Below are 57,671 nucleotides of genomic sequence, written 5' to 3' on the forward strand. Positions count from 1 at the left end.
GTCTTACGGGCAGGTTGCCTACGTGTTACTCACCCGTCCGCCGCTAACCCTCAGGAGTGCAAGCACTCCATCAGGTCCGCTCGACTTGCATGTATTAGGCACGCCGCCAGCGTTCGTCCTGAGCCAGGATCAAACTCTCCAATAAGGATCGGAAGGAGGCTCATGCCTGAAGGTATGAGGTGTTCCATCCGATGTTTGACTTGCTCATTTCAAAACTGACGAGAAATTAATTCTCATTTAATACTCACTCGTTGTTCAGTTTTCAAAGATCAACTTCACTTTCGTGCATTGCCGCGTCTCAGCAGCAACTCTTATAATATATCACGTTCAAACCAATTTAGCAAGAACTTTTTTTAAGTTTTTTTAAATCCGTTCCGCTTATTAGTCGACCGGCAAAACATCTTGTTTAAGTGGCCGGATTAATAATATAACCCTTAATGACAACCAATTCAAGTTGTAAGTTTTCCCAGTTTAAATTAAGGTCGATCTTGCATAGTCTTTCTACTGAAAAAACCATCTGCTACTGGAAATGCTATTTCTTTGGATATTTTAAAACTCCCCAAAATAATAGAAGCCTGCTGTTTTGGCAGGCCTCATTACTCAAATTGTAGTTCTATGTCCAAAGAAATTTCGGTACCTACTAGAATATGTACAAAAAGATACTTCATTTTGGTGGCAAGAAATGTTATTTATTTGTAGCTTGTGTAGGCATTAGCACCTCTAACCTGGATAGACACATTATTTTTACATGATGGACATTTCATACTACTGGCTGTAGTACTTCCACTTTCCGAGTTACTAGAAACCGTCTTTAATAGTCTGCCGCATGGGCAAACAACATCAACCTTCACATAATTAGCCATTTTTCTTCCCCCTTTCAATAAGGCATAATTACTTTTCCTATAGTAAGTGATAGTAATATATCATATTGGGTCATCGAATTACAGCTAATTCAAAAAGCCCCGACACCACGTCTTCGCGCGATATCGGGGCCCTGGGTAATCTAGCGTTAATATGCGATTCAGTCGAAACGAAGCTCGCCGTCATAGGATGTGATGATCTTGTACAGATCCGGCCGGCGGTCGCGGAAAATTCCCCACTCGATGCGCTGCGTCTCCAGTTGGTCGAGGTCGAATTCGGCCACGAGCACCGTCTCTTCCTCACGGTCGGCCTCAGCGACTTTGTTGCCCTGCGGTCCCGCGATGAAGGACGAGCCGTAGAACGTGATACTCGACTCCTCGTCGGTTTCCGTGCCGACGCGGTTGGAGGCGATCACCGGCACCAGGTTCGAGGCGGCATGCCCCAGCATGCACATCTGCCAGTGATCCTTGGAGTCGATCGAGCCGTCCTGCGGTTCGGAGCCGATCGCCGTCGGATAGAACAGCAGCTCGGCGCCCATCAGCGCCATGCAGCGCGCGGCTTCCGGGTACCATTGATCCCAGCAAACGCCGACGCCGATTTTGGCGTAGCGAGTCTTCCACACTTTAAACCCGGTGTCGCCGGGATTAAAATAAAACTTCTCCTCATACCCCGGTCCGTCCGGGATATGGCTTTTGCGATAGCGACCAAGCACCTCGCCGTTCGCGTCGATAACAGCCAGTGAGTTATAACGGGCATTGTTCTTTTTCTCGTAGAAGCTGATCGGCAGGACGACTTCCAGCTCCTTGGCGACCTGTTGAAAATGCCGGATCGCGGCGTTCTCCTCCAGCTCGGTGGCGTAGATGTAATAGTCGGACTTCTCCTTCTGACAGAAATACGGAGTTTCGAACAGCTCCTGCAGCAAAATAATTTGCGCCCCCTGACGGGCCGCCTCGCGCACCAGCTTATCCGCCTTGGCGATGTTCTCTTCTTTATTGGACGAGCAGCTCATTTGCGTCGCCGCTACTTTGACGTTTCTCATCTCGGTGATCGTACCTCCTTTGCTATATTCGTCCAGTCTAAGTTAGGGTTGACGTCTTGCCGCCATTTGTTGCGTCGTACAGTGGACGTTGCCGCCTTCGCCGATAATTGCCATACCGTTTACGGTGCGAATCTTGCGATCCGGGAACGTCTCGCTCAGCACTTGGACGGCCTGGCGGTCGGTCTCCGCCGCGGCTCCGCCGAACACCGGCAAAATAATGCCGCCGTTCACGAAATAAAAATTCAAATAGCTCAGCGTCAGACGACTGTCTTCATGGAACGCCCGCGGCGGCTGCGGAATCGGAATGATCTCCAGCTTGCGGCCTTGAGCGTCCGTTGCCGCGCTTAGGATCGCGATATTTTCTTGCGTAATCGCGTAATTATCGTCGCTTGGATCGTCGCACACCTGCAGAATCACCTTGCCCGGCGCCGCAAAGCAGGCCACGTTGTCGATATGGCCGTCCGTCTCGTCGCCGCTGAGGCCGCGTTTCAGCCAGATGATCCGGTCGACGTTCACGAAGTTCCGCACGGCGGTCTCGATCTCTTCCCGGCTCATGTGCGGGTTGCGGTTCTTGTTCAGCAGACACTCCTCGGTGGTCAGCAGCGTGCCTTCGCCGTCCGTATGGATGGAGCCGCCCTCCAGTACCAGCGGCGCGTCGAACCGCTTGACGTTCAGGGCTTCAAGGATTTGCGGCGCGACCGCATCATCCAGATCCCAAGGCGAATATTTCCCGCCCCAGGCGTTAAACCCCCAGTTGACTCCGGCCAGTTCGCCTGCGCCGTTGACGAGGAATGTCGGCCCGTTGTCGCGCAGCCACGCGTCGTTATGCTCGATCGGCAAAAAGGAAATGCGCTCCCCATTCGGGCTTTGGCCGAATCGGCCTTTTACGTTCTTCAGATCGTCCGGATTCACAACCACCGTGATCGGTTCGAACTCGGAGATCGCCGTGATGAATTCCGCATACCCGTCACACACCTCGGCATATCTTTCGGGATACACCATCGACTCCCGCACCGGCCAGGAGATGAAAGTCCGTTCATGCGGCGCCCACTCGGCCGGCATTTTATAGTTCAAATCTTTTGGATACATCGTTTCCCTCACATCCAAATTGATGAATTTTATAAGGATTCAGAAGCTGGCGTATGAACAGCCACCTTAAGCGAATCGCTATTTTACCATGATATCATATAACAAAACAATCCCGCCCACAATGGAAGGCAATGGGCTGCTCCATCATCATTGAAACTTAAAAAAGGACGGTCTCCTAAGAAGGAGCCGCCTTGCTGTTCGCTCAACCGATCATCTTGACTTTGGATGATGAACTGCATGTTGCTTTCACGATCCGGTAACCAAGCTTGACGGGATTCGGTACGGAATACGCCTTTTCCTTGAAGTACGTAAACGCCGAACGGTTGCCGCGCTTCGAGTTGCACTCGATGCAGGAAGCAAGCAGGTTTTGCGGAAGATCCGACCCGCCTTTGCTCGACGGAACGATATGATCCACTGTCGTTGCGGGACACCCGCACCACAAACATTGGTAACGGTCTCTTTTCAAAGCTGTCTTTCGATAGTCCTTAAATAAAAACGGGTTGTATAGTAATTGGATGGTGTGCTCGTCGACCCAGACGGCACGGGATCGGTTCACTTCCCGCCATGCCCGGTGCTGCAAGCAGGGGGTCAGTTCCTGACCATCCACATTTAGAACGGTTATCACGATTTATCCTCCCCTAAGTATTGAGGTTATAACCACGGATCTTAAATTCATGGTTATGTATGGTGGAGGTAAGGAACGGAAAATCCCAAATCAGGCCGCTGCCGTACCGCGTTTCCACAAGCCGACAGTATAGATCGCCAGAATCAATACCTGGGCGGTGATTACGACCAGCGCCGTCCGGTCGAAGGCCAGCTCCGTGCTGAAAGAGATGAAATTATGAACGATATGCCACACAATACCGATCCAAAGACTTCGGGTAATGCTGATGATGAGGGCAAGCGTCAGGCCAGCGAGAAAAGCAAAGGCGATCTGCAGCAGCACTTCGGCCGGCTGCGTTCCGCTTAGGGCGTTGGCGGCATGCAGCACACCAAAGATTAGGGACGAGCCGATAACGGCCTGCTTTCGGCTTTTTCCCAACAGGAAAGAGAAGGACAAGCCGCGAAAATAAAGCTCCTCATTGAAGCCGACAACGACAGTGAACAGAGCCAGCGCCGCGTATTCGACTCCCGGACGGGCAAACGCGGGGCCGTAAACGGCAAGCGGAATCGCCTCCATCAGCAGCAGCGGCACGCAAAACCACACGGAGCGAGCGCTGCCGGAGGCAGGCCGGCGGAAACCGGCCTCCCTGGCCGAAAGGCGAAAGCGGCGAAGCAGCCACAGGCCCGCCAAAATGGACAAGGCCACTGAGGCCGTCATTATGAGGTAAGCGGGGACTTCCGCCAGTCCTCCGATTTGGGCGGCCGCCGAGCCGACAGCGGTAAGGAAGGTGCAGATCAGCGCCGCGATGACGGCGGCGACGTAAGGATGATTGCGGATGAAAGTCACGGACATGGTTACAGCTCCTCGCCTTCTCTTTTGAGTGTAGCCAACAAACCTTTAAACACGCCGCCCAATACGGCCTGTGCCTCCTCGTCATCCATCGCGCTGCTGTTGGTGGCGACCAGCGAGGCAATGCCGTGCGTCGTAAACCAGATGCCGGCATACAATTTGCGCGCTTGATCGGCCGATAGGCCGGTCATGCTTCCGATCATCGCAATCACCTGGTCGTCGCCCTCGGTTGTGCCGGCGATTTCCGTCACCTTCTCCTGCTGGAGCCGGTTAGACATAAACAGAAGCTGGAACAGCCTTTTTTCCGTTCGCGCAAACCGGATGTAAGCGAGACCCATGGCCAGAAAGCCGTTGTCGCCGCTCTGCATCGCCGCCAGCATTGCTGTGTTATATAAATGTTCGGCATAAGCGCAGATCGCTTCCCTCAGTTCTTCCATGGAAGAAAATTGGCTGAATATAGGCTGGGTGGAGGTGCCGAGCTTCTTGGCGACGTTGCGTGCGTTGATGGCATCCATCCCCTCTTCACGCATCAGCTCGAGTGCCGCTTCCAGAACGATGCCGCGCGTCACTTTCGGCTTCGGGGGCATAAACTTTCCTCCTCAACAATAATATAACGCTTGTTATATTATATATGTTATATTACGTTCGTTATTTTATCAACATCTTTTTTTGGACTGTAGGATGCGGCTCATCGTGCCGGGTTTGAACTTTGAGGGCCTACCGCAGATCGGCCAGCTTCTCCAGAAAATCCGCCACGATCCCAAGCGACGCCGCGTCGAAACTCGCCAACAGTTCCATCGCTTTTCGATCCTGCTCCTGGTGGAACAGCCGATGCAGTTCGGCCAATTCGGCACCAAGCGGGGTCACGGAGAAATAAATTTCTTTCAGGTTGTCCGGGAGCTGGGTTTTCCGAATCAGGCCCTGCCCCAGCAATTTACGGGTGATTTTGGAGACGGCGCCTTTCGTCAAGCCCATTTCGCGGGCGATATCGACCCCTTTAATCCCGTCATGCTCATAGATGACATCCAAAATATGCAGGCTGGAGAGGGATAAGGCGGGCAGCAGCTTTTTCAGCCGATCGTCGGAGATACGCTCAATGAGCCAAAGCCGATCCTGGTCCTCATCGGTTTCGCTGATCAGGAGTCGGTACATTGATTTTTCGATGCGGTTTTTGAGCTGAAGCAATTCGTCATTCATATCTGGCATAAGGCAAGCCTACCTTTTTTCTTTTCATTATATCATAGTTTCCACGGAAACCATTTGACAGAGCATCGTTTTCTCGTTAATATAGTTTCCAAGGAAACCATTTGAAGCCATTTATATTTTGGAGGGGATTTGAATGAACGAGGTCTTGCAAGTGATCCACCGGCATCGCTCCATCCGCAAGTTTAAAAATATTCCGTTGACCGGCGAGCAAATCGAAGCCATTGTCGACGCGGCGCAAATGGCGCCGACCTCGGCGCATATGCAGCCGTTCTCGATCATCGGCGTAACGGATCAGGAACTGCGGAAGAAGATCGCGGTCCGTTCGGAAAATCCGTGGATTGAGAAATGCGGGTACTTTTTTGTTTTTTGCGCCGATCTTCACCGTATAATGTTGGCTGCCGGCCCGGACCAGCAGGAAAGAATGAGCAGTAACCTGAGCTTCTCGTATTTTTACCAAACCTCGGTGTTGAGTGCCGCGCTTGCCCTGCAAAACGCCAATTTGGCGGCTGAGTCGATGGGGCTCGGAGCCGTGATTATCGGCGGGATTAACGGAGCCCTGCCCGAACTGGACGAATGGCTGGACCTGCCGGACTTCGTCATTCCATTGGTCGGTCTGGCTGTAGGCGTTCCCGATGAGCTCCCCGAGCAAAAGCCGCGGTTGCCAAGGTCCGCCGTGTTTTTTGAAAACCGGTATGATCACGATCTTAAAGCACAGGTCGAAAAATATGACCGGGATGTCGCGGAGTACTACAGCGCGCGAACGAACAACAAGCAGAAGGCAAGCTGGTCCGGGAAATTCATCTCCATGCTGGATAAGGATATGCCTTTGGGCGGGTATACGGAATACGTGAGAAGCAAAGGATTTGATTTGAAATAGCTTAGGTTAAAAGCTTCATCGTCATATTCCTGAAACGAAAAATCCACAACCTCATGAGGTTGTGGATTTAACTCTTATTTCGACTTGCGCCCGATTTCAACAGTCATGATACCGGTAAGATGGCTATAAGATACGTTCACCTTTCTTCCGTTCAACGTGAACTGTTCGGGAATATCATTGCGGTTGAAGTAGTCCCAAACCGACTTCCATTTATCTTCGAAATAGAAGCGGAACAGCTGGGCAGAGACAACCGGAATCTTAAACGACTCCGACACCGTAGCGTCGGGCTTTCCGGGAGGAGTCCCCCATCCCGTAAAGCTAAGCGTGACCTCCGTGTCTTTCGAATCGCTCTGATCCATGACCGTGATCGCATGATGCATGCCGGTTACGCTATAATAACGGCCTCCGTCCGTAAATCCGAGTTCGTTCTCGAAGGCTTTGAAATTGTCCGCCGGATTGGACGACCATTTCGAAGTGAGCTGCGGCGCCTTCCATCCGCCCGGATATTGCATATTCGGATCCAGCGGGTTGAAATCAAAGGTTGAAGGGTACTGGCCCATGGCCCCGAAGTAGTTTGCCGTCGGATGCTCCGGAACGGTCCCGATGAGGATCAGGGTCGTTTCACCCTCCATCTGCGTGGTCACCGGATAATACTTCGAGACGAAATCCAAAGGCAGGAAGAGCGACCCACCCTTGGAGATCCCCTTCACCGTTATATTCGAGTCGTCCATCCCGATGGAGGTGCCGATGAACGTGGAGCCGTTCTTTTTCGGAACCCCGTCCCATTCGAAGACCCACTGATAGCCCTCTTTCAAGACAACGGTCACGACGTTCCAATCGACGCTCATGTCCCAGGACCCGCCCATATCGGGTACGACGTCGCTCACAGGAACATAGACCGTTCCATTCTTATCGAATATCGGCTCCAGGAATGTGTTGAACTCCGGCCCCCGCTTCTCCTCTCCGTTGACGAACAATGCGTAAGGCTTCGCATTCGTAGCGACCTGCGGGTCATTGTTCCGATGCTCCCCCCACTGCACGTGATAGCCGAAGTAATACGAGGTGTGGATCGAGATATTTCCTTTTTTGTACGTCTCCCCGGTTTGACCGTATTCGAGTGCAAGCAAGTCCGTCAAGAGGGCCCTTGTCTCTTTCTCGTTCATCGGCAACCCAAGCTCCCTCAGAATCGAGGTCATCAGACCGATCCTGTTCTTGTCCAGCTTGATGATCGTCATATGCCAATTCTCGCCCAGATCTCCATAAGCGAACTCGTCAAATTGGAAATCCAGCGTAATCCCGCTGCCCTCTACCCGCGTCTGATACCGTTCCGTATTCAGGGAAGCCGTTACGTTGACGCCGGCCTTCTGAGCGATCGCCTTGATCCGGCTGGCAAGAGTGTCGTCCGCCTTTATCGGTTTGCTCGGCGGCTTAATGACTCCCGCCTTATAATCCTTGATTTTTGTAAGGAAGACCGCAGCTTGGGCACGAGTCAGCAATTCCGTCGGACCGTAATTGGCGAAATAATCCCCTCGATCGCTGTATGTACCGGAAGTCAGATTGTGTTCGTATAAATATTTCACGGCGACTTTAGAAGACAAGTTCTCGACATTGCCGTTGAACAGCATGTAGATGATCCGGGCCGCTTCCGCCCTCGTAATCTGGATAAGTCTCTTGTCACCGTCACTGGCCCAGAAATCCTCCAGTGAGGTGATACCGTGCTTGGCCAGCGACTCGTACGCCCAATCCGACCATCTTGGAGGTACGTCTATATCCTCTTCAGCCACTGGGGCTGCGTCGGCCTTTCCATAAAGAATCTGGGCAGCCATGGCGATGAATTCCTCCTGCGTAATGTACGCATTCGGCTTGAAGGAACCGTCTTCATAACCGTGAACGACGTCGGAATCGACTAGCCGGGTAATAGCGTCACTCGCCCAATGGCCCGCGGGGACATCGGTAAATCTCTGCATCGACGACGCCAGGGCGTCTCCCGTGGAGATAAGGGATGCGGTGAGCATAACGGACAGTGTTGCTGCACTAATCTTTCTCATGTTGGTAGGCCTCATGATGTTGTAAACTCCTCTATGTAGTAAAATAGGTGTAGGACGGCTCGCTGAACTTGGTCCTTTTTCCCATCATATCATGAGCTTGAAGTAACCTGCATTGGAAAACTTAAAATTTTTTATAAAAGCAAGTGGCCAACGGACGTGAAGCTGAGGTTGATACGGAACTAGATGTTTCAAAACTTGCCCAGCTTCAAATTCCGGATATATACTTTGGAATGTCATTCAAGCAGCACCAGGTTGGTTTATATCAGTAAATAAAAGTGGTCGAAACGATGGTACTCCCGTGAAAAGTACAAACAGATCCCTCTTTCTCTCCTGGACTAATGGGCAAAAAAAAGCCCCAACCCTAGGGTTGGGGCTTTCTAGCAGCCGTCTTATAGCTTAACAACATTCTCGGCTTGTGGACCGCGATTGCCTTGTACCACGTTAAATTCCACGCGTTGACCTTCGTCCAACGATTTAAAGCCATCGCCAACAATTGCACTAAAGTGCACGAATACGTCGTTCCCGCCTTCAACCTCGATAAAACCAAAGCCTTTTTCCGCATTAAACCACTTTACTGTTCCTGTTTCCATGATTCATTACCTCCACATTTTCATTTTTATATGACCTTAAAATTTCCAAAAGTACACATATTGTACAAGATTATGCAATTAAAATCATAACCCTCTACAATATGTGACTTAAGTTCGAAATTTCAATAAACTCACCTTAACACATTTGGAATTGGTTTACAACTTTATTTCCATTCCCGCAAAATACAAGCCGATTGAATCATCTTAATTTGCAATTTTGAATGCCTATTAGAGCTAGCAGCCCCTGACGGAAAAGTGTATAATGCAAGCGATACATATATTGGAAATCCTAATTTTAAAATAAAGAAATCATTTTTGAGAGGTGTAGCAATGAAAATTAAAATTATCCTCACATTATTCACTTTTACATTGTTCTTAGCTTTTGGTTATACGGCCCACGCAGAAAATCCTCAAGACTATTATGAAGATGTAACAGAAGCTGACTTGAAAAACAGTATGATTTTATCTCCTGAAAGCTCCATGGCATTTATTAATGGACAGATGGTATCAGCCGTACAGCCGATTGTTAGAGATGGCAGAACATTAGTACCGCTTCGTTTTATTTCGGAGGGGTTTGGTGCAAAGGTAGAATTTAACGCAAAAAATCAGTCTATTACCATTAAATACGATAACAATACCATTTCCTTGAAAATAGGAAAGAAGGCTCTTTCTGTAGACGGGAAATCCATCAAAATGGATGTGGCCGCGAACGTTTACAACAATACAACATATATTCCTTTAAGGTATATTGGCGAGGCTTTTAATAAAAAAGTAGTCTATTTAAAAAATGCGGAGATTCAACCATATAGTTTGATTATAATTAGGGATGTTAATGCCACAGCGATAGAAAACCTTAATTTGATCCGCGTTTATGAATTAATATACCAAGGAAAATCGATTGTCTATAGTGACCGTTTTATGGCGGTAATTATAGAAAACGGCCAATTATTCTTTAGCAATGATTTCTCTAATTTCGAGCCTTTTGTTTATCATGAATGGATTGACGATAAAAATACGATTCGCCATGGGGATATTTGGTTTGAAACGGATATGGGACATTTTTATTTGAATTACGCCTATGCCACAACGCAGGAATTTATTTTATACCGTGTGGATGGAGAGGAGATTACAAGGGTAGCGATTGAAAAAGCACCGATAAAGGCGGTAAAAACCTATCAAAACAATGTCTATTATTTAACGAGATATGAACGTGGTATACCCAATGCTCATGAAACTAGCAATTTAAAATCTGCAACGTTTGACAATGGACAATGGGTTTCTGATTATTTAGGCAAGCCGGGATTTTATTATGGCTTTGACACATCAGGCAATATCTATGATTGGCCAATTGATGATAACGGCATTACTACATTTGGTTATCTACGCTTTAGCGATTTAAGCTCTGATGAAAAAAAGACAACATTTGGACATTATAGAATCGAGCTGAAGGGGCATGACCATGAGCTTGTAACGCCATAAAGTAAGACTCTTTTCCCTGGTCAGCCTCCTCCCTTGTCCGAAGGCAACGCCACATAGTCGAACTTCGTGTGGGTGTAGTCACAGTTTTGATGTCACCAATTATCTGTATCCAAAAAGAACTGTCTCAGACCAAGCAGGTATCGACTCAACACAATAGGTCATCTTACCATTCATGATTTCAGCCACAATAGAAGGCTCGTATGTATTATCAATGATGATAACTTGGTCAGCAATGGCTAAAGCAGGTTTTAGATTTTGCAATGATTGACCATATCGAAAGCGAATATCCTCTTCTGCGATCCAATGTCCACCCTGCTCAACACGAGAAGCTACACGGTCTATATGCATTTGGACGTCTTGCAGGCCGATATAATAAATGACAACGCTATAACCGGTATCTTTGGCAATTTGCATATGCTTCAAAACAAAGGTGCCTGATAAAGTGGTTTCAATGGCAAAGTGTTTTCCACTTTTGATGAGAGAACGGATTTTTTTCACAGCTTCCCTTCCAGCAGATAGATCAACACTCCGTGGGTCATCTGGCCTTAATTCTCGTGCAATCTGGTCCGGGTCAATCAGTTCGCCGATCCACTCTCTCATTTGCAAACTAATCGTGCTTTTGCCAGCCCCATTAGTGCCAGCAAAAACCGTCATGATTGGTTTGGTATCACTCATGATATTCATATTCCTGACGTTTTCCGGTTGCATCAAAAACGATCATGAACTTATTACCTTCTGCGTCTTCACGAACACGCTTGTTATTCTTTATATAATAAATTGATGCACCTGACTCCCTAGCTTGCTTCCGTGCATGTTGATTTGCTTTTTTCAAAACTTCTTGGAGTTGTTCTCGATTCACAAACATCCTCAATCTCCTCCGGTTTTAAATTATGTTTATTATATCATAAAATGAATTGACACCGACCAGAACACGGGTTAATGGTGTTAAGTGCCTTAAATTCCTGTCCAAAACAATTGTTCCTCTCGCCCCAACCCTAACTTAATCACTCTTTGGCTTATCCAGTGTGTAGATCTTTGCATTCTCAATTTGAATAAAAGATAACTGTATTTTCTCATCCTTCTTCCATCGTTTTATTAACCCTTTTGAGTACTCCCAGTAACTCTTCACTTCTTCGGAATTAAAGACTCTATAGCCGTTAATCCATAATTCAGGACGTGTATCTTTTTTATCATATATATAAAGAAATGCCTTCTTAGGTGAATCAATAAGTCGATAACTTATCGCAAAACCCCTAGATATTTTCCTTAAATTATCTACTTCTCTCCAAGCTTCGAAATTAAAATAAATTGCGTGACTTTTCTTCTCAGAATGAGAAAAACAATCACCACACCCATTACAAGTCAGCTCAATTGCATTATCTTTTTCATAACTCAGCCCAGTGCAAATCCTAAAAATATATGATTGTTGGCATTTTGGGCATGTTAAGCAATCATCAGTTACTTCTTTTAATATGCCCAGAAATTCAGTAATTCTTTTTTGTGTAACGTCCGGTTCATCGTCAGCAGTTAACACTCTTATCATTTCAGTTTGAAGCTTGAATAAAGCAAATAATGATCCCCTCTTGACCAATTTTTCAGCTAAATTCTTATAATCTGCAATCTGAAATTGCTTTTCTTTTTCAGTAATCATTATGGTCATTTATATCACTCCAAATCTATTTTTATAGTAATTAGTTTCACCAGAATAATAGATTGGTATACAAAAAAAAGACACCATAATGGTGTCTTCTTTAAAATACATATGGAGGCGAGGGGAGTCGAACAAGCGTACACTATCTCCCACCACTACTTTCCATATCCCATGATGTCCCGCCGTGTAACGATTTGTTAGAGGGCAACTTCTTATTTCATCCCCCAGAATCTTACCGTCTATTATCAAGTTTTATAGCTTTCGTCTACGCTTGTCTACGAGGGCTGGACAGGAGTCAGAGCAAAGTCCATTGTTAAACAATTTGTATTACTTTTTTTCCCAATACCAATGGGAAGGGCACGTAAGTGACAACCTAATTGCATAATTGTGGCGATGTAAGCTCTCGCTTAAGTTGCATTTCAGATTCGGATTGTTTCTGCCGTGAGATGGAAACCTCTTCAAGTTTACATGCAACCCTCGCTAAATATATATTTCGTTGGTTCAGAGCAAGTTTCAACCAATCTGGTAAAGGTTCTTCATTCAAAATAACCCCTCCCTCAATAAATTAATGTTTTCTCCGTTTTTCTCGCTATTTCGCATGTTTTCATCTTTGACGCACGAAGCGCTTGAGGATAATATTTGACGGAGAGTGAATATATGGGATCGACCTGTTGGCGGGAATAGAGGTGGTGGTTACCTCGTTTTAAAAGCCGTATGGTCGCATATGGATCTCCACATGTACCCTTGCGGTTAACCCTCCCATATCTCCCTGGGTCGATGCCCTTACATTCCTTCGTTCTACCTCTCAAGGGGTGGAGGCCAGGTTAGCTCCTTAGCGGGGTCGATGCCCTTATGGTGATGATTTCTCCCAGCCTATCCGTGCTTCGTTTGTCAAAGATCAACATGTGCATAAGCGGTGAAACGAAAGTGAGCTCTTAAGCTGTGAATGAATTAGGCTGCTGCTTGCAATTGAGCCTCCCGATGGGGGCCGAGGACCTTGTTAGCGTCATATTCCTTCTGTTTGCGGCCTAGCTCGAATAAAACGCGAATGAGCTTGTTGCAGATCGCGATCATGGACTGTTTCTTCTTCAGCGGATTATCCCGGCGCGTCGTGAAGTACAGATGCAGTGCGCGGAATTCCGGGTTCTTGGCGACCATCGTCAGTGCCGCCCGGAACAGCAAGGCCCGGAGGCGACAGCGACCTCGCTTGCTGATGGTCGTTTTCCCTTTGTGAAGCCCGGAGCTGTTTTCCCGCAGGCTGAGACCGGCGTGACGTACGATTTGTTGGCTGTGATCGTACCCGCTCAAGTCTCCGACTTCCGCCAGGAATCCTGCCACGGTAATAAGACCGATGCACGGAATGCTCATCATGTGGGTGGCGCCCGGAATCTGTTCCACCAGACCCGCCACAAGCTCCATCAGTTGCTCGATCTGCCTGCACAGCATGGCATACTGCTCCAAATACATGGCTAGCTCATGCTTGGCCGCCGTAGCGCCTTCTGTGAGGCCGATGGACTTTCGGGCTTTCCGGTAGAGCAACTCCGCTCTCTTGGGGCCTACGGCTCGTTTCACGTCGTTCTTCTTCCAGATAGCCACCACAGTTGTTTCGCCAGCGGCGACGACATCTTGCGGCAGCGGAAAGTTCGTTAGCGTAATGAGCGAGGCCTTGCCTTCCCAGTTTTTAAACACTTGCCTATATTCGGGAAAGAAGCGATCCAGCCAATTGTGGATTCTTCCTTTCACCCGGTTCAAATCCCCGCACAGACGGTCTCGCTGGTTCATCAGCACACGCAGGTCGGCGTAAACGCCTTCCGGCAGCTGCGGCTGTGTATAGCGACCGTCGATGACGAGCTTGGCGACGACTTTCGCATCTTTGATGTCGTTCTTAGTCGGCGAGTTGTCGTCGAGTTCCTTGCTTTTCTTGACATGATGCGGGTTCACAAGAACGACCTCAATGCTGCGCTGCCTCAGGAAGTGAAACAGCGGGAACCAGTAGTGGCCGGTTGGCTCTACGCCAAGCAGCACGTCCGTTAGCCCATGCTCTTGCTTGATGGATTCAGCCCATGCTAGCAGGTTCAACAGGCCATTGTCGTCGTTCTGGAACAAGCACCGCTTGCCTAGTTCGATGCCTCGGTAATTAAAGGCACGAGCGACGTGGTTGTGTTTCGCGATGTCGGTTCCGATGACCAGCGTCGTTTCAGAAATTCTCGAAATCCGTTGATTTTGCTTGTTCGATTGGTTAAACTTCATAGTGAGCGTCCTCCTCTTAATTAGGGCAGTGAATGTGTGTCATTCCGAGACCCAGCATACAGGAGGCGCTTTTTGTTTTTCAAACCGCATTTTAATTCATTACAGGAATAGCTCCTTAGGTAAAGTGTTGCTGATCTTACTGTAGGAGGGGTTAGTTCTCAATTTACTAATACGATTATTTTAAAGAGTATACTTGACTTAGTTATTTACCATGTTCCTTTTTCAGATTACCAATTCTTTTATCACTTCTTGCATTCCCTCCGTCTGCACGGTTAATTTGTACAGTTCCAGCAGGCAGTCCGTAATCCTTTTCAATCCGCTTTTCTATCGAACCAACACTCGCATCATCCCTGGCATTCCGGAACCTTCTACCTGCTTCATTTTTTTGTGACATATTTATTCCCTCTCCTTTATAAGGTTTTATTAGTTCTTTGAAATTTACCCTCAGAATTTCTTTCTAGGTACCCTCTCTTCTCCAACTCTGCTGCGTAACCGTATTTCTTCACACCTGAAGAAGATTGAAATCGCTTAACTAATTCTCTATCATCATCAACCCTTGACGCCATATATTCCGCATTTTCTTTCTCTCTTTGCTGCTGTTCGGCTTGTTTCTGAACCGCCTCAATTACGGTCCCTCCAGCCTTTGCCAATTTATCCCAGAAACCCATATTATTCACCTCTAATAAAATGATTCGTTAGTATCATTGTTAAATATATTATACCATAGGAAAAACTACCCATACCAGTGAAATCCTAAAATGAAAGTGCATACTTATCAAATTTCTCATAGCCCTTACTTATAGTGGCGAGGGGAAGCGACAAGCAAACACTACCAAAAACAGTTATTTTCTATATCCATGTCCAACTGTGTAAGGCTTTGTTGGGTATCATTTTCTTATTATGTCTCATCAAGTTTTGCCGAACACCATTTTTCACAGTACGTAACATGTAATTTATATAAAGGCGAAGCTCCATAATAAGGGAGTTTCGCCTTCTAATTAACTCGATAAAATTTTGCTCATAACACTCAGCTTTTTTTTGTGCGTATTGTCGAGCAAATGCGTATAAATTCTTGATGTAGTGCCTATGTCAGAGTGGCCCATTATTTCCGAAATTGCCTTCAAGTCAACTCCAGCTTCATACATGACGCTTGCAAAGGTATGACGTAGGTCATGCAATCGAATCCTAGGCAAATCGTGCTTACGTAAAAAGTCCAAAAAGTGCTCGGATACCGAATTCACTCGATAAGGTTTCCCATCATCCCTCACGAATACATAGTCTGAGTCATAGTATAATTCCCCGAGAAGCTCTTTCCGTTCTACTTGCCACTTTCTATGCGCAACCAACACGTCATAGACCTCATTTACAATATGCAGAGTTCTTCGGCTTCTCGGCGTCTTTGGTTCTTTAACGATATTATTATTATCTCCGGCAGCTGTACGAACTTCTACAATACGCAGAATGCGGTTTTCTAGATCAACAAATTCCCATCTTAATCCTGTAATTTCTTCTCGCCTTAAACCTAGACAAGCTGCAAGATATACTGGTAATTCCATCTTTGTTCCTTTTACTTTTTTAAGCAAAGTCTTCATTTGGTCGGAAGTATAACTTTTCCCTCTCTGGTTAATCCTCTTTGGTTGGATAACACTTTCAGCGACATTCCGGTATACATAATTCTGTTTAAGTGCAAAGTCAAGTGCTTTCCTGAGCAATGCATGATGTCTACGCACCGAATTAGGGGACAACCCCTTTTGAAACTCCAGCATATTATAATACTGCTGAATCATTGCTGGCTGTAAATCCTGAAGTCTCACTGCACCCATATATGGAATCATATGATTGTCTATAATATTTCGATAACCATACGTTGTCGTCTCTTCGCAATTACTCTGCACATATAGCTCCATCCATCGTCTTAAATGATCAGCAACTGTCACATCATTCTTCATGACCAGTAGCCCACGTTGCTGGTTATGGTTAAATTCGGCGACTAACTTCTTTGCTTCCGCCTCCGTAGCCACACTTTCAAATTTTCGGATGCGCTTGCCGTTTCCATCCTTCCCATACTCGAATGTGACTCTAAATTTTTTGCCGACTTTACTAAAGCTTGCTGCCATATGGTAACCACCTCATATTTTAAATTGGGTAAGGGAGCTTTCTACAAGCTCCCTAAAAGTCTCTTATCTATAGCTCAATCTTGTCGTAGAGCTTGTTAGCCAAATACTTTTCCAATTCATCTGCAGGAATCAAGATCTTCTTCCCAACGATCAATTTCGGGAAATCCTTTTGATTAACAAGACGATATAACGAGTTCTTTCCGAGTGGGATCATCTCAGCCAGTTCGGGAACCGTGTAGAAAAGTCGATTTGATGTGATCATATGGAACCCTCATTTCAATTGGTATATCCTCCCTTTTTTAGTACTTTGTGTTGTTCTACCGTACAATACCGAGGGGAGTCAAGCCTACTTAACTATCTTTTAGCTATTAGTTCACTTAAACCAATAAATATACGTATTCCAATAGTAATTCTGTGTATTAGTTACTTCCAGTTGGTCTCACACCACAACACCATACTGCCCACCCAAAGTGATCAGTTGAACCCCTTCAAGTGCCAACATGCTAATCAGGTGTTCTACAAAATCACGATCAGCTGTTTCAAATGTTGAGCTCATACGAAGGACCGTACCAAAACAACGGTTCCTACTATCAGTGAGCAATTGTTCCAACATACGACAATCATCTTCATTCTCCCAAGCATAGTCCACATAAATATCAAAGACACCCAATCCAAGATCACAAGCAAGTTCAAGCAACTTACGCTGAGCAAAACCTGGCTCCACTCCTCCAGGCACCCTGATATAAATCGCTGTCAACTGCCGATCGTCCACTCCGCTACCCATACATCTAACCTCCATAACTAAAATTAAGAACATAGTTATGGAGCAGCTCTTGGACAAAGTCCTAAAATAGAATTCTACTCATGGTTAATCACAAAAAAGTGCAAAAGAAAAAGGACAAGTATTTAATGAGTCGCTGACATTAAGCGGTCTCACAAAACCTGTCCTATAACAAATCCATATTAAGTTTTAACACCTACTATTGAAACCATACCAAGCCAACTCTACTAAAACAAGCTGCGAAAATCACATTTATGAAATTGAGTCACGTATTTTGAACGGGATCGTAAATATTAACTCCCGTTTTTTCAGGCCTCTTCCTCAGCAAGAATCGCCAAGTCCTTAAGCCGCCGCAGCTCTCTATATAGAACCCCCTGAGATACGCCAGAGACCTCACAAACCTCCCTAAGAGAATGGGTCTTAGCATTATACAACCTAACCGCTTTTTCTAAAGCCCTCTTATCGGTTTTTGGCCTGCCCCCAACTCGCCCCCTAGCCCGAGCAGAAGCAACCCCTTCGCGAACACGTTCCCTCAAAGTATCTCGTTCGAACTGACTCATTGCCGCCAGCATTGTGAGCATGAATTGCCCCGTACTACTGGAGAAGTCGAGCTTCTCCTTATGAGAAATAAAAGTAATACCCCGAGCCTGCCAATCCTCCAATAAAGTTAACAAGTCTTTAGATGACCGGGACACCCGGCTGAGTGACTCAACTACGATAACGTCACCAGCACGTAAAACGGATTGAAGTTTAGCTAGCTCAGGTCGGTCATATTTGACGCCACTAATCAAATCAATAAAGATGTCTTCTTTGGGAATCCTGTACTCCATCATTAGCATATCTACCTGACGATCTGGATTTTGATCTGCTTTGCTGACTCGCACATATCCCCACACTTTTGAACTCATCTAAAACACGCTCCAATCCACATCTTTTCGACCTACAAAAACAGGTCAACCAATATAGAAATGGATGAGAGCCAAGAAGCCAAAAACCCGGATTTTGAGAAGGAGACTATTGCAACTAACTATCAATATCCACCTTTTTGGTGGAATGGTTTTGAGAATAGATCTGATAAGATTCTGAGATCAAAAACCGAGGAAATTTCAGCACCCGGAAACCTTATCTTTATCAATAGTTATAGAAAAGCCTAAAACCCACAGTGTGCAAGGATCATGAAAACTACAGTCTCACGTTATGGTGGTTAATAGGAAACCCTATATCCGTGCTTCTAAACTAGGGGATCTGGAAAGGCAAAAGAAAAGCGATAAAGAGAGGATTTGCTCTCTTTATCGCAGAAATAGAGAATACCGAAAACCAATATTATTGAAACTCTAACTTTTCAATGTGAAGGACCGGCACTGATACAAACTGCCCCGGTTGCGTTAGATCCGGGAGTGATATATACCCTGAGAAAGGAGCATTAAACTCATTATTTTTTACGGCCTCTGCAGCAGCAAAAGATACTCCCAACCAGTGGGCGACCACCTCTGTTGCTAGTGACGTTACTAACGGGGGACACAAACCATCTGTACCATGGTACGTTATCCGGACTTTTCCGCGAGCCAAGACCCTTCCAAGCCCACGCATGTAATTTTCCACCACATAATAGGGAAAGAGATACCGAGCAGCATCAGCTTTTATTGTCTTTTTAGCAAGGATCACTCCACCTTCAGCTAGAACTACCTCCACCGTTTTAAATCCCCCCTCCAACTCCTTTTGGTTTGTGGACAGCTGATCAGCGAAGCGATTAAACCATTTTTGACGATACGCCGGAGCCATGTGAAATTCATGTTCCTTCAGAACTGCGGGACTCTTGGTTACAAAACTATACGCCCATAACCCCCGAGACTTTGATTCAGCAACACAGAGACAGCTGTTCAAAAGGTATAAGCTGATTAAAGACTCTCGATGATTATTAACAAATCCAGTTGGGAAGACAAGGCCGCCTTGGGACAGAATCGCAGCCTGCCATTTAGCAATCCATGTTTCTAAAGGATACCCGCTCAAGCTAACCCCACTAACATCTTCCGAATGTACTGAGATATAAGGGTGGGGGCAATTAAACTTTAACAGCTTGCCACCCCGAGCACCCACTTGGTACAAGTATTCATGTAAAGGATTGATAACACATTCCACTTTCTTAAATGCCGGACGGTCTCGGTATTCAAAAGTTGAGTGATGTGAAGTTAAGTTCATGCTTATACCCCCCCATAAGTAAATTATTAGCCAAGCAGATTAATCCTTAAGGAATTTTGGGCGACGGCTGTCAGCCAATACCTCCATCGCCTTGGAAGCATCATAATAGCCCTCCAAACAATTAAATAGAACAGCCCGCTCAGTGGCTGAACGAATATCATTGCTCGATAGAACATACAAAAGGTGCTCGAGTTTCTGTTTATTCAAAGAGTACAACTCGCTGGATAACCCGTAATAAGTGTACCTGGACAAGAAATCAAGCTCATTTCCACAGGAGGCAAGGTCTATCGAGTGTGCTTTAGGCTCACAACGGTCATAGATCTCCTTGATAAACAAGTTGGCGCCCGGGACCCCGGTAGCTTTAGCAAACTCTTCCTCAGCGGCTCCCATGTTACCCTCTCTAAGATGTTCAAGTGCTGGGTAAAGGCGCTTTTTAAGCTGTGAAGATGCGTAGGAAATAGATACATGCAAAGACTTTACCGAAACTCCAAATTTTTCGGCTGTTTTCTGATAATCAAAGGAATTGTTAATGAAGAAGCTAACCTTCTCGATAAGGGGACGACGAGTCACCCACGCACAACTATACACATACGAAGACATCCGAAGCAGAAGATTCAGACGAGCTCTATCAAGGGCGCGGTCCGTCTCCTCGTCCCAAATGGTCAGCCGCCCTGTTACTTCCCTAATTTCTTCAGGCAATTCCTTTACAAAAAGCATCACTATCATCCTCCCACGCCAACGGCGAAATCTCTGCGTGCTACAGTTCTACTCAGCCTAAGCAAGTCAAACCCGCTTAAAACTCTTAAAGAGGGAAGGACTTAAAAAAAGAAATCGTAATCTAAAAGAAGAAACCACATCACTTTTAATCAGCTTGTTCACTTTTGTTAAAAACCCCGGGTTCCCAAGCAGATTTAGTGAAAATAATGAACGATGTAAATTACCGAGATCTTTTACTGAGTTTTACCGGCCCACATATCCAGAGTATTTTTAACTGAGGATCCACCTCACGCTTAGGAAAAGTTTTCTGCATGGCAGTGCTAACTTAAACAAAAAAAGACCCCGGTACTGTTTGTACAAACCCGAGGCCTCAGTTACTGCTTTACTCATAGTACCTATTCAAGATCCAATCCTTGAGTCTAGGCAATAACCAAGGATCGTACTGATATTTCAAATATACATGCAAATATAAATTAGCAACGGCGAAAGGAGCTTCATCTTTATCAATAATACGGATCATAGCAACCTGCTTCTCCCCCACAGCCAGCAGCACATTTAAGCCCTCCTCAAACAAAACTAAGGAAATAACCCGCCTTCCCAAGGTTACAGAAGGGGTCAGGTCCTTATACTCACCCCTAAAACTAATCGACCGCCCTCGCACGCAGCGTAGCCCAGTCCCAAAGATAAATTCACTTGAAGTGTGGTCATATACGATAGCCCAATTTTCGGTCCCATGTACTCTCAAATTAAAATCACCAACCTCATCAAATCTACCCTCATACTTGTCGGTAGGATAAGTGTAGTGCTCACCAGAGTCAGTCGCCAAAATCCCCTTGTCCCTCACAATTGCATGAGCTACCCGTAAACTTCCCGCATTTACAACATCGTGTTCTTTGCTGCTCTCCAACTCCAGAACTAAACCTGTCCGGTCATGAATAAATCTGCGATTTTTCGCCACTCCACCATCCACCCCACCAATTTAATTATTTCCCACCACATATAAAATGGATCAACAGAACGGTGGTAGATTATATAACCCTCATAAGAAAACGACTTTAGTCGCCCAAAATAAGCAAAAATATAAGAACGATGCAAACAAAAAAAGCCTTCTGCAATAGTTAGTGCAGAAGGCTCAATATCTTAGGCATTGAGTGGCACTGATGGCATTAGTGGCATTAGAACAATAATTAATGCCACCGTAAAGGCATTGAAACCACATCCATTTACCAAGCAGTGTAGTCTATCATACAAACCTGTTCCTCTAGTGACTTAGGCAAGCTGAAGCTGATCCACAGAAACTCCGTGTTTTTACGCCCAACTGCCGAGCTAGAAACGTGAACTTCCTTCAAATAGAGCTTCCTCCAGCCAGCATTTTCAAGACGAGAGTAACACTCATTATTGTAACCGGAAAGAGCTACCTTTATATCACCTATATCAAGCAGTTTATCAACCAATCTTTCATGATCAGCCACCAACCAGGAGTTTCCCCCATAGTGCTCCGTTAAAACCATACTACTATCGGGTATGTAGGGAGGATCAAGATAAACGAAACCATTGTTTTTCCCCCTCAACAAATCTAGCCACTCGAATACATCGCCACACGTAATCTCTACTCCAGAAAATATGCTGTAGTTGCGGTCAATATTCCTGACCCTCTTAAAGTAAGATTGAAGCCTGCCCTTATCAGTTACCCGAGACATATCAAACTTTGTCATCATGGCGGCCCGACTCTGCTGAGTTACAATATAGGCATAAGCCGCAGAGGTCACACGATCCAGCTCAAAGTCGGAGCCATTTAACAGCATTCGTGCTTCATACTCTCGAGCATGCTTAGCTTTTAGGAATACATCTTCGCCAACGCCTTGCTCTTCGAGCAAGGCCATAAGTTCATAAAGATAATTCTTGTCGCCCAAGCAGGCGAACAAATTGCATAAACCCCTGTCCATATCGTTATATACTCGGCGTTCAAACAGGTTAGGTGGTAAATTTAGCAGCATTCTCGCGCCGCCACCGCATAACTCATAATAGTCCGACAGACCGTACTCCCTAGCAGCAAACTCGATGATCGGCACGATATTGGGGACTAACTGACTTTTACCACCAACATAACTTATTACTGATACCGGTTTCTTCGAAGTCCCCATAGATACCCCTAAGAAACTACTCTTGCGCAATAGCATCAATTTTTAAAATGTAGAACCTCTTAACATCCTTCGAGCTAATCCAAGGCTTAACCGGCTCTTGCAATCGGGACTGCTTGCTGAGCTTAAGCAGAAGACCAAGCTCCTTCCAAGATCGGGTAATCTCCGTAAGTCGAACATTCCTGGTGCTGCTGCTTTCCAGTTCTAAGATTTCAATAAGTGCTTCAGTCGTGATACCAACAGCATTTTCTCCATACTTCGTAATGTACTGCTCCGTGTCCAGAATTACCCCAGCACTGGAGCCATGCTTATACTGATCGCTAGAGATCGTCGGGTATGAATCGAGATCGTTAATTATCGCCTCAGATACCACATCAAACAACTCGTAACCCTCGGAGTTTTCAGCAGTCCCTTCGATAACATCGAGTAGGTTCGCTACTCGCCGAAAGACGCCCTTAATCTTTAGCTGAGTTACATAATCGATTACCTTGTGAAAGTCGGCTTTCTCCATTACCCCGAATATATTTAACTCACGAAGAAATTCTTCAAATCTATCTCGAAGGTCAATAACCAAGTAGCATTTTGAAGCATTTCCCTCCAGCTTCGTCGTAAGCTTTACACAATATGTACTAGTGCTGAAAGCAGGGTGTTTTCCATAGAGCAGTTCGACACTCCAGAGGGCAGAAATTCTCTCCGGAAGTTCAGGTACTTCTGTTTCGTGAGTTCGCTGATTCTTAACAAGTTGCAACATAATTTCGTTCTCCTCCACACAGTTCTGCAACCCCACAATAAGGGTTACGACATTATCCGGTAATCCTGATTTAATTCTATCAAACACGGAGTGCTCTGAGAATCCCCAATTTTACCAGTAGCGCAGAAATTAATAGTCCAAACCCAACCTTTACCTCTATCCGACATTCAATAGACTCTTAACCCCTAATGAAAGACATAAAATGGCCAAAAAAACTCCGGCAGATTTTACCTCATTTAAGAAGCAATAATCCGAATAATTAGAGGCCGATGAGTAGGAGCAAGTCCTGAAAAATTGACCCTTTTCATGTAAAATGCAGAGATTTTAGCAACCTAGCAGATACAGGAGGTTAAATATACAGGCTAAGCTAAGTTAACTCCTCCTTTTCTAAGCTCAAGAAGATCCGATGAATTAGATCAGTAATTTTCAAGCTACAGTGGGGGCTTAATTCTACGGCCTCTTATCTCCAATTCATCTGATGAAATGAGTGCTAAAAGGACCGCGATCTCTTGCAACATTACCCCAGCTGCAAGACAAAGAAGATCCAATAGAAAAAAGAGGTAGACTCAATTTAATGAGCTACCTCTTTAGTGTTAAGCTTATTTTGTTCGTACGTTGTTACTGTGTCTTTTTGATCCACTGTACAGTCATGAAATTATTTGTAATCCAGCTTACGAATTATAGGACCGGTGGTTGGTTGGGACAGCATGTGGAATCCTTTGCCAAAGGCAAACTTCATATCTACTTTAGCGAAGTTTCCAGCTACAAAACCCCACCAATCTCCATTGATTTGAACCATTACGTTGGCGTGATTTTTACCTGCCATGATTGCGGTATTGAACCCCATCGAGTCAAAAACGGCTGAGTGAACCTGTGCATCGGCATCACAATCCCCTATGAACTCGTACAATGTATCGTAAGCAGACTTCCCACCAGCATCTAGTTTTGACTTCCCTTGGACAAGGCCAATAGCAATATCTCCTGTAATACTTGCTTTGATGATGAGATCTCTAGGAACTCCGGCCTCGACAAGCTCCGCTATAGCCCCTTCTGCTAGATGCAAACCTAAATAATCGTCAGTGCCCTTTGCAAAGCTAGTTTTTCGCTCTCCTTCAAGATACCGTAAAAATTGATTATTAAACTTCCCACCAAACTGACTCTCGTTATACCCCGCAAGGGCTTCCTCTACTTTCTTCATTACCGCATCATACTCTTTTTGGTTGGCCGATGCATAAGTATGCCTTCCGTAACGAACCGTGATGTCGCCAATTTTTGCAGTCGCTGTAGGCTTAGCGATCACACTCGCGGAAGCTACTTGGACTGGTTTGCCTGTCTCAGAAGCTTGGGATGCGTTACCCCCAGAGGAACTTGTAATCTCAGCTACCAGATTAGTCGAATCCCACTTTATACTAGCCCCTAAGGCTTCGCTTACAAATCTTAACGGCACTAAGACCCTTCCATTGATCGACTCGGCTTTTGCACTGAGCTTTACCTCACTGCCGTTAATATAAGCAGTCGAGCTACCAACAGTTATCTTGATAATCGTTGCGTCCTTCTCAGCAACTGCGGTCTGAGTGTTTTGATCCCATTTGACGGATGCTCCGAGTGCTTCAAAGATTGCTTTCAGTGGAACTAAAGTCGCTCCATTCTTAACGATGGCAGGCTGATCAAAGGACTGAAGCGAACCGTTGATGTTTACTTTTGCCTCCAAGATTGCTTTAGTCGACTGAGCCGCTGAAACAGAACTCCCGTATGTAAAGGCCGATCCTATAAGTACTGCACCGAGTGCCAAGGTTACTTTTTTCTTAATAGATCTAGAAAAATCAATCCCCAACATAATGATTACCCCCAGAAATAATAATAAAACCCGAGCATGAAATTCATCACCAACTACTGTTCTATCAAGCTAACCTAAAATTATTTGTAGTCCAGCTTTCGAATTATAGGGCCAGTGGTTGGTTGAGATAGCATGTGGAATCCTTTGCCAAAGGCAAATTTCAGATCTACTTTAGCAAAGTGTCCAGAAACAAAGTCCCACCAATCTCCATTGATTTGAACCATTACGTTAGCATGACCCGTACTTGCCATAATTGCAGTGTTGAACCCCATTGCGTCAAATACAGCTGAGTACACTTGTGCGTTAGCGTCACAATCTCCTGATGCCTCATATAATGTATCATAAGCAGACTTTCCGCCCGCCTCAGGATCTGAATTTCCTTGAATTAACTTTGTCCCGACTTCACCAACTATACTTGCTTTGATGATGAGATCTCTAGGAACTCCATCCTCGACAAGCTCCGCTATAGCCCCTTCTGCTAGATGTAAACCTAAATAATCGTCAGTGCCCTTTGCAAAACTAGTTTTGCGCTCTCCTTCAAGATACCGCAGAAACTGAGCATTGTACTTCCCACCAAACTGACTCTCGTTATACCCCGCAAGGGCTTCATCTACTTTCTTCATTACCGCATCATACTCTTTTTGGTTGGCTGATGCATAAGTATGTCTGCCGTAACGAACCGTGATGTCTCCGACCCTGGTTCCTTTCGTTGGGTTGCTAACAGCGGAGCCTGTGTTAATAGATGAGGATATTGTTGTGGCCCCTATTAAGGTGTTCTCCTCTAGAGGGCTCTCTATAGATGCAGTCAAGGTCGAAGCGTTCCAGCTGACTGAAGCTCCTAAGGCTTCACTAACAAAGCGAAGTGGCACTAACACTCTACCGTTAATAGATTCTGCTTTGGCGGAAAGCTTTGTAACCTTGCCGTTGATGTAGGCTGTTGGACTACCCACAGTGATCTTAATCGTTCTAGACCCTTTTGTTGCAACAGCTGTCTGGGTGGATTGATCCCAAATTACTGTCGCACCTAACTTTTCAAAGATTGCCTTGAGAGGCACTAGTATAGCACCATTCTTAACAACAGCAGGTTGGTCGAAAGACTGAACCTTACCCTCTAAAACTACATTTGCTTCCAAGGATGACTGAGCTGCTGAAACAGAGGTCCCATATGTAAATGTAGATCCTATAAGTACTGCGCTGAGTGCTAAGGCCACTCTCTTCTGAACTGAACCCGATGCAAAGTTACTCAACATACTAAAATACCTCCAGAGATTTATTGTCAAGGCGGCGAGTGCTACCCCGAGAGCCAAATCCTAAATTAGGTGGAGAAAGAGGGACTCCTAGGAGGTTACTCATGCTGCAATAATCAATGTCGTTCTGCTCAGAATATTTTTGACCACTACTCCCCAGTCAGTATATTCTTTCTCCGCCGAGAACTCTTCAAATTTCCCAATGTCATATGTACTTAAAAATATCAGACAAAAAGTTATGTAAGAAAGATTACTTGAAACAGACTAATTAAAATGATGGTTTTCGAAGGATTCCATAGGTATTTGTAGGCATTGAAACCCAAGTAAGTGGTAATATAGCAAGAATGCACGCTCTTTGTGAAGAATCTCCACCTGATCCAACCTTACCATTGGAAACCCCTATTTTCAACCAATTTTGATAGAAATGAAGAGAATTGGGGCTTGGAATGAGAAGAAAACAAATGCAAATAATTGTTAATATTTTACTTTTTGTTGAATATGTTATCTGTAGCATTATTATACCATCGCTTTTAATGGATGTGAAAGGGGAATTTTCCTTGTCAGAACAATCCATTATAAAGCATATCATTGGACGAACTATTAAAAGCTTACGCATTAAGAGAGGGCTCAGCCAGGAAGATCTCGCTGGTGAGTGCGGAGTTGATCGGTCTTATATTTCCATGATTGAAGTTGGTAAAAATGAACCTTCTGTATCCAAAATATTTGATCTCTGTAAAGGACTTAAGATTAAACCATCTTCCTTCTTCAAACTTATCGAGATAGAGTACGAAAAAAGAAATGACGCAAATCCAATAAAATGAGCGGGATCAGGCGCTTGCACGCCTCGTCCCGCTCATTTGTTTCTTAACTATTAGATGCTTGAAGAACGTGCATTAACTGAATCCCATCCTTTAGCCCTGCATAATAAATCCACTCTTTTTCAACAGCATGGCGGAAATTCAAAGCTTCTTCCCACTCTAAAAACAGTTTATATTGTGTATACAGAAGCTGACGTTTAAGTTGCCTTTCAATCTCAGATTGTTTCTGGCGTAATAGGGCAACCTCTTCAAGTTTACTTGCGATCCTAGCTAAATCTATAAAGCGTTGATCCAGAGCAGGTTTCAACCAATCTGGTAAAGGTTCATTATTCACAGTAGTCCCTCCTCAGGTAAATTGTTGCTGATCTTACCGTAGGAGGGGTTATTTTTCAAGAAACTATTTTGAATACTTAGCAGGATTAATAAGGATCTATGTTATTCCTCTATTAAATCTTCACGGAGCGAATGTAAACTCTAAATCTCTGCGATGATTCCCTTAGTCGGGTCTCAGCAACTATATAAGAATCCGAAGTTCAGTATAGATTAAGTATCACGGGCGAAATATTCTCGTTTTTCTTTCCCTCCTTACAGATCACCAAAGAAGGAGAAAATTAAAATGACCAAAAAGTATGCATAGATAAAAAAGAATTGGAATTCCTGATTATTGAAACGGCATTATCACTTTAAGCAGGTAATTTGTAGTAATTAGTCGAATATATCAAGATAATATAATACCTTATTATTCAAATTGATGAGGTAAGCATCTTTGCTAGAGGATTACGTTTATTAGGAGAGATAAATATGCTTTATAATCAAGATAATTACACAAGAGTCTTAGTTACAGTAGGAATTACAATATTCTGTTTGCTGTTTCTATTATCTGGGGTGGATTTTAACAGTATTTCACTTAATGAAGTGTTTAGGAGTATCTCTTCTGCTACTTTACTTACACTTTTCTTTCATTTTGCGTTTAAGAAATGGATTTGGAAACTTCATTGGATACCCTTGCTTAATCCTGTAATTGTCCTTGTGCCTAATCTTCATGGTACATGGAAGGGAGAACTCCAATCCAATTGGATTGACCCCAAAACTGGAGAACAGGTCCCCCCAATTGAAATAACAGCATTCATTAGGCAAAGTTTTATCTCAATAAGTGTGGAAATCCACACCTCAAAAATGGTGAGTAAAAGTTACATAGCAGGAATAAAAACTGATGGAGATACAGAGACTCAAGAACTCTGTTATTCATATAGCAGCAAAGCAAATGCAATTACACTAGAAAATAATCCTTGGCACGAAGGAACAGCCAAACTGGAAATACATTCTGGACCGAACTTGAAATTGTCAGGTAATTACTGGACTCTAAGAAAGACAATCGGGACAATTGAGTTGCAACGTGTAAACAAAAAAATAATGAGATAGGCAAAATTATTACCATTAGGAGGAACATATGAAATTTACAGAGAGACAGTTGCAAGCGTTTGCATCCCCCCTTAGTGAATCAGAAGAAGAGCGCTGTAAAAATGCAATACGTATGATAAGAGACGCGATGAAGTTAATTGGCTACTCAGATAATAACAAGGAGATTTATAAATATGAAGGAGAAACTACAGCTTATGCATTAGAGTTGAATGCCGCCAACAGTGGTCGAAAGTTATTTTTACTTGTTCAAGGCTCATATGCTAATAATACAAATGTACGTACTCAAAGTGACGTAGATGTAGCTGTAATATTAGAATCAACATTTATACCACAATATAGAGCCAACGTCACTGGAGAAAAATATGGGTTTTCTGAAGGGACTTTTACTGTTGAAGGATTAAAAGATGAAGTTGAAAGGGCCTTAAAGACTAAATTCAATAATGAAGGTATTGAACGGAATGATAAATCTATTAAGGTACATGGAAATAGCTACCGAGTTGACTCTGATGTTGTGCCAGCATATCGACACAGAGACTATCGAGGGGACTATACTTATGATGCAAATAATTATGTTGGAGGCATAGAGATCCGGCCTGATTCAGGCGGGAAGATAATCAATTTCCCAGAACAACATATTAAAAATGGAAAACGGAAGAACTCTGAGACAAACCATAAATACAAAAGACATGTACGTATAATGAAAAAAATGAAGAGTTTAATGAAGGAATCAGGATATCAAGTCCCTACGAGTATCTCTTCATTCGGCTTAGAATCCTTACTCTGGAATATACCAAATTCAGTTTATGAAAAATACACATCGCTCCGTTTCGTCTTCGACGAACTACTTAAGTTTCTAAATAATGATTTTGAAAACTTTGAAGGTTACAAAGAAGCAAATGGAATAAAAACTTTATTTACTTCAACTAACCACCAAGAGGATTACAAGGAATTTATTAGAAGCCTAAGTGAATTTTATCAATATGATATTACAGAAGCTTGAGAGTGATATTAAATCATTACTATTATTTATATCCACGTAGTTATTCAAAGTTTTGTTCAGAGTAATTCCTAATTCCTTGTAGACAAAATGTCTACAGGGTCAGATTATTCTTAGGCACCAAAAAGTCTGATGTCTACCAACGGTCTACAAAATTGCATCTAGAAAGGAAAAAACCCGCTCAGTGAGCGGGTTTTCAGTATGGAGGCGAGGGGAGTCGAACCCCTGTCCGAAGGCAACGCCACATAGGCTTCTACGGGTGTAGTCACAGTTTTGATGTCACCCGAGCGTCGCCCCGTAACCGGCTACGCTTTGGGTCAGCCTGATTATCTTCTTCCGTTGACCCCAGGCGGAGACCAGACGGCGTATCCCACTAAAGTTGGGCCCTATTCCCGGCACATGGGCGATGCAGAGATAGAGCTAGCACGCAGGTTATTAAGCTGCGAAAGCTAAGTTGTTGTTTTGTTTGCCGTTTAATTGGCTTTAGCGTTGATAAAGCGGACGCGTCCCCACTACCCGCTACCCATGCTCGATCTACCCCCGTCGAATCCAAAAACGCCCCCTTATTAAAAAGGTGTTTCCGGGTTAAACGGCTGAGCACGGATGCTCTGATGTTTCTTTTACATTCATTAGTATACCACAAATAACACGTCATTTGCCTGGTGATTACATGGCAGTCGTGCCAAGCGGTAGAAATAATTGTAGCAATGAACCGACCGAAAAGCAAGATTTCACAAGAAGGCAAAGTCAAGGAAAACAAGAATAATATCGAAATTTGTATTTTTCTTCCTTCATTATATGGAATGATCATGGTAAGATCGTAAAGTTCCAATTATACCTTGGAATAAAACACAAATAATGGGGGTTAATCATGAAATTTAGCAACAAGAGGACAAAAATTAAGAGGTTTCTGCTTTCCTGCCTCATCCTGACGAGCATACTCGCTATGCCTTTCAGCGCAGCCGCGGAAGCAGTAACGGAACCCGATCTGAATTGGATCGAAGGCTCCGGACAGAAGGTTAAGCTTACGGACATCGCGGAGCTGACGCTGCCGCAAAATTATTTCTTCTTGGACAAGGATGACACGATTGCTTTCATTGAAAGCTTCGAGGACCTCCCTTCCTATGATGAAATCGGATATGTGGAGCCGGCGGATGAGGATGCCATATGGAGTGTATATTTTGAATATGCCGAATCCGGTCATATCGAAGATAACGAAAAGTCGGACATCGATGCCGATGAACTGCTCAAGAGCTACGAAAGAGGGCAGGAGGAAGCCAACAAACAGCTTCCGGAATACAATCAATTGTATGTGGACGGATGGTTTCAAGAGCCCGCCTACGATGAATCCATGCGTAGCCTGACCTGGGCTCTGCTCCTTCATGATAACGACGGGAACCAGCTTATCAATTACAATGTGCGTGTTCTTACCCGCGTAGGATACATATCGGCCATTCTGGTTTCCACTCCGGACAATCTGGAAGCCGACCGGATTACGTTTTCGCAGGAACTGCTTCCCGGTCTGTCCGTAACTCCGGGCAATACATATACCGATTTCGACCCTTCCACGGACAAGAAGTCCTCCATGGGTCTGACGGGACTCATTCTGGGGGGCGCCGGCCTTGCCGTGGCCAAAAAGACGGGCCTTATCGCCATCATCGCTTTAATCGCCAAGAAATTCTGGATCATTCTTTTGGCGCCTTTGCTATGGATCGGCAAGCTGTTCAAGAAGAAGGGCCGCAAGGGCCAAGCAGCGGAAGGGGGGAACTCCGGTACCACTCCGGACTCGGACCCTAATCCGGTAATGAATACGGACCATCTTCCTCCGGCTGAGAATCAGGAGGAGAATCGGTTCAGAACCAAATTTGAAGCGGAGAACGACCCGAATAAGCCGCCAACCACAATGTAATAATAAAAACCGGGAGCCCGATACCACAGGCGCTCCCGGTTTTTGTATTTAAATGATTATCTGGCGATCTTCTGCTTCTCCCGCAGCACGCGCTGAATATCGCGCTGAGCGTCGCGCTTGGCGGCGGCGTCGCGTTTGTCGTACTGCTTCTTCCCTTTGCCGAGGCCAAGGAGCAGCTTGGCGTAGCCGTTCTTGATGTAGATCTTGAGCGGCACGATGGAGTAGCCTTCCTGCTTGGACAGGCCAAGCAGCTTGTTGATTTGCGCTTTGTGCATCAGCAGCTTCCGCGTCCGGGTCGGGTCGGTCGGATTGTACCGGTTGCCCTGCTCGAACGGGCTGATATGCATGTTATGGATGTGGATCTCCCCGTTACGGATCGTCGCAAATGCGTCGCCGATATTCACCCGGGCGTTGCGGATCGATTTGATCTCGGTCCCGGTGAGCACCATGCCCGCCTCGTAGGTATCCTCGATGAAATAGTCATGGGAAGCTTTTTTGTTCTGGGCCAGCACTTTGCCGTCATTTTTCTTCGCCATGTTCATCCCCCTCATCCTTTAAGCTAATCGCTCTTCAATCTGGTCAACACACATATGCATGCCAGACATTAATTGTATCAACTCTACAGGCCAAAATCAAGAAAAGCCCCCGACTTACAGGGGCAGATCCCGCCTCCGGAACAAAAACACCGCAAGTGCGAACGTCACCAGTCCGATCGCCGCCAGAATCGTAAAGCTCAACCCTAAATTGACCGTTCCCTCAATGATTTCACCCGGTCTATATAAGGAAAAGAACGAAATATCCCGCATCCATTCGATCTTATCGCTAAACTTGCCGATCAGGTCCAGACTGAAAAAGCCAAAAGTGATGAAGCCGGAGATGCCGAGCGCCCTCTTTTCGTCATTAGACACCGAGGACACCAGAAACGTAATTCCCCCAACCGCAAAAAACAGCAGAAACGCCGCCGCATTTATTTCAATGAAACGTGCGGTATTAAACTCGTATTCCCCACGCAAAAACCAGGCATTACCCGCAAAGCCCGCCAGCGCCGTCACGGCCATGATCATGAATAACCCCGCTACCAGTACAACGGCCTGCGTCAAAGCGACCTTCGTTCTTGTCGTCGGAGTGGACAGCAAATAAGCCATGGAGCCCTGATCGACCAGTTTGGCCACAAGCTGCGTGGACAACTGCACAATGACGATGGCGAGCAGAAGAACCAGAATCAGCCCATAATATTCCCCTGAGATGAAGGCCTCCGCCGACCCGAACCCGCTTAACGAAAAAGCCCGCATAATCCCTTCCGGCATGGCTGCAACCAGGGCGTCGATTTCCGCGACATTTTTGCCGATACTGGGGTAAATCCAGAACATTATCAGCGTGTAAAAAGCGGACCCGAACGCGTAATTCATGAACGTCTTCATATTCACTTTCATCATTTGCTTGAACAGAATCGCATTCATTAGGCCGTCCCCTCCCGGTCATAATAATTCATGAATATATCCTCGAGGTTCTGTGTAGAAATATCGATATTGCTTACCCGGTATTTGGCCGTTTCCGACACGAAGCGGTCGTAATTGCCTTGAACGGCCACCCGGACCCGGGGCCCGCTGCCGCTATCCTGCGCCACGGGCTCTACCTGCAAACCGGAAGTGTTTATAAACGCCCGCATCTCGCTTACATCCCCAAAAGTCACTTCAAACAGCTTCCGCTGCATCGATTGCAGCTCGTGAATATTTTTGACCGCAATGATCCTGCCGTCCTTGATAATCGCCGCCCGGTCGCAGGTCCGTTCGATTTCCGGAAAGCTGTGCGAGGACATAAGGAACGTGGTGCCACGGGCTTTTTCCGCGAGTACGATTTCTATGAAAACCTTCTGCATCAGCGGATCCAACCCGGAGGTCGGCTCATCCAAAATAATGACCGCGGGCTCGTGCATGAATGCCGCGACGATCCCGACCTTTTGCTTCATGCCTTTAGACATTTTCCGGATGGGCGTATCGACGTCGAATTGGAGAAGTTCGATCAGATGGTTCCGCTTCGAAGGTTCTTTGACCCCCTGCATCTTGGCCATGAAATCGAGGAACGATTTTCCCGTCATCCCGTCAAAAAAAGCGATCTCCCCCGGCAGGTACCCGACCATGGACTGCACCTTGCCCTGCTCCTTCCAAGTGTCGAGCCCGCCGATCTTCACCACGCCTTGGTCCGGCTTCATAAAGCCCATAATATGACGGATCGTAGTCGATTTCCCCGCTCCGTTCGGCCCCAGAAATCCGAATACCTCCCCTTGCTTTACCGAAAACGAAACATCAAAAATTCCTTTCCCGCCCGGAAACGTCTTCGTCAAATGCTCCACGGTCAGCATACAGCGCTCTCCCTCCAAAAATTGAAGAAATGAAATATTCAGATCGATTTATTTCATATGTTATAATATACCTGAGCTATACATGCGTCAATGATTTTATGAAATATATTTATTAATTCATTTCATAAATTATTTTCAGGAGGTAAAAGTGAACGATACCAGGAACGGTTTTGAGAAGAGGGCCCAGCGGATCAAAGATAAAATTATGCGGACCACGTTGGACATGCTGCGGACATCGGACCCGAAGCGTATTCGGATTGCCGATATCTCCAAGATGGCCAAAGTCTCGCAAGTCACGATCTACAACTATTTCGGAAGCAAGGAAGCGCTGATGCGGGAAGTGTTCATCGGCTACATCGATAAAGCGATTGCCGAATTCATCGAGTTCATGGATGGTCACCATACGTTGAAGGAGAAGATCGAGTACATTATTTTTCTCGAAAAAGAAGCCTACAGCGACCTTCCTCCCGGCACCATCAAAGACCTTGTCGAAGAGGATCCCGAGCTGGCCGCCTATATCGAAAAAGTGTACCGGGAATATACGGCCCCGCTGGTAACCCGCATCATCGAGGAAGGCAAAGCCAGCGGCGAAATCTCCCCGGACATGCCCGTGGAGAACGTGCTGGCCTTCATCCAGCTCTATATGAACCAATACCAAGCCATCCTCGCCATGGCCGCCCAAACCCCCGACCGGGAAAAGTTCCTTGAGGGCATGGTGCACATGTTTTTCTATGGGATATGCGGGAAAGAGTAAAGTCGCCCTGTATGTTCATGTATCACAAGATATGTCTTAACCTGTCACACGGCGGATCGTCCTTGTGCCATAGACAATTTAAAAGAATGTCTTTCAAAGAGTGGACACGTTTCTGTGAGAGAGATATTGTCCCTGTCTGTCCAAATAACCAATATATTGATGGATCTTTTGATTTATCAACCACATATCGATATTAATTGCTGCGACAGTAAATTGTCCTAGTGTCCACCTTTCAGATGGACATTCGGATGATTTGTCCGCAATAAGCGCACAATTACGAAAGATAAAAACAGGCCGGGGACCGTCAACATTGACGGTTCCCCGGCCTGCTTGGCATGCCGCAGACTTTAAAAGTGCGGCAGTGGCTATTTTTTCTTCTTGCGCACGAACGCGGCCGTGCCGTTGTTGCTTTTGCCCTTGCCGCCCCGCTTCTTGCGCGGGGACGGCGCGGCGCCCTCATCGGCGCTGCCGCCGCCGATGAAGATCCCGCTCGCGGACGTCTTCTTCCGCCGCGAGCCGGACTTGCCGCCTTCTCCGGGGCGGTAGCTCCCGGAGTCGCGGCTGAACCCGGCCGGCCCGGAGGCGGTGTAGCCGCCCTTGCCGGAGCCGAACCCGAAGCTCACGGCGGCCGGTGCGGCTTCGCCGCCCCCCGGGGCCGTGTCGCTTCGGCCGGTGCCGCCCGCGACGCTTCGCTTGCTGCGCTTGCCGCGGCCCGCCGCCGCTGCGCCGGGCGCTGCGGCTTCACCAGGCCCGTGTGCTCCGCCACGGGCTGCGGCCGCGCCGCCTTTGCCGGCCTTGCCGGCGCGTCCCGCCTTGCCGCCTTTGCCGCCGGCTTTGGCGGTTCGTTTACCGCCGCCGCGCCCGCCGGCGGCGCCTTCAAATCCGCCGCCATTCCCGTTATCCCGGCGGCGCGGCTTCATGTCGACCATCTCGAAATCAATCGTATGGTCGTCCATGTTCACGCGGGCTACGCGGATCTTTACCTCATCGCCGATGCGGTAAATCTTCGACGTACGCTCGCCGATCAGCGCCATATGCTGCTCATGGAAGTGGTAATAATCGTCCGTCATCGCACTGAGACGGATCAGTCCTTCCACCGTGTTCTCAAGCTCGATGAACATCCCGAAGCTCGTCACGCTGCTGATCATGCCGGGGAACTCTTCCCCGACCTTATCCAGCATGAACTCCGCCTTCTTGAGCTGTTCCGTATCGCGCTCCGCGTCCACGGCGACCCGCTCCCGCTCAGACGACTGTTGCGCGATCTCTTGCATCCGGCTGGCCAGATACTCCTGCCGGTCCTCCGGCAGCGTCCCGCCGTGCTCGATCACCTCACGGATGATCCGGTGGATCACCAGGTCGGGATAACGGCGGATCGGCGATGTGAAGTGCGTGTAGAATTCCGCCGCCAGACCGAAATGCCCGGTGCTCTCGGCGTCGTATTTCGCCTGCTTCATCGACCGCAGCATCATCGTGCTGATCACCGTCTGCTCCTTCGTCCCCTGGATATCCTCCAGCAGCGTTTGCAGCGCGCGCGGATGCACCTTGTTGCTCTTTCCGCCTTTGACCACATAGCCGAAATTGGCGACGAAGGCCATGAAATTCATCAATTTCTCCTGATCGGGGTCCTCGTGGATCCGGTAAATAAACGGTACCTTCAGCCAGTGGAAATGCTCCGCCACCGTCTCGTTCGCCGCAAGCATAAATTCCTCGATAATCTGTTCCGCGATCGACCGCTCGCGCTTGACGATGTCGACCGGCTTGCCGTTCTCGTCTACGATCACCTTCGATTCCTCAAAATCGAAATCGACCGCCCCGCGCCGCATCCGGTTCGCCCGCAGTTTAAGCGCCAGCTCCTTCATGAGCTGGAACGTCTCGACCAGGTGGCTGTAACGCGCCGTAACTTCGGGGTCTTCCTCCTGCAAAATTTTTCGCACATTCGTATACGTCATGCGCTCCGTCGTCCGGATCACGCTCGTAAATACATCATGCTTTACGACCTTCATATGCTCATCGAATTCCATCTCGCAGGACAGCGTAAACCGGTCCACCTTCGGATTGAGCGAGCAGATCCCGTTGGACAGCCGGTGCGGCAGCATCGGGATCACGCGGTCGACCAGGTACACGCTGCAGCCGCGGTTGTACGCTTCCTGATCCAGCTTCGAATTCTCGCGTACATAATAGCCAACGTCCGCGATATGTACCCCGAGCTGAATATGCCCGTTCGGCAACCGCTCCACGTTGACCGCGTCGTCCAGGTCTTTGGCGTCTTCGCCGTCGATCGTCACGATCGTCTTGCTGCGCAGATCACGCCGCCCTTGCTTGGCAATCTCCGCTTCGTCGATTACCTCCGGAGCTTCCTGCGCTTCGGCCATCACATCCTCGGGGAAAGCCTCCGGCAGTTGATGTTTGCGGATGATCGACAAAATATCGACCCCCGGGTCGTCCTTATGCCCAAGGATCTCGATGATCTCGCCTTCCGCCGCCGAGCGGCCTTCCGGATAGCTGACGATCCGGGCGACGACCTTCTCCCCGTCAACCGCGCCGCCAAAAGCCCCCTGCGGCACGAAAATATCCCGGTTGATCCGTTTGTCGTCCGGAATAACGAACCCGTAAGACTCGTGGTGCTGAAAAAGGCCGACCACCTGGGTCACCGCCCGGCTGACGATCCGCACGACCTCGCCTTCCAGCTTGCCGCCCCCGGGGCTTTTCGAGCTGACGCGTACGAGTACCGTATCCCCGTTCATCGCGCTCTTCAGATCGTTTGCGTGAATATATACATCCGGATGCTCCCGGTCATCGGGAATCAGGAAGGCGAAGCCTTTGGCATGCGCCTGCAGACGGCCGCGCACCAAGTCCATCCGTTCCGGCATTCCGTAACGGTTCGTGCGCGTCAAAATAATTTGGCCCTCCTGCTCCAAACGGTTCAGCAGCTTCAGGAATTCTTTGAACCCGGCGGCATCCGTAATATGAAAATGCTCCTCCAGCTCCTGGTATGTCATTGGCTTGTAAGCCGTCTCCCGCATGAATGCGAGCAGCTCTGTTTCTGTTATCATTTGCTCACCTCGGCCGGCCTGTCCACCGGCAAATATTATTTGTGTAAGATAATTTCCATGAATTACCCCTCATCTATATACCCTAGTATACACGAAATCAACCCTCGGCATCCGTTTCCCTCGATTTTGAAAACACGAGTTTTTAAATTGGAATACTTGATATCCTAAAATTTTCCTCACAAAAAACCGAAATAATGATAAGATAAATCCAAAATTACTAGAGGGAGTTTATATGGACAATCTTAGCATCTTACAAAGGCGCAACAAATTGTTTGTCAAAATCATCTGGATCATGGTCGCGTTAGGGGTAGTGACCGACTTGATGATCGGAGTCGGCACCGCCATGCTGGTTACGCTGCTCCTTGTCGGCGGGGTCTGCTGTTCGATCGCCACTTATATGACGTATTCCAACAAGGGCACCCAATATGTGATGTTCGTGATTCCCACCATCGCAGCGCTGCTGACGTTTCTGCTGATTTATCAGGACCCGGAGCCGATCGTCGGCACTTACCTGCTCGTTTACGTCAATATTGCGTTAATGACCCTTTATTCCAACTATAAGCCGATCGTCCTTGCCGGCGTTCTCGGCCTCGTAATTACTACATACTTTTACTTTACCCCTTTCTACCATGATAAAATGTTCTCCCGGGAGCCGCTGAGCTACCTGCTGCTCTTCTTGTGCTTCACTACCGTGGCGCTGGCATTCGCCGCCCGCTTCAGCGAGAAGCTCCAGAAGACTGTGCTGGACAAGCAGCGGGATACCGAAGCCGCCAAACAGCGGGGCGACGAGATACTCGCCGGTTTGCAGGCTTCGCTCGAGGTACTGAACCGCCTCAGCACCCAGCTTCGAGACAATGTCAACGTCACCGGCTCCATCTCCAAGGAGATCACCGCAACGTTCGGCAGCGTCTCCTCGACGATGGAACGTCAAACCCACGGCCTGCAGGAAACCTCCGAATCCGTGCAGACCGTCAGCCGGATCGTGGAGAGCACCGCGGGCAGCTCTTCGGAATTGCAGCAGCTGTCGCAGGAAATGCTCCTGAACACGGAAGCCGCGGGAAGACGGATGACTTCGCTGTCCGAGCAAATCGGCAACCTGCAGTCGGTGATCACCGCCACGGTGACCCAGATGAAGCAGTTAAGCGATCAGAATCAGGAGATCAGCCAGATCGTCGATACGATTCAAAGCATATCCAACCAGACGAACCTGCTCGCCATGAACGCGGCGATCGAAGCGGCCCATGCCGGCGAACACGGCAAAGGGTTTGCCGTTGTCTCCACGGAGATTCGCAAGCTGGCGGAAAGCTCCCGGCAGTCCACCGAGCGGATCAACCATATTCTTGCCGACGTCATCGGCAAAATCAACAATGTCGCGGAACAAATTACAGTGGGGCGCGAAGCGGTCGATATCGGCAAGGAGGAAGCCAAAGAGGTGCATGAGATTGTGGAGAGAGTCGGAGGCAACGCCGTCTCCGTCAGCCGGCAATCGGATCATCTCGACGCTTCCGTCAAGCAAATGAAGGAGAATTACGCCCGGATTATGGCGGAGATTCTGTCAGTCGCCGAAGGCACGGAGCACAATATGAGCGCGGCGGAGGAAATATTGGCGGGCATCGAAGCCCAGGACGGCAAAATTCACGAGATTATTCAGCATTACGAGGACCTGGATAACTTGATCTTGACGCTCTCCAAGACGGCGGGAGCGCAGGACAAAGCTTAACCATCATTTGTCCCTAAATAAATGGAGGGTGTTCCCGGCCAGTAACCTGGAGCGGGGACACCCCTTTTTTCGTGAATAATATGTATCTTCATAAAAAACTTATAAAATCGGCAAATGCGCCCCTTTGGCCTTGGTCGTTTCCATGAACCATTCATAGCTTTCCTTATGCTCATAAAACTCGGCCGCATGAATGATCGCCGGAATCACATCGGCTCCCTTATAGAAGAACCGCTCGCCCACCCGCGACATCGGCACGTGAAAAGATATTTTCAGCGCCCGGAACAGTACCGGTTCCAATAGGGTTACATAATTGCGAATGTTCCTCTCTTCGGCGAACAATACGATGGTCGCCAGCAGGCGGTCCAGATTTTTGCCACGATGCTCCTTATGCAGCGCCACCTTGTCCACTTCCACCGTCCGCCACGGATCGGCGAGGATCGCCGGATGCTCATTGAACGGTGCAAGCCGGTTCAGCCCGGTCATCTCCGGAGTATAAGGCTTCATTTCCACCGTCGCTACCGGCATCTCGGCCTCATCGAAAACAAGGCAACGCCCCACAGCCTCCTCGGAAAATTCAAGTTCGAATCCCTGCTCCAGCCAGGCTTCCGTCCAGATCTTGTTAAACATCAATTCTTCTTCAACCGTCTCCACCAGCTTGTACATGTTTTTCGCTCCTTTTCTTTCTTTTTCAGCAAATGCCGCAAAGGATTTGCCGGGAGGTGATGTTTATACCAAAATTGTAATATTTTTGCGCTTGGGAGACAATATCTTACATCACTTTTTCTGGAAATGTCGGAAAACAAAAAAAGGACAGCGCCGGAGTCATTCCAGCACTGCCCTATTTCAGGTTGTTCATTTGTCAAAATGGATTAACTTTGCACGATCGCAACGACGATCGAAAGAATAAAGAATCCGACGGCCAAGCCGACGGTCACCCGTTCCAGAACGAGTTCCATCCCCCGCGCCTTCGTCTTGCCGAAAAGATGTTCCGCACCCCCGGAGATGGCACCGGAAAGACCCGCGCTCTTCCCTTTCTGCAGCAGAACTACCGCAATCAGACCGATGGAGAAAATAATAAGCAATACTTCCAAAAAGATATTCACCCAATCCACCTCCTAAGTGAGAACACTTCAAAATCTATGTTCGTTATACATCATCATATATGATACAAAACAGCACTATTATTTTAGCATACCCCCGGCGAAATAACAACCGAACCCGGACAATCCAATATTCCTTTTTTTCAACAGGAATCGGCAAGATTGTTATCGAATTCACTAATAAAGGAGGGTATTTATATGATTTTCAAGAAAATGAAGAATTACCTTTTCGATCATACAAAGACCGTAAGAGGTATGACCTATGCGACCGCTTGGTTACTCTGTTTTACTTTAGTGGCTGGAGCTTTTCTTAACACAACTCCGTCAGCCTATGCAAAGAGCGCCAATACCTCCGGTTTTACGGACGACCAATTGGAGGCCTTGGATTACCTCAATGAAATACGTGGCAAAGTCGGGGTCCTTCCGGTGAGGTTAAACGCAGCGATTTCCAAAGCTGCTGAAGCTCATGCTGCCTATTACAATTTAAATAAGGGGCTGAATGTCAACTACCATTCGGAGCTGGCGGGAACCCCGGGTTTTACGGGAGGATCCGCCAAAGAACGGATAGAGGCTGCCGGCTATATATCCGAGAGCCGGTTTTTCGGCTTCGGTGAAGTTATGAGTTTTCAGCAAACAAACAGTACCGATGCCATTCAAAGCTGGCTTGATACCGCCTACCATCGCGATATAATCCTGAGCCCCAGTTATGATGAAATCGGAATCGGCTTGGTTGACGGAACGGCGGTGCTGGATGCCGTAGGTTCCACTTCATCTCCGATTTCGGGCGGCATTTCCGTGTACCCTTATGATGGACAAACCGAAGTACCCGTTGGTTTTTACGGCAATGAATATCCAAACCCGCTGGATCAGTTTCATGCCGATTATTCGGGGTATATTTTATCCGCCTCAACCGAAGGTGAAATGACCTCACATCAAGCGGTAATTAAGGATGAAAACGGCACCGAAGTTCCCTACTTTGAAGAACTGTATTCCGATAACACCCTGTTCTTATTCCCCAAGTCCGTCCTGAAAGGATATCATACATACACGGTAACATTGAAGTATCAAACCAATAATACGCCGGGGCTTCAAACCAAGACTTGGTCTTTCACCACCGGAAAAGGGCAAACCACAACCCGGCTGCTGCCTGATTTCGGCGAAATAACGCTTAACGAAGGCGAACAGACCCAATTGAATTTTCAAGGTAAATATAGCGATGGTACATCCAGGACAATAGACGGTGGAATCCTCTACACCATCACTGACCCGACAGGCTTGCAGATCTCGTCAACTGGAGTGCTTACCGCCCTAAAGGCCGGCGATTACACCGTTACGGCAACCGTTGACAATCAATCGACGCGGATTGCAATCAAAGTATATTCAAAATGGAAAATCAAAGTATACAGCGGCACGGCAGAGCGGCCTTCCGATATTACCGGCCACCCTCTACAAGACAGTATCGAATGGGGGCTTCGTACAGGGATTATCGCCCCTGCCGATGACGGTTTGTTTCATCCGGACGACTCTGTCAGCGAGGCGCAATTTTGGACGATGCTGCTCAGAACTTATAACGTCAACATCCAAGCCTACAATCCGGTCAAGCTTAACCATTGGGCCGATGGAGCTTATTTCATCGCCAAAGCGCGAAATTATCCGCTGCTTGGGATCAATAATGAAGCAAATCGTAATCTTCCCGTTACTCGCCAGCAGGTAGCGGAAATTGTGTCGGCAGCAGACGGCATGAATATCGACGGGTCAAATGCGATTACCTATGTATTGGCCAAAAATTATATGCTGGGTGTGAATGAATTATCCCTCATAGGGTTCCAAGGGTCCAAGAAGATCACTCGGGCCGAAGCACTGCAAATTCTCCAACATTTGCAGCAAACTTTGAGCGAATTGCGCGGCCGTCCGGCTAGTCCAACCCCAGAGTCTTCGCTGCCTGAAATGCCGACGAGACAAATATACGTTAAACCCGCTGAACTTGTAGATCGAAGTATATATGCTGAGTTTCACGCTGATGGTACGCTGGTGGTAGAGGGGAAATTCAGCGAATTTGCGGGTCAAAGCTATATGCTAAAGATTCAAGCGGCGGGTACGGTTCCCAAACAGCTTGAAGATATCGATGTTACCTTCGATAGTCAGGGCCGGTTCAAAGCGGAAGCTGGTCCTTATAAAGCCGACGTTTTAAATCTTGATTTATACACGCCTTCAATGATTTATTTTACGCCCGTAAAGTATAATACGATAACCGACAATCAATACTGAGCCAAAAAGTAAAAACCGAAGTAAACGAGACTTCCCGGATCGTTTAGCTTCGGTTTTATTTTGTATACCCGGTCTAAGCATTTACACCTTTCAATTTATACACCCGGGCTTCGTAAGGACGCAAGGAAAGCTCGTGGAAATCCTCATCCGGCGAAGCCTCGTAATTGCCGATCAGCAGTTCTTTGCTTTGGAAGTTGATTGCGGGCTCCAGCTTGAATTGCGCCGGATTTTCATAGAAATTCAAGATTACCAGCAGCTGCTCATCGCCCCATTTACGGGTATATGCGAAGATTTGCTCGTCAGTTTCATTCAAAAGCGTGTAATCGCCATAGACGATGATGTCGTGCTTTTTGCGCAGCTCGATCAGCTTCTTGTAGTAATAGAACACCGAATCAGGATCGCCCAGCGCTTTCTCCGCATTGATTTCCTTGTAATTCGGATTGACGGCAAGCCAAGGCGTTCCGGTCGTGAATCCGGCCTGGGGTTCCGCGTTCCATTGCATCGGCGTTCTGGCGTTATCGCGCCCTTTGGCATAGATTGATTCCATGATGTCGGCAACGTCATGCCCTTTGCTCAAGTAATCTTTGTACATGTTGAGCGTTTCAATGTCCTTGTACTCTTCAATTTTTTCGAAACGGACATTGGTCATGCCGATTTCCTCGCCCTGGTAAATATACGGCGTACCTTGGAGAGTATGGAGAAGCGTCGCCAGCATTTTCGCCGATTCGTTGTGATATTTCCCGTCATTGCCGAACCGGGACAGCAGGCGCGGCTGATCGTGATTGTTCAAATAAATGCTGTTCCACGCTTTGCCGTTCAGCTTCGTTTGCCATTTGCTCACCATTTCCTTGAATTGCGTCAGCTTCCATGGCGTCACTTCCCATTTGCCCGTCGGACCCGAATCAATGCCCATCCATTCGAATTGGAACACCATATTCAGCTCGCCGCGGTCGCCTCCCGCGAACAAAATCGCATCCTCCGGAGATACGTCAACGGCCTCCCCGACCGTCATAATATCGTATTTTGACAGCACTTCCCGGTTCATTTCCTGCAAAAATTCATGCACCCGCGGGCCGTTGATGTAATGCTCGCCGCCCCCCGAGCCGTCCGAGGAGTCCGGCAAGCCCGGCGTCTTGGAAATCAGGTTGATGACATCCATCCGGAAGCCGTCGATCCCCTTATCCAGCCACCAGGTCATCATGTCGTATACCTCGCGCCGTACCTGCGGGTTCTCCCAGTTCAAATCCGGCTGCTTGGTGGAAAACAGATGGAGGAAATATTCATCCGTCCCCTCGTCATACTTCCACGCCGAACCGCTAAAGAAAGAGCCCCAGTCGTTCGGCTCCTTGCCGTCCTTGCCCGGGCGCCAAATGTAATAATCCCGGTACGGATTATCCTTGGATTTACGCGATTCGACGAACCAGGCGTGCTCATCGGAGCTGTGGTTCACCACGAGGTCCATAATCAGCTTCATCCCCCGCTCATGCAGTCCGGCAAGCAGATCCTCCCAATCTTTCATCGTGCCGAATTCGTCCATGATCCCTTGATAGTTGCTGATATCATACCCGTTGTCGTCGTTCGGCGACTCATACACCGGACACAGCCACACCACATCGACGCCAAGCGTTTTCAAGTAATCCAATTTGGAGATAATCCCCCGCAGATCCCCGACCCCGTCACCGTTGCTGTCCATGAAGCTCCGCGGGTAAATTTGATATACGACGCTTTCCTTCCACCATTTCTTCTCCATCTTTGCTTCCTCCTTATATAATAACTCTTTCGTGTTAGACAATAGTTCTCGTTCTCGCACCAGGCACTCCCGGCCGCCTCATTTGATTCTTGTTCCATACCCATTTGGTTTATTATTACCCCGGAGTCCTTGTTCTACTTTAAGCTTCGGAAGTGACGGAAGTGCTGAAAGTGCCAGAAGTGCTGAAAGTGCCAGAAGTGCTGAAAGTAATAAAGTACCGGAAGTACCGAGGTCCGGAAGCACGTAAACGTTTACGTAGTGCTCATAAAAATAAATAGCGGCAATTTCGGCTCTTATTTGAGAAAAATCGCGGCGTGGCAGGAAAATAAGGGCCTTTTGGGCCGCTATTTCCGCAAAAAGCAGGCCATCTGCCCCTTTTGGACCGGATTTTCTATAAATAGCGTCCTAAACGGCCCTTATTTAGCTCCCATTCTGCTAAAACGGCGAAATAAGTGCCTTTTGGGCCGCTATTGGGTGCGGGCGGGCCGGCCTAACAGGTTGGGCCCGGGTTAAACCGGTCGGGGCGATCCGGGAGCAGCCAGTGGCATACCACTGCCCACTGGCTGTCATCCGGGGCATCGCCAGACGGAATCCAGCGACCCGCAGCGGCTCCGCCACCCGCACGCTTATACCTTAAACCGGGCGGCACCACCGTCTACAGTCGGAGTGCCGCCCGCCCTTGCCGCATCATGGCCCGGGCGGAGCCGGCAGCGCCCGCACCGTCTGCCGCTCGATGATCCGATGCGGCAGAATCTCGCTCGCCGCGGGCGCGCCCGAGTCTAGCATCGCGATCAGCTTGCGCGATGCGAGCTCGCCCATCTCGCGGAGCGGCTGGGCGACCGTGGTGAGCGGCGGATTGCTCATCTCCGCCAGCTTCAGGTCGTCGTAGCCGACGACCGACAGCTGCTCGGGCACGGCAATCCCCAGCTTCGCCGCCGCAGAGATGACGGCGATCGCCATCTCGTCGGCGGCGGCGAACACGGCCGTCACGTCGGGGGCGGCCGTCAGCAGCCGCTCCGCCGCGCGCAAGCCGCCGTCGAACGTGAAGCCGCCGTCCTGCATCAGCTCCTCCCGGAGCGGGATGCCGTGATCGCGGAGCGCCTGGCGGAAGCCCTCGTATCGCGGCTGCCCCGCGATCCGGTCGCTCTCCGCGCCGCCGATCATGGCGATCCGCCGGTGCCCCCGGCGGATCAGATATTCGGCCGCGTCGTACGCCGCCTGCCGGTCGTCCACTTTGATGTATGGCACATCATCAAACTCCGACTTCGTCGCCACCAGCACCAGCGGAACATTCATCGCCCGGACCACCTCATTGTATTCCGGCTCCAGCAAACCGCTGGAAAAAATAATCCCGTCAACCTGCTTCTCGCGCAACAGTTGCAGGTACTTCATCGTCCGCTTCCCGTCTTCCGCGGTATTGCAGACGATTACACTGTAATTATGCTCCTGCGCCACGCTCTCGATGCCGTGCAGGATTAGCGAGGAGAACGAGCTGGACACACTTGGAAACAGGACGCCGATCGTCTCCGTCCGTTTATTCACCAGCCCCCGGGCGATCGCGTTCGGCTGGTAGCCCAGCTCTTCCACGGCCTGCAATACTTTCCGTTTCGTGTCTTCCGAGTAACCCGGCAGATTGTTCAGCACCCGGGATACCGTGGCTACGGACACGCCAACCTTTTTCGCCACATCTTTAATCGTTGAACTCATCGGTTATTCCTCTTTTAAAATCATATCGATTTACATACGGATAATGTAAACGTTTAACTAAACTATAATTTACTGCCCCCTCCTTGTCAATCGGAACAAAAAAGAACCCCTCCGAACGAATCGGAAGGGTTCTTTAGCTGAATCGCTATCGAAAATCTTAGCGATTCAGGTTGTAGAAGGAATTCAAGCCGTTGTATTGAGCCAGTTCGCCCAGTTGATCCTCGATGCGGAGCAATTGGTTGTACTTCGCAATACGGTCGGTACGGGAAGGCGCACCGGTTTTGATTTGGCCTGCGTTGGTTGCAACAGCGATATCGGCGATCGTGCTGTCTTCGGATTCACCGGAACGGTGGGAGACAACAGCAGTGTAGCCTGCGCGTTTCGCCATTTCGATCGCGTCGAATGTTTCAGTCAGCGTACCGATTTGGTTTACTTTGATCAAGATGGAGTTACCGATGCCGTCTTTGATACCTTTTTCAAGACGCTCGGTGTTGGTTACGAACAAGTCGTCGCCAACGAGTTGGATTTTGCTGCCCAGTTTCTCGGTAAGCAGTTTCCAACCTTCCCAGTCGTCTTCGGAGCAGCCGTCTTCGATCGTGATGATCGGATATTTGTCTACCCAAGAAGCAAGCAGGTCAACGAATTCCGCGGAAGTGAAGGATTTGCCTTCGCCTTCGAGGTGGTATTTGCCGTCCTTGAAGAACTCGGTGGAAGCGACGTCCATACCCAAGAATACGTCAACGCCCGGTTTGTAGCCGGCTTTTTCGATAGCTTCCATGATCGAGGACAAAGCGTCTTCGTTGGAAGTGAAGTTAGGAGCAAAACCGCCTTCGTCGCCGACAGCCGTGTTCAGGCCTTTAGCTTTCAGAACGGATTTCAGGTTGTGGAAAATTTCCGCGCCTGTGCGAAGAGCTTCCTTGAAGGAAGGAGCGCCAACAGGCAGAATCATGAACTCTTGTACGTCAACGTTGTTGTCGGCATGAGCGCCGCCGTTCACGATGTTCATCATTGGAACAGGCAGTTGTTTCGCGTTGAATCCGCCGAGGTAAACGTACAGCGGCAGGTCCAAAGCGTCGGCAGCCGCGCGGGCTACAGCCATGGATACGGCCAGGATGGCGTTTGCGCCCAGTTTGCCTTTGTTAGGCGTACCGTCCAAAGCGATCATCAATTTGTCGATGCCGAGTTGGTCAAGCGCGTCCATACCGATGACTTCAGGTGCGATGATTTCGTTGACGTTCTCAACGGCTTTCAGCACGCCTTTACCGAGGTAACGGGATTTGTCGTCGTCGCGAAGCTCAACGGCTTCGTGTGCGCCCGTGGAAGCGCCGGAAGGAACGATCGCGCGTCCGATTGCGCCGGACTCCAGATATACTTCAACTTCTACTGTCGGGTTGCCGCGGGAGTCGAGGACTTCGCGAGCGTATACATCAGAAATAATAGTCATTTGTATATTCTCCTTTGTGAGTAATAGATTATTATTCAAAGTGTTTCCAAAAAAACGCCAACGGACACCTGGACCGCTATTTCGGCCAAAACCGGGAATGATCGCAAGCTAACGGACATACGCGTTTCTTATTAACCTGCATGAGCCGACAAATGACCCTGCAACAGATCCATAAGGGATATCATGTCCGTTAAAAAGTGAAACACCGGTGATTTCGGCATAGGTAACTTCCACCGGGTCCGTTAGCCGAAATGCAAAAGTTGATTCAACGTCAGCTTTACCCTTCAGCCTTCGCCTTAGGCTTTACGGCCGGCGATCATCGACTGACCGGTCATTTCCGCCGGTTGCGGCAAGCCCATCAGATCGAGGAGTGTTGGAGCCACGTCGGCAAGAATGCCGCTTTCGCGCAGGATCACGTTCTCGTCGGTGACGATAAACGGAACCGGGTTGGTCGTATGCGCGGTAAACGGACGGCCTTGTTCGTCAAATACCATATCCGCGTTACCGTGGTCGGCGATGATGATGACAACGCCGCCTTTCGCCTTAACGGCGTCTACGACTTTACCCACGCATTCATCGGTCACTTCAACCGCCTTCTTCGTCGGCTCCAGCATACCGGAGTGTCCGACCATGTCCGGGTTGGCGAAGTTGAGGATGATCGCGTCATGTTTGTCGGCTTCGATCTCTTTCACGCAAGCTTCCGCTACTTCATACGCGCTCATCTCCGGCTTCAAGTCGTAAGTGGCGACTTTCGGCGAATTGATCAGGATGCGCGTTTCGCCCGGAAGCTCGACATCGCGTCCGCCGCTGAAGAAGAACGTCACGTGCGGATACTTCTCGGTTTCCGCGATGCGAAGCTGCTTCTTGCCGTGCTGCACAAGCACTTCACCGAAGGTGTTGTCAAGGTTCTTAGGCGAATAAGCCACATATCCTTTAACGGATTCGGCGAACAGCGTCAGGCAGACAAAATGCAGATCCTTCGGAAACTTAGGTCCACGGTCAAAGCCTTGGAAGTCTTCATTCGTGAACACGTTCGACAATTGGATCGCCCGGTCGGGACGGAAGTTCAGGAATATGACGGAGTCGCCGGATTCCACCAGACCGATCGGTTGATCATGCCCGTCGACGATGACGGTCGGCATCACGAATTCGTCGTACACCGATGCCTCGTACGATTCCGTTACGGCCGTAAGCGGATCGGTATATTTCGGGCCTTCGCCGTATACCATTGCACGGTACGATTTCTCGACGCGTTCCCACCGTTTGTCGCGGTCCATCGCGTAATAACGCCCTTGAACCGTCGCGATCTTGCCTACGCCCACTTCGTTGATCTTAGCGATCAAACGCTCGATATATCCTCTGGCGCTGTCCGGAGCGACGTCGCGTCCGTCCAGGAAAGCATGGATATATACTTCTTGCATATCTTCCTTCTTGGCCAGGTCGAGCATAGCAAGCATGTGGTCGATGTGGCTGTGAACGCCGCCATCGGACAGCAAGCCGTACAGGTGAAGCTTCTTGCCTTTCGACTTCGCGCTGCGAACCGCATCAACCAGCGTTTCGTTCTGGAAGAATTCGCCTTCACGGATCGACTTGGAAATCCGGGTCAAATCCTGATACACGATCCGGCCGGCACCGATGTTCAAATGGCCCACTTCGGAGTTACCCATTTGTCCATCCGGCAAACCAACGGCTTCACCGCTGGCGGTCAAAGTCGTGTTCGGATATTGCTTCAAGTAACGGTCGTAGTTAGGCTTGTTTGCCTGAGCGACCGCGTTGCCTTCCACTGTATTGCGAAGTCCGAAGCCGTCCATGATGATAAGCGCTACTGGTTTTGGAGCCATCTTACTTCGCCCCCTCGACCAATTGAATATAGGAAGCCGGCTGCAAGCTGGCGCCGCCCACGAGCGCGCCGTCGATGTCGCTTTGGCCCATATATTCCTTCACGTTTTCCGGCTTCACGCTGCCGCCGTATTGGATACGGATTTTATCCGCTACATCCGTACTGTACAGATCTTTAACCAAGCTGCGGATGTAAGAGATCACTTCGTTGGCATCCTGCGAAGTGGAGGATTTGCCAGTACCGATCGCCCAGATTGGCTCGTAAGCAATAACGACTTGCGCCGCTTGCTCGGCGGACAATCCTTTCAGAGCCGCTTCGGTTTGCACCTTCACAACATCCTTCGTTTGGCCCGCTTCACGCTCTTCCAGTTTCTCGCCGACGCAAGGAATCGGAGTCAAGCCGTGTTTGAATGCGGCATGTACTTTCTTGTTGACGATCTCGTCGGTTTCGCCAAAATAAGCGCGGCGCTCGGAATGCCCGATAATGACATAGTCCACGCCGAGTTCTTTCAGCATTCCTCCGCTGATTTCGCCGGTAAATGCGCCTTCGTCTTCGAAATGCAGGTTTTGGGCGCCGATTTTAATCGACGTGCCTTTGGCGGCTTCCACCAAAGCGGGAAGATTCGTGAACGGAGCGCAGATTACGCTCTCGACGCCTTCCACTTCCGCTTTCCCTTTTACCGCTTCGAAGAAAGCTTTTGCTTCGGAAACGGTTTTGAACATTTTCCAGTTTCCGGCAATAATAGGTGTTCTCATAGAGCACACTCCTTCATTCCGTAGGGTAATTCAAGCAGTTCCAATCCAACTTACTTATCGTTCAGAGCCACAACGCCCGGAAGCGCCTTGCCTTCCATGAATTCAAGGGATGCACCGCCGCCTGTGGAGATGTGATCCATTTTGTCGGCCAGGTGGAATTTCTCGGCTGCCGCCGCGGAATCCCCGCCGCCGATAATTGTATAGCCTTCGGTAGTGGCGCAAGCTTCAGCCACTTCCTTCGTACCGTTAGCGAAAGTATCGATTTCGAACACGCCCATCGGTCCGTTCCAAACAACCAGTTTGGAGTTTTTGATGATTTCGGCGTATTTGGCACGGGTTTTAGGTCCGATATCCAAGCCTTCCCAATCGGCAGGAATGCCGTCGATATCGACATTTTTCGTATTGGCGTCCGCGCTGAAATCGTCGGCAACAACGATATCAACCGGCAGCTCGAAGTTTTTGCCGAGCTTCTTCGCCTTCTCGATAAAGCCGAGAGCTACGTCCAGCTTGCTGTCGTCAACCAGCGACTTACCGATCTCCAGGCCTTGTGCCTTGTAGAACGTATAAGCGAGTCCGCCGCCGATCAGCACGTTGTCGGCAATGTTAAGCAGGTTGTCGATGACGTCGATCTTGTCTTTGACCTTGGAGCCGCCGATGATAGCGGTGAAAGGACGATCCGGGTTCGACAAAGCCTTGCCGAGAACGGACAATTCTTTCTCCATCAACAGGCCGGATACGGCCGGCAGGAAGTGCGCGATTCCTTCCGTGGAGGCATGCGCGCGGTGAGCCGCACCGAACGCGTCGTTGACGAACAGGTCGGCAAGCTCCGCAAATTGCTTAGCCAGCTCAGGATCGTTCTTCTCTTCGCCCGGGTAGAAACGGACGTTTTCAAGCACAAGCACGTCGCCGTTGTTCATGGCGTTGACTTTGGCTTTGACCGCGTCGCCGATCGCTTCGTCGGCTTTGGCCACTTCTTTGCCGAGCAATTCGCCGAGGCGCTTAGCCGGCAGCGTCAGACGCATATCCTCGTTCACTTGGCCCTTCGGACGTCCCAAATGGCTCGCCAGAATGACTTTCGCGCCGTTTTCGATCAAATATTTCACGGTCGGCAGCGTTTCGCGAATCCGGGTGTCGTCGGTAATTTGACCGTCTTGCATCGGTACATTGAAATCTACGCGGACAAACACGCGTTTGCCGGTTACTTCCACATCACGTACACTTTTCTTGTTCATCTCCACGTTCCTCCTAATAGGTAAGCGCGGCGCCATCTTCGGTCAAGCGGCAGGAGACAGGCTGCGCGTTTCCATTTCCACTACGACTTTGCTTTATGATTTCTCTCCTAAGCGATACGTATTGCTTCTCTATTTATATAAAAACAGTGTGTGTGAATGTCGAATTGCTCAAAAAAACCATGAACCAAAGAGGAGCGACCTTGATGAAGGACTCCTCTTTGGCACTAGATATCGAGAAAAATAAATTAATTATTTAACTTTTTTTGCGAAGTATTCCAAAGTACGAACCAATTGAGCGGTGTAGGACATTTCGTTGTCATACCAAGCAACGGTTTTAACCAGTTGTTTGTCGCCAACAGTCAATACTTTAGTTTGCGTAGCGTCGAACAGGGAACCGAAAGTCATGCCCTTGATGTCCGAAGATACGATTTCGTCTTCCGTGTAACCGAAAGTTTCCGGGTCCGCAGCGGCTTTCATCGCTTCGTTTACTTCAGCGGCGGTAACGTTCTTTTCAAGAACAGTTACGAGCTCAGTCAAGGAACCTGTTGGTACAGGCACGCGTTGAGCCGCGCCGTCCAATTTGCCTTGCAGTTCAGGGATAACCAGGCCGATTGCTTTAGCGGCACCAGTAGTGTTAGGAATGATGTTTTCAGCGGCAGCACGGGCACGACGGAAGTCGCCTTTCGCATGAGGAGCGTCAAGCGTGTTTTGGTCGCCTGTGTAAGCATGGATGGTTGTCATCAAGCCTTGAACCACGCCGAACTTGTCGTTCAATACTTTAGCCATAGGAGCCAAGCAGTTAGTCGTACAAGAAGCGCCGGAGATTACAGTTTCCGAACCGTCAAGAATTTCATGGTTTACGTTGTAAACGACAGTCTTCATGTCGCCGGTAGCAGGGGCGGAGATAACAACCTTCTTAGCGCCGCCTTTCAGGTGAAGCTCGGCTTTTTCTTTCGTTGTGAAGAAGCCTGTGCATTCCAGCACGATGTCTACGCCAAGCTCGCCCCAAGGCAATTCTTCAGGGTTGCGGTTAGCAAGAACTTTGATTTCTTTGCCGTTGACTTTGAAGAAGCCGTCATGCACTTCAACGTCGCCTTGGAATTTGCCTTGCGTAGTGTCATATTTCAACAAATGAGCCAACATTTTAGCGTCTGTCAGGTCATTGATTGCTACTACTTCGATGCCTTCCACGTCTTGAATACGACGGAAAGCCAAACGTCCGATACGTCCGAAACCGTTAATACCAACTTTTACACTCATGAAAAGATCCTCCTAGTGTTGATTTTTTTTATTATTCAAGACAGGCTTAAAACCCGTCATGAGTAAACGGTTCTCATTTGCATATTGCGTACTGTTCCGCTAATAGAGCCAATTGGGCTATTCCGCTTTGCGGATTGGATCGCGGCTCTCGCTGCGCTCGATTTCCGCAACGATTCCTTCCGCCGCGGCTTCGTCCGTAACGAGAATGTCCTCGTGTCCGGATTGAAGCACCGCATGAATCGCCTTCGCCTTGCTCCTGCCGCCCGCGATCCCGATCACGGTCTCGGTCCTCATGATGTCTTCCAACCTGAGGCCCAGGGTCAGCATTTTGTGAACAACGACGCCTTCTTCATTAAAATAATACCCGAATGATTCCGCCAGCGCCCCCTCTTCCTTCAGCTCCCGAACCGTCGATTCGTCAAGCTTGCGGCGGCGCGCCATCTCCATGGCATCACCGATGCCGTGGATAATTATCCGCGCCTCGCGGATCATTTCGACGATATCGTGGATGTTCGGGTCGCCCACGAGCGATTCGTAGGCTTCTTTGCCGAGCAAATCGGGGACATGCAGCAGTCGGTAGCCCGCTCCCACCCGCTTCGCCATTCCGGAAGCGATCGTGTTGGCCTGAATCTCCAGACTTTCCCCCAGTCCGCCCCGCGCCGGCACGAACCAGCACTGCTTCAGCGATAAATTCGCCGGTGGACTAAGGTGTTCCGCAACTTCGGCAATCGTGGAGCCTCCCGTGACGGCAACGACATCCTGGCTGCTCATACTGCTCAGCAGCGCCTTGGCTCCCGCCCGCCCAAGTTCCTTCTTGGTCAGCGGCGAGTCATCGCTGTCGCCGTGCACGATCACAACTTTACGGAGTCCAAACGCTTTGCGGATTCTTTCTTCCAGATCGGACAATCCGAAGATTTCCTTCACTACCGGCTCCAGACCCTCCAGCAGTTTTCTGCCCGAATCGCTGATTCTCATGCCTATATTCTCGATTTCAATCAGGCCCTGAGCCTTCAGGAGATCCGTCTCGGCCCGCAACACTCGTTCCGTCATGTTCAGTGATACCGCGAGCGTTCTGCGGCCGATCACATCCGACAACAAGATCTGGTGAAGAATGGTATACCTTTTCTTGAGAATTTCCATGAGATCAGGAAGAAGCTGCTTTTGCATTTCTAAAATATTTCGCATGCTTTCCACTCCTGCAAGCTTCGTCTTCTCTCTCCTTCTCCTTGGTCCTAAAATGTCCCGGGTAAACGTTTTAAGTCCCACCAATATTTTAACCAATTTTTGTGGCTGTTGCAAGCCTGACGTCCCTAGAATTCACAATCTTTGGCACGGTTATACGGAGACGTGCGAATAGCCCCGGAAAAGGAGACTTTTTGTCTCGGCAGGCCAGTCCCATTTTATAAAAAACGTTAATTAAAATGACCCTCGTTTAACCTTTAACCGGGTAAATCAAGTTATCTGTCACATTTTGTTGATTTAACAGGCATGTTTTTTATTCTACAGGTCTTTTTTAATGGTAGTATAAAAATGAATGCAATAACTTTTTTTGGGATTGGAGTTGTGGGGGATTGCGCCGCCGTTTATTCACTTTTTTAGCTATATATTTGATGATTCTGCCGGGGTGCGCGAGGGGAAATGCGCCGCTTGAAATCAAGGAAAAGAGCCTCGAGTTGAATATCGGCTACTTCTCGCAGAAGCACTTTGAAGACAGATACGCTTCTCTAATGGCGTTGGAGTATCCGAATTTGCAGTATAGCATCGTTCCGACCGGCGACATCGAAAAGGGAAAGACAACATTAAGCGACTGGTTTGAAGAACATCAGGTGGATCTGATTTACCTGCCTGCACAACAATTTCAAGAGGCCGCAAATCTGGGGTTATTGCAAAACCTTGACCTCTATGTCGAACGGGATTCCTTCCCCGTGGAGGCTTTGGTGCCAAGTGTCGCGGATTTGACAAGACAATACGGCAACGGCGAGCTGTACGGTCTGGCCCCTACTTTTTACGGCAGTGCTTTAGTATATAATCGGCAGATTTTCGATCAGTATGGAGTAGCTTACCCCGAGGACCGGATGACTTGGAAAGAAATCGTCTCCTTGGCAAGTCAATTTCCAAAAGGATTAACTCTGCCCTATAGATCCGCGGCCGATTGGCTGATCGATATAGGAAGGACCGAAGATCTTCAAGCCTACAACGAGCAAACGGACAGCATCACATTGAACAGCCCCTCTTGGACAAGCATTTTGGAGTCGGTCCAGGAGCCCTTAAAACAAGGGAATATCGCCTTTAACGATATTAACAAGAACTCTTTTATTGCCGAAAAATACGCCATGGCCGTCGTGGGCTATGACGACTTTAAAGTTTTGGAACAGCAAGGCTCGGAGATAAAGTGGAAACTGGTTACTATGCCGGTGAATCCTCTTACTCCGGAGACCGACCATCATGTCTCGCTGGCGGGGGTCTGGGCCATTCCGAGCCATTCGCCGCAAACGGACGCCGCCTGGGAACTGATCCGGTTCTTCGTCTCCGACAGAGTAGCCGAGTGGGAATACCGGTCCGTGTACGGCTTCTCCGCATTAGCCTCCCATACATCCTTAGGACAGCCCGACAGCAGTATTGAGGCGTTTTACAAACAACAACCTTTGATAAAAAACAGCGGCGTTCCCGAACAGGTGTATTTGCTTTTGGACGAAACCGTCGAGCAAATCCTGTCCGGCGGCAAAACCGTCCGGCAGGCATTGGCCGATATGCCGAAGAGCTTAAGTCAGGCAAAGTGAGCGCGGGAAAGGGGATCGGAAATCATGCGGGGGAAAATGCAAATCATTATTTATTCTCTGCTCATCGTTATCTTATTGACGGGCTGCCAAACACATCGGCCGGAGGGGCCCCTCATCCTCAAGGTCGCTTATCCGTCCGCGCAGCAATTCTATGAGAAATTTGGCTTTGCTTTCGAGAGCAAATACCCGAATATCGACGTTCAAGTCATTCCGGGTGATCCCGCATCCGAACCGGCGGATTTGACCGCCGAGGTGGATATCATTTACCTCAACGGGTTGGAACAGTACAAAACCGCCATTGAACAGGGGGCGTTAAAACCGATTTCTCCCCCATTCACCGGCTCATCCGAATCCGGCGAAGACCTGTCTCCCGTCGTGACCACGCTTTTGGGAGCGGCTTCTGCCGATGGCCAATACTATGCACTCCCGCCGACTTTTCATAGCGAGGCGCTTTATTACAACAAAAAACTGTTCGATGCCTATCATATCCCATATCCTCAAAATGGAATGACCTGGGGAGAGGCATTCGCTCTAGCCGAACGTTTCCCGGCCGAAAACGATCGCGGCGAACGTCTTTACGGGCTGCAAATGAACGATTCCCGCAATGCTGCGATGAATTTGATTATCAAAGCGGGGGAAACGGAAAATCTGGCTTACCTGAATCCGAAAACGATGACCGTCACAATCAATACGGAAAGATGGAAGCCGATTTGGGCCGAGGCGGTCCAAGCCCTTCGGGCCGGAGCCGTTTACGATCCGGGAGAAGAGTCCGGCTCCATGGACCTCCCCGGATTTCTGACTGGCCATGCCGCGATGACCGTAAGCTCCCATGCGCTTGCCTATTACTTTGAAACGGTCTCCCAATTCGAAGGGGCGGCCGAGATAGACTGGGGAATGGTTACCGCTCCGGTCGATCCCTTGAATCCGGATTATATGAATTTCTACGACATATTCGATCTCTTTGGCGTCTCTGCGAAAACGGAGCATGGCGACGAAGCCATGGAATTGGTCAAATTTATCGCCGGCGATCCGTTGAACAGTCCTCTGCTGGCCAAGAACCAGCCCAATTACGGGCTGCCTGCCGTCACCGATTATGTGCAGCCTGTCGGGGATCATGATTTGTCTCCCTTGTACTCGCTAAAAGCCAACCCCAATCACGACGACCCGGGTACAAAAGTGGATGCTGCAATTCTCGGTGCTTTTCAAGACGCCGCTCAAGGCGTGCTGGACAAGCTTCTTCAAGACGAGATCACGCTCGACGAAGCGCTGGCCGAGGCGGAGCTGAAAGGACAAGAGGCTGTAGACGCCGCCGTCCTGACTCTGAAACAAAAGAGTATGCCATGACATTATCCCGGTCTTATCAATATCAAATAAATACCACTTGCATTTCACTGAACAATGCCATATAATCAATTTTGCACGCTAAATTGCGCCCGTGGTCCAATGGATATGACGTAGGCCTCCGGAGCCTGAGATCGAGGTTCGATTCCTCGCGGGCGCGCCATACTTTCTTAATTTTAGCGGCGGTATCTTGCTTTAAATGCTACATAGTTTTACCCGTTGGCCCAGGGAGGGCTTTTTTGTTACCGTAAGTTTGACTTTCTTTGACTTTCTGTTTGAAATTGTTTATGATGAGGTTAATATTCATCGATTCCGTCAATTCTGAAATTGATTGAACCGATTCAAACACAAGGAAGAGCGGCACGGAATCCGCCCGTCGCCCGGGCCGGACCCGTTAGGCTTGATCCGACAAAATAAGGAGGTTTTATCGGTGAGTTATATCCCTATGGTCGTTGAACAAAGTAACCGCGGCGAGCGCGCTTACGACATTTATTCCAGACTGCTGAAGGACCGCATCATTTTCCTTGGTTCCCAAGTCAATGACGTCGTCGCCAATTCTATCATCGCGCAAATGCTGTTCCTGGACGCGGAAGATCCGGGGAAGGACATCCATCTGTACATTAACAGCCCTGGCGGTTCCATTACAGCCGGTATGGCCATTTTCGATACGATGCAATTCATTAAGTCCGACGTCTCCACGATCTGCGTCGGTCTCGCGGCTTCCATGGGCGCTTTCCTGCTCAATGCCGGCGCTCCCGGCAAGCGCTTCGCGCTGCCGAACAGCGAGATCATGATCCACCAGCCGCTCGGCGGAGCCGAGGGTCAG

Annotated in this window: 52 protein-coding genes, 1 tRNA gene, 1 rRNA gene and 1 other RNA gene (1 of these 55 running past the window's edge); 13 read left to right on the forward strand and 42 right to left on the reverse strand. The window is 48.3% G+C overall.

Going from position 1 to position 57,671, the window contains the following annotated elements; all coding sequences use genetic code 11:
* From V3851_RS25220 to V3851_RS25250, 7 genes are all read right to left on the reverse strand, one after another.
* Nucleotides 1-145, reverse strand: a 16S ribosomal RNA gene (locus V3851_RS25220); the annotation flags it as partial.
* An 876-nt stretch (nt 146-1,021) separates the two neighbouring features.
* Nucleotides 1,022-1,900, reverse strand: coding sequence for an N-carbamoylputrescine amidase (gene aguB, locus V3851_RS25225; RefSeq protein WP_331849196.1), 879 nt, complete (start codon nt 1,898-1,900; stop codon nt 1,022-1,024).
* A gap of 42 nt (nt 1,901-1,942) precedes the next feature.
* The gene (locus V3851_RS25230; protein ID WP_331849197.1) at nt 1,943-2,989 is read right to left on the reverse strand and encodes an agmatine deiminase family protein; all 1,047 of its coding nucleotides are present in this window, start codon (nt 2,987-2,989) and stop codon (nt 1,943-1,945) included.
* Between the two features lie 202 nt (nt 2,990-3,191).
* On the reverse strand, nt 3,192-3,614 hold the full coding sequence (locus V3851_RS25235; RefSeq protein WP_331849198.1) for an HNH endonuclease: 423 nt from the start codon (nt 3,612-3,614) through the stop codon (nt 3,192-3,194).
* Between the two features lie 90 nt (nt 3,615-3,704).
* Nucleotides 3,705-4,445, reverse strand: a complete 741-nt coding sequence (locus V3851_RS25240; RefSeq protein ID WP_331849199.1) for a CPBP family intramembrane glutamic endopeptidase — start codon at nt 4,443-4,445, stop codon at nt 3,705-3,707.
* Nucleotides 4,446-4,447: 2 nt separating this feature from the next.
* Nucleotides 4,448-5,029 carry a TetR/AcrR family transcriptional regulator gene (locus V3851_RS25245; RefSeq protein ID WP_331849200.1) on the reverse strand — a complete coding sequence of 194 codons (582 nt, stop codon included), beginning with the start codon at nt 5,027-5,029 and terminating at the stop codon, nt 4,448-4,450.
* 130 nt (nt 5,030-5,159) lie between these two features.
* The gene (locus V3851_RS25250; RefSeq protein WP_331849201.1) at nt 5,160-5,648 is read right to left on the reverse strand and encodes a MarR family transcriptional regulator; all 489 of its coding nucleotides are present in this window, start codon (nt 5,646-5,648) and stop codon (nt 5,160-5,162) included.
* Between the two features lie 133 nt (nt 5,649-5,781).
* On the opposite strand from V3851_RS25250, the gene V3851_RS25255 reads away from it, so the two are divergent.
* Entirely contained in the window at nt 5,782-6,525 is a 744-nt protein-coding gene (locus V3851_RS25255; protein WP_331849202.1) for an NADPH-dependent oxidoreductase, read from the forward strand.
* A gap of 74 nt (nt 6,526-6,599) precedes the next feature.
* Here the strand turns inward: V3851_RS25255 and V3851_RS25260 are convergent, their stop codons facing one another.
* Nucleotides 6,600-8,573 carry an S-layer homology domain-containing protein gene (locus tag V3851_RS25260; RefSeq protein ID WP_331849203.1) on the reverse strand — a complete coding sequence of 658 codons (1,974 nt, stop codon included), beginning with the start codon at nt 8,571-8,573 and terminating at the stop codon, nt 6,600-6,602.
* A gap of 389 nt (nt 8,574-8,962) precedes the next feature.
* Complete coding sequence (locus tag V3851_RS25265; RefSeq protein ID WP_068779348.1) at nt 8,963-9,163, reverse strand: cold-shock protein; 201 nt, start codon at nt 9,161-9,163, stop codon at nt 8,963-8,965.
* A gap of 330 nt (nt 9,164-9,493) precedes the next feature.
* Here V3851_RS25265 and V3851_RS25270 point away from each other — a divergent pair, with 330 nt between their 5' ends.
* On the forward strand, nt 9,494-10,642 hold the full coding sequence (locus V3851_RS25270; protein WP_331849204.1) for a copper amine oxidase N-terminal domain-containing protein: 1,149 nt from the start codon (nt 9,494-9,496) through the stop codon (nt 10,640-10,642).
* A gap of 99 nt (nt 10,643-10,741) precedes the next feature.
* On the opposite strand, the gene V3851_RS25275 is transcribed toward V3851_RS25270, so the two are convergent.
* The 17 genes from V3851_RS25275 to V3851_RS25355 form a co-directional block, all read right to left on the reverse strand.
* Nucleotides 10,742-11,317, reverse strand: a complete 576-nt coding sequence (locus V3851_RS25275) for a zeta toxin family protein (protein WP_331849205.1) — start codon at nt 11,315-11,317, stop codon at nt 10,742-10,744.
* The gene (locus tag V3851_RS25280; RefSeq protein WP_331849206.1) at nt 11,310-11,507 is read right to left on the reverse strand and encodes a hypothetical protein; all 198 of its coding nucleotides are present in this window, start codon (nt 11,505-11,507) and stop codon (nt 11,310-11,312) included. The genes V3851_RS25275 and V3851_RS25280 overlap by 8 nt, the downstream gene beginning before the upstream one ends.
* A gap of 135 nt (nt 11,508-11,642) precedes the next feature.
* Entirely contained in the window at nt 11,643-12,302 is a 660-nt protein-coding gene (locus tag V3851_RS25285; protein WP_331849207.1) for a hypothetical protein, read from the reverse strand.
* 942 nt (nt 12,303-13,244) lie between these two features.
* The gene (locus V3851_RS25290) at nt 13,245-14,543 is read right to left on the reverse strand and encodes an IS110 family RNA-guided transposase (RefSeq protein ID WP_331849208.1); all 1,299 of its coding nucleotides are present in this window, start codon (nt 14,541-14,543) and stop codon (nt 13,245-13,247) included.
* 202 nt (nt 14,544-14,745) lie between these two features.
* The gene (locus tag V3851_RS25295) at nt 14,746-14,937 is read right to left on the reverse strand and encodes a hypothetical protein (protein WP_331849209.1); all 192 of its coding nucleotides are present in this window, start codon (nt 14,935-14,937) and stop codon (nt 14,746-14,748) included.
* A 16-nt stretch (nt 14,938-14,953) separates the two neighbouring features.
* Nucleotides 14,954-15,211 carry a hypothetical protein gene (locus V3851_RS25300; RefSeq protein WP_331849210.1) on the reverse strand — a complete coding sequence of 86 codons (258 nt, stop codon included), beginning with the start codon at nt 15,209-15,211 and terminating at the stop codon, nt 14,954-14,956.
* Between the two features lie 330 nt (nt 15,212-15,541).
* Nucleotides 15,542-16,660 (reverse strand): site-specific integrase, encoded by a 1,119-nt coding sequence (locus tag V3851_RS25305; protein ID WP_331849211.1) that lies wholly within the window; start codon nt 16,658-16,660, stop codon nt 15,542-15,544.
* Nucleotides 16,661-16,727: 67 nt separating this feature from the next.
* On the reverse strand, nt 16,728-16,922 hold the full coding sequence (locus tag V3851_RS25310; protein ID WP_331849212.1) for a helix-turn-helix domain-containing protein: 195 nt from the start codon (nt 16,920-16,922) through the stop codon (nt 16,728-16,730).
* Between the two features lie 177 nt (nt 16,923-17,099).
* Entirely contained in the window at nt 17,100-17,444 is a 345-nt protein-coding gene (locus tag V3851_RS25315; protein WP_331849213.1) for a hypothetical protein, read from the reverse strand.
* 305 nt (nt 17,445-17,749) lie between these two features.
* Nucleotides 17,750-18,349, reverse strand: coding sequence for a recombinase family protein (locus V3851_RS25320; protein ID WP_331849214.1), 600 nt, complete (start codon nt 18,347-18,349; stop codon nt 17,750-17,752).
* Between the two features lie 415 nt (nt 18,350-18,764).
* On the reverse strand, nt 18,765-19,640 hold the full coding sequence (locus tag V3851_RS25325; RefSeq protein ID WP_331849215.1) for a hypothetical protein: 876 nt from the start codon (nt 19,638-19,640) through the stop codon (nt 18,765-18,767).
* A gap of 39 nt (nt 19,641-19,679) precedes the next feature.
* The gene (locus V3851_RS25330; RefSeq protein WP_331849216.1) at nt 19,680-20,360 is read right to left on the reverse strand and encodes a hypothetical protein; all 681 of its coding nucleotides are present in this window, start codon (nt 20,358-20,360) and stop codon (nt 19,680-19,682) included.
* A 379-nt stretch (nt 20,361-20,739) separates the two neighbouring features.
* Entirely contained in the window at nt 20,740-21,315 is a 576-nt protein-coding gene (locus V3851_RS25335; protein WP_331849217.1) for a hypothetical protein, read from the reverse strand.
* Nucleotides 21,316-21,580: 265 nt separating this feature from the next.
* The gene (locus V3851_RS25340) at nt 21,581-22,501 is read right to left on the reverse strand and encodes a DNA adenine methylase (protein WP_331849218.1); all 921 of its coding nucleotides are present in this window, start codon (nt 22,499-22,501) and stop codon (nt 21,581-21,583) included.
* Nucleotides 22,502-22,517: 16 nt separating this feature from the next.
* On the reverse strand, nt 22,518-23,249 hold the full coding sequence (locus tag V3851_RS25345) for a hypothetical protein (protein ID WP_331849219.1): 732 nt from the start codon (nt 23,247-23,249) through the stop codon (nt 22,518-22,520).
* A 655-nt stretch (nt 23,250-23,904) separates the two neighbouring features.
* A complete protein-coding gene (locus tag V3851_RS25350) occupies nt 23,905-25,086 on the reverse strand; it encodes a copper amine oxidase N-terminal domain-containing protein (protein WP_331849220.1) in 1,182 nt (393 codons plus the stop codon).
* Between the two features lie 80 nt (nt 25,087-25,166).
* Nucleotides 25,167-26,336 (reverse strand): copper amine oxidase N-terminal domain-containing protein, encoded by a 1,170-nt coding sequence (locus tag V3851_RS25355; RefSeq protein ID WP_331849221.1) that lies wholly within the window; start codon nt 26,334-26,336, stop codon nt 25,167-25,169.
* A 443-nt stretch (nt 26,337-26,779) separates the two neighbouring features.
* Here V3851_RS25355 and V3851_RS25360 point away from each other — a divergent pair, with 443 nt between their 5' ends.
* Nucleotides 26,780-27,154 (forward strand): helix-turn-helix domain-containing protein, encoded by a 375-nt coding sequence (locus tag V3851_RS25360; protein WP_331849222.1) that lies wholly within the window; start codon nt 26,780-26,782, stop codon nt 27,152-27,154.
* A gap of 43 nt (nt 27,155-27,197) precedes the next feature.
* Here the strand turns inward: V3851_RS25360 and V3851_RS25365 are convergent, their stop codons facing one another.
* Nucleotides 27,198-27,485, reverse strand: coding sequence for a hypothetical protein (locus tag V3851_RS25365; RefSeq protein ID WP_331849223.1), 288 nt, complete (start codon nt 27,483-27,485; stop codon nt 27,198-27,200).
* A gap of 467 nt (nt 27,486-27,952) precedes the next feature.
* Between V3851_RS25365 and V3851_RS25370 the strand changes: the two genes are divergently transcribed.
* Together V3851_RS25370 and V3851_RS25375 are read left to right on the forward strand one after the other, a co-directional pair.
* Nucleotides 27,953-28,573 carry a Cap15 family cyclic dinucleotide receptor domain-containing protein gene (locus V3851_RS25370; protein ID WP_331849224.1) on the forward strand — a complete coding sequence of 207 codons (621 nt, stop codon included), beginning with the start codon at nt 27,953-27,955 and terminating at the stop codon, nt 28,571-28,573.
* Between the two features lie 28 nt (nt 28,574-28,601).
* A complete protein-coding gene (locus tag V3851_RS25375) occupies nt 28,602-29,573 on the forward strand; it encodes a nucleotidyltransferase domain-containing protein (RefSeq protein ID WP_331849225.1) in 972 nt (323 codons plus the stop codon).
* Nucleotides 29,574-29,769: 196 nt separating this feature from the next.
* Here the strand turns inward: V3851_RS25375 and ssrA are convergent.
* Nucleotides 29,770-30,133, reverse strand: a transfer-messenger RNA (tmRNA) gene (gene ssrA, locus V3851_RS25380).
* 383 nt (nt 30,134-30,516) lie between these two features.
* Here ssrA and V3851_RS25385 point away from each other — a divergent pair.
* The gene (locus V3851_RS25385; RefSeq protein ID WP_331849226.1) at nt 30,517-31,479 is read left to right on the forward strand and encodes a DUF2167 domain-containing protein; all 963 of its coding nucleotides are present in this window, start codon (nt 30,517-30,519) and stop codon (nt 31,477-31,479) included.
* A 56-nt stretch (nt 31,480-31,535) separates the two neighbouring features.
* On the opposite strand, the gene smpB is transcribed toward V3851_RS25385, so the two are convergent.
* From smpB to V3851_RS25400, 3 genes are all read right to left on the reverse strand, one after another.
* Nucleotides 31,536-32,015: an SsrA-binding protein SmpB gene (gene smpB, locus V3851_RS25390; RefSeq protein WP_331849227.1), complete on the reverse strand. Its 480-nt coding sequence runs from the start codon at nt 32,013-32,015 to the stop codon at nt 31,536-31,538.
* Nucleotides 32,016-32,129: 114 nt separating this feature from the next.
* Nucleotides 32,130-32,939 carry an ABC transporter permease subunit gene (locus V3851_RS25395; RefSeq protein ID WP_331849228.1) on the reverse strand — a complete coding sequence of 270 codons (810 nt, stop codon included), beginning with the start codon at nt 32,937-32,939 and terminating at the stop codon, nt 32,130-32,132.
* On the reverse strand, nt 32,939-33,841 hold the full coding sequence (locus V3851_RS25400; protein ID WP_331849229.1) for an ABC transporter ATP-binding protein: 903 nt from the start codon (nt 33,839-33,841) through the stop codon (nt 32,939-32,941). Before V3851_RS25400 ends, V3851_RS25395 begins: the two co-directional genes overlap by 1 nt.
* 148 nt (nt 33,842-33,989) lie before the next feature.
* On the opposite strand from V3851_RS25400, the gene V3851_RS25405 reads away from it, so the two are divergent.
* A complete protein-coding gene (locus V3851_RS25405; protein WP_331849230.1) occupies nt 33,990-34,595 on the forward strand; it encodes a TetR/AcrR family transcriptional regulator in 606 nt (201 codons plus the stop codon).
* A 365-nt stretch (nt 34,596-34,960) separates the two neighbouring features.
* Here the strand turns inward: V3851_RS25405 and rnr are convergent, their stop codons facing one another.
* Nucleotides 34,961-37,648 carry a ribonuclease R gene (gene rnr, locus V3851_RS25410; protein ID WP_331849231.1) on the reverse strand — a complete coding sequence of 896 codons (2,688 nt, stop codon included), beginning with the start codon at nt 37,646-37,648 and terminating at the stop codon, nt 34,961-34,963.
* A 232-nt stretch (nt 37,649-37,880) separates the two neighbouring features.
* On the opposite strand from rnr, the gene V3851_RS25415 reads away from it, so the two are divergent.
* A complete protein-coding gene (locus V3851_RS25415; RefSeq protein WP_331849232.1) occupies nt 37,881-39,368 on the forward strand; it encodes a methyl-accepting chemotaxis protein in 1,488 nt (495 codons plus the stop codon).
* A 99-nt stretch (nt 39,369-39,467) separates the two neighbouring features.
* On the opposite strand, the gene V3851_RS25420 is transcribed toward V3851_RS25415, so the two are convergent.
* Together V3851_RS25420 and secG are read right to left on the reverse strand one after the other, a co-directional pair.
* A complete protein-coding gene (locus V3851_RS25420; protein WP_331849233.1) occupies nt 39,468-40,031 on the reverse strand; it encodes a hypothetical protein in 564 nt (187 codons plus the stop codon).
* Between the two features lie 206 nt (nt 40,032-40,237).
* Nucleotides 40,238-40,471, reverse strand: a complete 234-nt coding sequence (gene secG, locus V3851_RS25425; protein ID WP_331849234.1) for a preprotein translocase subunit SecG — start codon at nt 40,469-40,471, stop codon at nt 40,238-40,240.
* A 195-nt stretch (nt 40,472-40,666) separates the two neighbouring features.
* On the opposite strand from secG, the gene V3851_RS25430 reads away from it, so the two are divergent.
* Nucleotides 40,667-42,736, forward strand: a complete 2,070-nt coding sequence (locus V3851_RS25430; protein WP_331849235.1) for a CAP domain-containing protein — start codon at nt 40,667-40,669, stop codon at nt 42,734-42,736.
* Between the two features lie 73 nt (nt 42,737-42,809).
* Here the strand turns inward: V3851_RS25430 and V3851_RS25435 are convergent, their stop codons facing one another.
* From V3851_RS25435 to V3851_RS25470, 8 genes are all read right to left on the reverse strand, one after another.
* Nucleotides 42,810-44,486: a glycoside hydrolase family 13 protein gene (locus V3851_RS25435; RefSeq protein ID WP_331849236.1), complete on the reverse strand. Its 1,677-nt coding sequence runs from the start codon at nt 44,484-44,486 to the stop codon at nt 42,810-42,812.
* 687 nt (nt 44,487-45,173) lie between these two features.
* Nucleotides 45,174-46,193: a LacI family DNA-binding transcriptional regulator gene (locus V3851_RS25440; RefSeq protein ID WP_331849237.1), complete on the reverse strand. Its 1,020-nt coding sequence runs from the start codon at nt 46,191-46,193 to the stop codon at nt 45,174-45,176.
* A gap of 157 nt (nt 46,194-46,350) precedes the next feature.
* Complete coding sequence (gene eno, locus V3851_RS25445; protein WP_331849238.1) at nt 46,351-47,637, reverse strand: phosphopyruvate hydratase; 1,287 nt, start codon at nt 47,635-47,637, stop codon at nt 46,351-46,353.
* Between the two features lie 296 nt (nt 47,638-47,933).
* The gene (gpmI, locus tag V3851_RS25450) at nt 47,934-49,478 is read right to left on the reverse strand and encodes a 2,3-bisphosphoglycerate-independent phosphoglycerate mutase (protein ID WP_331849239.1); all 1,545 of its coding nucleotides are present in this window, start codon (nt 49,476-49,478) and stop codon (nt 47,934-47,936) included.
* A 1-nt stretch (nt 49,479) separates the two neighbouring features.
* Nucleotides 49,480-50,232: a triose-phosphate isomerase gene (tpiA, locus tag V3851_RS25455; RefSeq protein ID WP_331849240.1), complete on the reverse strand. Its 753-nt coding sequence runs from the start codon at nt 50,230-50,232 to the stop codon at nt 49,480-49,482.
* A gap of 50 nt (nt 50,233-50,282) precedes the next feature.
* A complete protein-coding gene (locus V3851_RS25460) occupies nt 50,283-51,464 on the reverse strand; it encodes a phosphoglycerate kinase (RefSeq protein ID WP_331849241.1) in 1,182 nt (393 codons plus the stop codon).
* A 249-nt stretch (nt 51,465-51,713) separates the two neighbouring features.
* On the reverse strand, nt 51,714-52,724 hold the full coding sequence (gap, locus tag V3851_RS25465; protein ID WP_331849242.1) for a type I glyceraldehyde-3-phosphate dehydrogenase: 1,011 nt from the start codon (nt 52,722-52,724) through the stop codon (nt 51,714-51,716).
* 117 nt (nt 52,725-52,841) lie between these two features.
* The gene (locus tag V3851_RS25470; RefSeq protein ID WP_331849243.1) at nt 52,842-53,909 is read right to left on the reverse strand and encodes a sugar-binding transcriptional regulator; all 1,068 of its coding nucleotides are present in this window, start codon (nt 53,907-53,909) and stop codon (nt 52,842-52,844) included.
* A gap of 386 nt (nt 53,910-54,295) precedes the next feature.
* Between V3851_RS25470 and V3851_RS25475 the strand changes: the two genes are divergently transcribed.
* The 4 genes from V3851_RS25475 to clpP all read left to right on the forward strand — a co-directional run.
* The gene (locus V3851_RS25475; RefSeq protein ID WP_331849244.1) at nt 54,296-55,504 is read left to right on the forward strand and encodes an ABC transporter substrate-binding protein; all 1,209 of its coding nucleotides are present in this window, start codon (nt 54,296-54,298) and stop codon (nt 55,502-55,504) included.
* A gap of 24 nt (nt 55,505-55,528) precedes the next feature.
* The gene (locus V3851_RS25480; RefSeq protein WP_331849245.1) at nt 55,529-56,848 is read left to right on the forward strand and encodes an extracellular solute-binding protein; all 1,320 of its coding nucleotides are present in this window, start codon (nt 55,529-55,531) and stop codon (nt 56,846-56,848) included.
* An 85-nt stretch (nt 56,849-56,933) separates the two neighbouring features.
* Nucleotides 56,934-57,008, forward strand: a tRNA-Arg gene (locus V3851_RS25485).
* A gap of 267 nt (nt 57,009-57,275) precedes the next feature.
* A protein-coding gene (clpP, locus tag V3851_RS25490; RefSeq protein WP_331849246.1) for an ATP-dependent Clp endopeptidase proteolytic subunit ClpP crosses the window boundary here: on the forward strand, nt 57,276-57,671 show its 5' portion. The gene runs 201 nt beyond the window's last position; the window shows 396 of its 597 coding nt (coding positions 1-396); the start codon lies at nt 57,276-57,278; its stop codon lies off the right edge, out of view.

It is taken from the genome of Paenibacillus haidiansis (assembly GCF_036553665.1).
Taxonomy (GTDB): Bacteria; Bacillota; Bacilli; order Paenibacillales; family Paenibacillaceae; genus Fontibacillus; species Fontibacillus haidiansis.

Bases quoted from the DNA above. Each gene is read 5' to 3' on its own strand.
- aguB (WP_331849196.1), bottom strand. From the start codon at position 1,900: ATGAGAAACGTCAAAGTAGCGGCGACGCAAATGAGCTGCTCGTCCAAT.
- V3851_RS25230 (WP_331849197.1), bottom strand. From the start codon at position 2,989: ATGTATCCAAAAGATTTGAACTATAAAATGCCGGCCGAGTGGGCGCCG.
- V3851_RS25240 (WP_331849199.1), bottom strand. From the start codon at position 4,445: ATGTCCGTGACTTTCATCCGCAATCATCCTTACGTCGCCGCCGTCATC.
- V3851_RS25245 (WP_331849200.1), bottom strand. From the start codon at position 5,029: ATGCCCCCGAAGCCGAAAGTGACGCGCGGCATCGTTCTGGAAGCGGCA.
- V3851_RS25250 (WP_331849201.1), bottom strand. From the start codon at position 5,648: ATGCCAGATATGAATGACGAATTGCTTCAGCTCAAAAACCGCATCGAA.
- V3851_RS25255 (WP_331849202.1), top strand. From the start codon at position 5,782: ATGAACGAGGTCTTGCAAGTGATCCACCGGCATCGCTCCATCCGCAAG.
- V3851_RS25260 (WP_331849203.1), bottom strand. From the start codon at position 8,573: ATGAGAAAGATTAGTGCAGCAACACTGTCCGTTATGCTCACCGCATCC.
- V3851_RS25265 (WP_068779348.1), bottom strand. From the start codon at position 9,163: ATGGAAACAGGAACAGTAAAGTGGTTTAATGCGGAAAAAGGCTTTGGT.
- V3851_RS25270 (WP_331849204.1), top strand. From the start codon at position 9,494: ATGAAAATTAAAATTATCCTCACATTATTCACTTTTACATTGTTCTTA.
- V3851_RS25275 (WP_331849205.1), bottom strand. From the start codon at position 11,317: ATGAGTGATACCAAACCAATCATGACGGTTTTTGCTGGCACTAATGGG.
- V3851_RS25280 (WP_331849206.1), bottom strand. From the start codon at position 11,507: ATGTTTGTGAATCGAGAACAACTCCAAGAAGTTTTGAAAAAAGCAAAT.
- V3851_RS25285 (WP_331849207.1), bottom strand. From the start codon at position 12,302: ATGACCATAATGATTACTGAAAAAGAAAAGCAATTTCAGATTGCAGAT.
- V3851_RS25290 (WP_331849208.1), bottom strand. From the start codon at position 14,543: ATGAAGTTTAACCAATCGAACAAGCAAAATCAACGGATTTCGAGAATT.
- V3851_RS25295 (WP_331849209.1), bottom strand. From the start codon at position 14,937: ATGTCACAAAAAAATGAAGCAGGTAGAAGGTTCCGGAATGCCAGGGAT.
- V3851_RS25300 (WP_331849210.1), bottom strand. From the start codon at position 15,211: ATGGGTTTCTGGGATAAATTGGCAAAGGCTGGAGGGACCGTAATTGAG.
- V3851_RS25305 (WP_331849211.1), bottom strand. From the start codon at position 16,660: ATGGCAGCAAGCTTTAGTAAAGTCGGCAAAAAATTTAGAGTCACATTC.
- V3851_RS25310 (WP_331849212.1), bottom strand. From the start codon at position 16,922: ATGATCACATCAAATCGACTTTTCTACACGGTTCCCGAACTGGCTGAG.
- V3851_RS25315 (WP_331849213.1), bottom strand. From the start codon at position 17,444: ATGGGTAGCGGAGTGGACGATCGGCAGTTGACAGCGATTTATATCAGG.
- V3851_RS25320 (WP_331849214.1), bottom strand. From the start codon at position 18,349: ATGAGTTCAAAAGTGTGGGGATATGTGCGAGTCAGCAAAGCAGATCAA.
- V3851_RS25325 (WP_331849215.1), bottom strand. From the start codon at position 19,640: ATGAACTTAACTTCACATCACTCAACTTTTGAATACCGAGACCGTCCG.
- V3851_RS25340 (WP_331849218.1), bottom strand. From the start codon at position 22,501: ATGGGGACTTCGAAGAAACCGGTATCAGTAATAAGTTATGTTGGTGGT.
- V3851_RS25345 (WP_331849219.1), bottom strand. From the start codon at position 23,249: ATGTTGCAACTTGTTAAGAATCAGCGAACTCACGAAACAGAAGTACCT.
- V3851_RS25350 (WP_331849220.1), bottom strand. From the start codon at position 25,086: ATGTTGGGGATTGATTTTTCTAGATCTATTAAGAAAAAAGTAACCTTG.
- V3851_RS25355 (WP_331849221.1), bottom strand. From the start codon at position 26,336: ATGTTGAGTAACTTTGCATCGGGTTCAGTTCAGAAGAGAGTGGCCTTA.
- V3851_RS25360 (WP_331849222.1), top strand. From the start codon at position 26,780: ATGAGAAGAAAACAAATGCAAATAATTGTTAATATTTTACTTTTTGTT.
- V3851_RS25370 (WP_331849224.1), top strand. From the start codon at position 27,953: ATGCTTTATAATCAAGATAATTACACAAGAGTCTTAGTTACAGTAGGA.
- V3851_RS25375 (WP_331849225.1), top strand. From the start codon at position 28,602: ATGAAATTTACAGAGAGACAGTTGCAAGCGTTTGCATCCCCCCTTAGT.
- V3851_RS25385 (WP_331849226.1), top strand. From the start codon at position 30,517: ATGCCTTTCAGCGCAGCCGCGGAAGCAGTAACGGAACCCGATCTGAAT.
- smpB (WP_331849227.1), bottom strand. From the start codon at position 32,015: ATGGCGAAGAAAAATGACGGCAAAGTGCTGGCCCAGAACAAAAAAGCT.
- V3851_RS25395 (WP_331849228.1), bottom strand. From the start codon at position 32,939: ATGAATGCGATTCTGTTCAAGCAAATGATGAAAGTGAATATGAAGACG.
- V3851_RS25400 (WP_331849229.1), bottom strand. From the start codon at position 33,841: ATGCTGACCGTGGAGCATTTGACGAAGACGTTTCCGGGCGGGAAAGGA.
- rnr (WP_331849231.1), bottom strand. From the start codon at position 37,648: ATGATAACAGAAACAGAGCTGCTCGCATTCATGCGGGAGACGGCTTAC.
- V3851_RS25415 (WP_331849232.1), top strand. From the start codon at position 37,881: ATGGACAATCTTAGCATCTTACAAAGGCGCAACAAATTGTTTGTCAAA.
- V3851_RS25420 (WP_331849233.1), bottom strand. From the start codon at position 40,031: ATGTACAAGCTGGTGGAGACGGTTGAAGAAGAATTGATGTTTAACAAG.
- V3851_RS25430 (WP_331849235.1), top strand. From the start codon at position 40,667: ATGATTTTCAAGAAAATGAAGAATTACCTTTTCGATCATACAAAGACC.
- V3851_RS25435 (WP_331849236.1), bottom strand. From the start codon at position 44,486: ATGGAGAAGAAATGGTGGAAGGAAAGCGTCGTATATCAAATTTACCCG.
- V3851_RS25440 (WP_331849237.1), bottom strand. From the start codon at position 46,193: ATGAGTTCAACGATTAAAGATGTGGCGAAAAAGGTTGGCGTGTCCGTA.
- eno (WP_331849238.1), bottom strand. From the start codon at position 47,637: ATGACTATTATTTCTGATGTATACGCTCGCGAAGTCCTCGACTCCCGC.
- gpmI (WP_331849239.1), bottom strand. From the start codon at position 49,478: ATGGCTCCAAAACCAGTAGCGCTTATCATCATGGACGGCTTCGGACTT.
- tpiA (WP_331849240.1), bottom strand. From the start codon at position 50,232: ATGAGAACACCTATTATTGCCGGAAACTGGAAAATGTTCAAAACCGTT.
- V3851_RS25460 (WP_331849241.1), bottom strand. From the start codon at position 51,464: ATGAACAAGAAAAGTGTACGTGATGTGGAAGTAACCGGCAAACGCGTG.
- gap (WP_331849242.1), bottom strand. From the start codon at position 52,724: ATGAGTGTAAAAGTTGGTATTAACGGTTTCGGACGTATCGGACGTTTG.
- V3851_RS25470 (WP_331849243.1), bottom strand. From the start codon at position 53,909: ATGCGAAATATTTTAGAAATGCAAAAGCAGCTTCTTCCTGATCTCATG.
- V3851_RS25480 (WP_331849245.1), top strand. From the start codon at position 55,529: ATGCGGGGGAAAATGCAAATCATTATTTATTCTCTGCTCATCGTTATC.